We start from the raw sequence: 57,671 nt of genomic DNA on the forward strand, positions 1-57,671 counted from the left end.
ATCGCCATCCTTTCGCAAAGTCGGCGATCAGTATGCAAGAAGTGGCCCGGAAGATTCAATCTGGGGGCAGGATTTGCGACTGGCATCACGCACGGTTCATGCTGAACGAGTTGTGTGTAACGCTATGCAGTTAACGCCGTATTTCTCCCAAGCGTAGGATGAGCATATCGGCACCCGGATCATGCACACACCGTCCTTGTCCAGCAGTCGCACGATGTTCTTCATTTGCTGCAACTGATCGGGCATGTGTTCGAGCGAGTGGTTGAGCATGATGAAGTCGAATGTCCCGGCCAGCTCGGACAGGCTTTTCTTCAGGATCGTGATCCCCTCGACGGGCGAGTGATCCCTCTCGACAAAAGGATCCGCCCCGGTCAGGTTGCCGTAGCCGAGTTGATGCAGTTCATGAAGCAGATGCCCTGAGCCGCTGCCGACATCGAGGATCCTTGAGTCGTACTTGAGCCTGAGAAGGCTGAACTTCTTCAGGTCGTTATTGGGCCTGAACTTGCTGTAGATCGCGCCGATCAACCCTTCACCGGTGAGCGTATATACGTCCCTGGCCCGTTTGAGGAAGGACTTCTCCTCCTGCTTTTCCAGCGCGGTGAATGACAGATAGTCGCGCGGATAATAGTCGGCGATATTTGCCGGATAGCTTTCTATCTGCAGACAGCCGCAGTTGTTGCACTTGAAGTAGCGAAAAATATCACGCCTACCGAACATCATTTCACGCACGTCGTAGGTCTTGTTGCCTGCAACATTTCCGCAAATTCTGCACTTCATTGTTTTCTTTCCCAGACGAAGAGGATAGGCAGGACTGCAGTTCCCGCAGTCGATGCGGCCCGTGCCGGATTCATGGAACAGTCGTTGCGTGAGAACGCTTCAGTACATGAACAGCAGGTACCGCCAGCCGGGAGTAGTGTACCGGAGTGAGGACTGCCGCGGGTCTTGCAGCGACGCGCGAGCCGATCCACGTGCTTGCCGGCAGACGAACCCGCCCGGATCGCCGTAGCCTGCTCCACGGCCTGCTGGGCAAGCTGGCCCGCAGCAGTGCCCCCGCCGATCAGGCCGCCATACCGTAGCCGAGCACGCTAAGCCGCTCGCGGAATTTCTTCAGGTGCTCGCTGCGCACGACCAGCGTCTTCGGCGCGGCGCGCATGCAGAGGCTGGCCGTCTCCTTGTGCGCGGCAATCGCGTCTGCGATTTCCTGATCGCGGCACTCGATCAGGACGGCGGCGGCGCCCGTCTTGAGTGCCTTGCCGTTGCGCTCGCACTGCGCGATGAAAGACTCGACCGGTGGCGGCAACGGCATGTCGTCGCTGCCTTCGAGAAAGCTCTTCAATTCGGCGATCGGGTGACCTTTATCGATCGCTGCGATCGCCTTGGCGCGATCGAGCCGCCAACTGCCCGGCTGCAGGGGTTCGGCCCAGGTGTCGAGCAGCAAGCTTTGTTCGGCAGCGAGCGAACCGCGCACGACATTCACCTGCAGGCTCGGCAGCACCGACAGCCCGACATTGCCCTCGATCGCGGCCGGCTGGTAGCTGTCGGCCAGCCCGAGAACGTAGGCACCGAGCTGGGTCAGCCGGAAATGGCGCAGCCCGTCGTAGCGGCTGAGGAAGGCGAGTTCATCGGCGCCCCACATCCCGCGAAAATCGTTGCGCGCACGCGCAGGATCGACGTAGGCGAGATCGACGATGCCGAGCGTCGCCGCGTATTCGAACAGCAGCGTCGCCATATAGCGCTCCTGCAGGACGTTCCAGCCGCCCGAGCCTTCGTAGCCAAGACTTCCGTACTCACGATCGACGATGTAGAGCCGCCAGGGATCGTGCGCGACCTCGAAGAGGCGATCGGTCGCGCGCATGAAGCGGGAGAAATCGTCGAACTCGACCCATCGCCCGACCGGGACCTCGCCCAATGCCTCTGCGATCACCGCCCGCCGCGGCACGACCGCGGTCATCACGCGCCCCTTGCCGCCCTGCCCCTTGATCTCGTCGACGCGGCTGAACTCATCGAACGAAGTCGTCTTCGACCACTTTCGCCACAACCCGCGCAGGATATCGGCCGGTTTCGCGGACAGCGCCTTCACCCCGGCAGGGACGAGCGCCAGACGGGTTCCCGAACGCTGCGCCAAGCCGCCGACCTGCAGCAGCAGCGGCCAGGCGAACGCCTTGATCGGGCCGATCTGCTGGTCCCACTTGTCCCTTTTTTCGATCACGGGATAGAAGTCCCCGCCGACGAGTTTTTCATCGAGGATGCGCAGCGTCGCCGCTCCCGGCAGCGCAGTCTTGTCGCTGACCTGGATCTTCTCCTGCTCGATCGTGCGCAGCATCACCATCACTTCCTGCAGTGCTTCGCGCTCGGTCAGTCGGACGATCAAGCCGTCCTCCTCAGGCAAGCTCTCCGCACTGCGCAGCGACAAGGTCTTGGGCAGGGGCACGAAGTTCTTCAGGTGCTCGCGCAGGTCGGCGGGAACGAGATAGCCGCGCACACCGTCCGAATAATGGATGAACAGGCACAAGGCGGAAGGCCCGCCCCGATCGTAGGCGGAAACTTTCTTGCCGCCGATTCGGAAAGCTGGCAGGCTCCCGTAAGTCGCCTCGAAGCGACGCGCCGAGTACTCGCCAGCAGGGTGATGCACCGCCTCGGAGACCGCCGCCTGCTGCATCTCGTCGAGCCCCGACCAGATCGCCTTTGCAGCGGGCCCGAGCATGCTTTCGGCGATCCGCGCGACCAGATCGTCCTTGCGCCCCGAGTTCGGTACGAGCGGCAGGTGGATCAACAGGTCCTTGAGATCGGCAACGGTGCGGCTTGACAGGATTTCTCTGAGGCTTGGCGACATGGGCATTCCGCGCTGCGTGGATTGGATGGGCGCGATTCTGTGAGCCCGCACCAGTCAGCGTCAAGCTGATCGTCTTCCCGGCCTTTTTCCGATCGTTCGTGCTCAGGCAGACGGGCACGAGGCACTCCCCCTCGTCATTGCGGGATGTCCAGCGCCGTGGCAATCTAGACCCCCAACGCGGCGGGCGATACTCCCGCCGACTTGCGGCGGCTGAACGGAGCGACAGATGAGCAGCAAGGACTTGGTGACGCAGGCCCGCGCCAGGAAGCGGAGCCGGCCGTGAGCAGGCTGGTCGGCGTCGTCCTCGCCGGCGGGCAGTCGCGCCGCATGGGGGAGGACAAGGCTGCGCTCAGCATCGGCGGGGAGACATTGCTGCTGCGCGCACGCAGGCTGCTGCTCGAAGCCGGATGCGACGAGGTGGTGATGAGCGGTCCGCCACGCGCCGAGTGGCCGCACCGCCGCGTCGAGGATCCCGTCGCCGGAGCGGGGCCCGTCGCCGGCATCGTCGCCGCGCTGCGCTGGATCGCTGCTGCCGATGAGTCAAGGGCGGAGAGTCCCGCATCCACACCTGCTTCCTTGCACAACTCGCGGCTTCTCTTCGTCGCCGTCGATACGCCGCTGTTGCAGCCGCAGTCCCTGCGCTCGCTGAGCGAGGCCGGCCCTGATGCCGACGCCTGCATTTTCGCAGATTCGCCCTTGCCGCTGGTCCTGAGCAACAACCCCGACGTACGCGCCCGCATCGATCTGGCGGAGCGACAACTGCGCGCCGGCGGCTCGTGCTCGATCCGCTGGCTGATGGACGGACTGAAGGTCGAACGGCTCGGCGTGACCGCTTGCACGGATCAACTGCGCAACATCAACACCCCCGACGAATGGAGGAAACTCAATGATGAACTTGCGAATTAGTCCCCGGTCGATCCGCTTCCGCATGAGCGCCGAGGCGTTCGCCGAGCTGGGCCGCGCAGGACTGCTGCAGGGTGTGACGACGCTCGGCACCGGCCAGTCCCTTCACTACTGCATCCGCTGCACAGCGCTGCCCGGCGGCCGGCAGCTCGAGCTCGCCAGCACGAGCGACGCGCAGGGAATGCAGCTCACCCTGAGCGTCAGTCCCGAGGCACTCGCGCAGCTCGACGCCGAAGCGCCGAGCAAGGAGGGGATCAAGGATGAGCAGAAGGATGCTGCCGGCGCGACGCTGACCCTCGGGCTCGAAATCGACATCCGCCGCGAAAAACGCCGCTGAACTCCAGCGTGTAGTCCACTTTCAGCCCGCGCTCTCCCGGATCGATCGGGACGGCGGCAGCCGGCGAGCGCCGACTTCAGCCCTTGCGCTCGGTGAAGCGGCCGGTGCCGGTCACTCGTCCGCTGGTGTCGAAGGACACGGTGAAATAGACCGGCTCGGCGGGAGACGGCTGCCCATGGTCGATCTTCCACGACCACACCGTTTCCTGTTTGAGGCTGAAGAACTGGACCGAGGCCGGTTTGCCGAGCAGTCTCCGCACCTCTTCACCGCTCATTCCGGGAACGACGCGGGTAAAGCTCTGTTCGTTGAGGACCTGTTCGATCCGCTTGAGGACGTCGTCGGGGCCGATGGTGATCATGAAGCATTCGATCCCCTCGGGCTGTCGCGAGTACTCCCAGGTCCGGGAACCGTCCTCGTTCATCCATTCCATTTCCGGGACACCGAAGCGCTCGCTCACGTCCTGAGCGGTGGAGATGCCAGGCTTGAGCTCGCGCAGATTGACGTAGTCGCAGGCGTTGATTCCAAGCGCAGCGAGGGCGGCACAGATCAAGAGCAGTAGTCGGTTCATCCTGAAACCTTTCGTTCGCTCTGACAGGAAGGCGAGGACTTCATGTTCGCGGCTGCAACGGCCGTGGTCAAGGGGCTGCAAGTGCGCCCGGAGCCGATTCCGACATCGCCCGGCGCCATTATTTATGACAAAATAAAAATATGACAAACCAGAGTGCAGCCATGAAAGGCATGCGACGACTTCCAAGACTCCTGTGGGCCACCTGGCAGATATTGCTGAGTGGCCTCTTGATCCTTGGCGGTTTCATCGCCTGGTCGCTGGCCGCCGAGCACGACAAGATCGAGAAGCAGGAGCAGGAGCGACTCGCCACCCAGGCCAAGGTCATCGACGACAACCTCTGTCGGCAGATCGCGTCGATCAACCGGGCGCTGCTCAGCGTCCGCGACGACATCCCCTACTGGCAAGACCGGAAGAACGGCTGGGATCTCGCCGCGCACCAGCTCAAGGCCTTGGCGGATGCGCTACCCGGCGTGCATGACCTCACCATTCTCGACGCCGACGGCTTCGTTCGCGCCTCCAGTCGGGAGATGCCCGCCCGGAGCTTTCGCGAGCACGAATACTTCCAGGCATCGCTGAAGCAGCCGGACCTGGAGACGATCTACGTCAGCGAGCCGTTTACGAACGTGTTCGGCACCTGGGTCATCACGCTCTCGCGCATGGTGCGGGGCCCCGACGGCAAGTTCGACGGGATCGTCCTTGCCGCGCTCGACGCCGAAGCCTTCACGGTCCTGCTCGACTCCGTCCTTTACGCCCAGGACATGTGGTCGGTACTGGCACATGGTGACGGCAAGATCTTCGTCATGTCGCCGCAGCGCCCAGAGCGGATGGGAATGAACCTTGCCCAGCCAGACTCGCTGTTCACCCGGCACCGCGACAGCGGCCAGGCGGCCACGGTGATGAGCGGCACCGCCCTGCACGACGGAGAAGAGCGGATGCTCGCGCAGCGTACCGTGCAGATGGCCCGACCGAAGATGGACAAGCCGCTGGTGATCGGCGTCAGTCGCGACATGAACGCGCCTTTTGCCGAATGGCGGGACAACGCCCTGATCCAGGGCGGGCTGTTCGCGCTGATCGTGCTCAGCAGCATCCCCAATCTCTACCGGCTGCACCGCCGCCAACGCGCAGCCGAGGAGGATGCCGCTGCCGCCGAAGCCGCCCTGCACTCGAAGAACCTGGAACTGGCCGAGCTCAACGCCGAATTGGCGACGCGCAGCGAAATGCTGCGCAGGCAGGCCAATCACGACGGCCTGACCGGCATCATCAACCGGCGGCACTTCGACGAGTCACTGCAGGCCGAGTGGCGACGCAGTCTGCGCGAGGGCTTGCCGCTGGCGCTGCTGATGATCGACATCGACCATTTCAAGCTGTTCAACGACCGTTACGGTCACCAGGCCGGCGACGCCTGCCTGAAATCGGTTGCCGCCGCGCTGCGGCAGCGGCTGGGACGGCCGTACGACGTGGTGGCGCGCTACGGCGGCGAGGAATTCGTCTGCATGCTGCCCAACTGCGACCTCTCCGGCGCCGAAACCATCGCCGAGGAACTGCGCGCTGCCGTCGAAGCGCTCTGCATCGCGCACGAATGCTCGCCGACCGCCGCTGCCGTCACCATCAGCATCGGCGCCGCGGCGGCCATCCCGAGCACGGCGAGCGGACCCGAAGTCCTGCTCGCCGACGCCGACGCTGCCCTCTACGTGGCGAAGCACAACGGTCGCAACCAGGTGAGGCTCGCGACTGCGTCAGCGTGTTGAAGGGGCGTGTGCCTTGTCATAGAGCAACCATTGCACTAAATTGACTGAAATGCCTGTCCTGCAGCGCTTCCCTGCATCACGCGTGGTGTTGTACGCAGGCGACCACCTGCTGCCGCATATCCATATCCAACTTGACGACGGACGAGAGTGCACTGTGGACATCGACACCCTGAAGATCAAGGGCCGCATCTCACAACGCGAGATCGTGGGTGAGCTGGAATGGATAGCATCCAGGCAGACCTTCCTGCTTGGTGAATGGAAGAGGTACAACCCGTGAGCGACTATTTTTTCCCGAAACTGAAGTCTGTCGAGGCGATCTCGGCGTATCGCCTGCGTACCGCGTGGAGTACCGGCGAAGTGCTGGAAGTGGACGTGGAGGACGTATTGCGCTCGGTCCCTGCATTCGCCCCCATCCTCGATCCGAAGGAATTCGGTCGTGTGCATGTTGGCGAGTGGGGCAACAGTATCGAATGGTTCGAGGAGGAGCTCGGTGCCGACAACGTCTATGCCTGGGCGAAGGAACAGTCGGGCGAGGTGAGTCACCAGATGTTCGACGAGTGGATGCACCGCAACGAATTGTCGCTCGCTACCGCAGCCGAAGCCTTGGGCATCAGCCGCCGGATGGTCAGCTACTACCGCACCGCGCACAAAGCGATTCCGCGCGCCATCTGGCTCGCATGTCTCGGCTGGGAGGCGACGCGACCGCTGCCCAGGACGCTTCCCCCGAGCTTGCCGACGGCTCGTCAGTACGCAGCGCTGCACGCGTAGCCAAGCCGTAATATGCGCCGCGTCTAGATCGTCCAGGTGAAGGACGCGTAGGACAGCTCGCTCAGCCCCTGATCCATGCTCCGCGCCGGCTCTTCCGGCGTTGCCGTGCGCACCACCCTGGCGGGGACGCCGGCGACGGTGCAACCTGGCGGGACCTCCTGGAGGACGACCGATCCCGCAGCGACGCGGGCGTTCTCGCCGACGACGATGTTGCCGAGGATCTTGGCGCCCGCGCCGATCATCGCGCCGCGACGCACCTTCGGGTGACGGTCGCCGGACTGCTTGCCGGTACCGCCCAGGGTCACGTTCTGCAGCAGGGAAACGTCGTCGTCGATGACCGCCGTCGCGCCGACCACCAGGCCGGTCGCGTGGTCGAGAAAGACGCCGCGACCGATGCGCGCAGCCGGGTGGATGTCGGTCTGGAAGACTTCGGAGGAACGGCTCTGCAGGTAGAGCGCGAACTCGCGTTCGTCGTTGTGGTACAGCCAGTGGGTCAGGCGGTGCGTCTGGATGGCGTGGAAGCCCTTGAAATAGAGGAAGGGCTCGATCAGCCGCTCGCAGGCCGGGTCGCGCTCGAAGACTGCCGAGATGTCCGCCTTGAGCGCCTCGGAGATCGACGGATCCGCCTCCGCCGCCCGGTGGAAGGCACGCACGATCAGCGGCAGCGAAATGACGTCGTTGCGCAGACGCGCGGCGATCCGGTGGAAGACGGCGCTCTCGAAGTTCGGCTGGTTGAGGATCGAGTCGAAGAAGAGCGGCGCCAGCATCGGCGACGCGGCATACGAGGCCTGGGCCTCGCGACGCAACTGCGCCCACAGCGCGTCGGAAAACTGCTCGGGCTCATCCTGCGGGACCAGGGTCAGCAGGCTCAACCTCGATCGGACTCGGGCGATTGACACGATGGCGCTCCTCGAATTGAAGGGGATGCGTGTCCGGCCCGGGGCGGCGGCTGGGGTGCGCCTCAGTTGGGCGCAGTCGCCGCCAGGAGACGCGTGATCGCGCCCGGTCGCCAGGTCTTCGCGCACGCCTACCCGTGCCACCGCCAGAGCGCCCTGCCGGAAAGCCAGTTTACTTTCGCTCGCCGGCGCAGCGGGGGCAACCGGCTATAGCCATCAAATGCGCCATCGAGCGCAGCGGTCGGCAGAAGCCCGGCCATGGCCTAGAATGCGCTTCCGACGCGTCACCCCGATTCAAAACCAGCCCCGAGAACCCCATGGAATTCCTGACCTGTATCGTTGCCGCCGAAGAAGACGAATATCCCGCGCTCGCCGCTGCCGGCTCGCCCTTGCACGAATGGAGCGGTGTCGAAGTCCCGGGCTTCGACACCCTCAAGCTGGCGACCCTGCATTCGCTGCTGATGGACGAATCGCTGCAGGCTGCGCTCGACCTCTACGAACCGGTCTGCGTCGCCGAAGGCGACAACGAAACCCTGGTCCTTCGCGTCGACGCGGAACTGTTCGAGAAGCTCGTCGAACTGGACGAGGAGTCGCTGGAGAGCGTCGCCACCGAGTTGGCGGCGACCGAAGCGTATGAAGACGAAGCGCTCGACGCCGAAGACATCCAGGATCAGCTGATCTCGCTGGTCGAGCTCGCCCAGTTGGCCGAGTCCCAGGACCAGGTGCTGTTCGTCTGGATCAAGCTGCTCCAGCGTTAGCGACGGCGCTGCCGGGCAGCCAGCAATTACGGGGACGGTATACTCAATTCTAAAGAATTAAGTATACCGTCCCCGTAATTTTGTCTCGGTGCTGCTTACTTGGTGTACTCGCGAATCATGTTGCGCGCGATCACCAGTTGCTGGATCTGGGTGGTGCCTTCGTAGATGCGGAACAGGCGGACGTCGCGGTAGAAGCGTTCGATCCCGTACTCGGCGAGGTAGCCGGCGCCGCCGAAGATCTGCACGGCACGGTCGGCGACGCGGCCGCACATCTCGGAGGCGAACATCTTGGCACAGGACGCTTCGGTGCCGACGTCGAGGCCCTGGTCGCGGCGGCGGGCGGCGTCGAGGACCATCGACCTGGCCGCGTAGATTTCGGCCTTGCTGTCGGCGAGCATCGCCTGGATCAACTGGAATTCGGCAATCGGCTTGCCGAACTGGACGCGCTCGCAGGCGTACTTCAAGGCTTCCTCGAGCATGCGCTCGGCGGCACCGACGCTGGCGGCGGCGATGTTGATGCGGCCCTTGTCGAGTACCTTCATCGCCGTCTTGAAGCCGAGGCCTTCGCGGCCGGCGAGCAGGTTGGTGACCGGAACGCGGCAGTTCTCGAAGATGATGTCGGCAGTGTGCGCGCCCTTCTGGCCCATCTTCTTGTCGATCTTGCCGACACTGAGCCCCGGCGTGTCGCGCTCGACGATGATCGCCGAGACGCCGGCCGGTCCCTTGACGTCGGGGGCGGTGCGCGCCATCAGCGTGTAGATGCCGGCCTCGGGACCGTTGGTGATGTAGCGCTTGGTGCCGTTGATGACGTAGTGGTCGCCGTCACGGATCGCAGTGGTGCGCAGGGCGCCGGCGTCGGAGCCGCTGTCGGGCTCGGTCAGGCAGAAGGAGCCGATGATTTCGCCGGAGGCCAGACGCGGCAGGTACTTCTGCTTCTGCTCGTCGTTGCCGTCGAGGACGATGCCTTGCGCGCCGATGCCGTTGTTGGTGGCGAAGAGCGAACGGAAGGCCGGCGACGCCTTGGTCACCTCGAAGGTGGCCAGGACTTCCTCTTCCATGGTCAGGCCCATGCCGCCGTATTCCTCGGGGATGGACAGGCCGAAGAGCCCGAGTTCCTTCATTTCGCTGACCAGCGACGCGGGAATTTCGTCGGTCTCGGCGACGACCGACTCCTGCGGAATCAGGCGCTCGCGGACGAAGCGGGAGAGGCTGTCGAGAAGAATGTTGAGGGTTTCCTGGTCTCTGATCATGGGTGTGTCCGTTTCAGCCGCTACTGGGGGTTGCGCGTGGTTCGCGCCGTCCGGGATGGAAAGGTGCTCGGGCAGCCGGCAAGGGGGCGGCGAGTGCTCCTCGCCGCCCCCCGTCGGCCTGCTTACTTGACGTACTTGCGGAACTCGGGCTTGCGCTTCTCGCGGAAGGCATTGCCGCCTTCGGCCGACTCGGGGGTCTCGTAGTAGAGCTTGAGCGCGTGCATCGCCAGGCCACCCATGCCGCGGATGATTTCCGTGTCGACGTTGAACGACTTCTTGGCCAGCGCGATCGCGGTCGGGCTCTTCTCGACGATCTCGTCACACCACTTCTTCACTTCGGCGTCGAGCTGGTCCTGCGGGACGACGGCGTTGACCAGACCCATTTCGAGCGCCTGCTGCGCCGTGTAGCGGCGGCACAGGTACCAGATTTCACGGGCCTTCTTCTCGCCGACGACGCGCGCCAGCAGCGCCGTGCCGAAGCCGGGGTCGACCGAGCCGACGCGCGGGCCGGCCTGGCCGAGCTGCGCGTTTTCCGAGGCGATGGCGAGGTCGCAGATGGTGACCAGCACGTTGCCGCCGCCGATCGCGTAGCCATTGACGCGGGCGATGACGGGCTTCGAGATGTCGCGGATCGCGCTCTGCACTTCCTCGATCGGCAGGCCGATGACGCCGCGGCCGCCGTAGCCGCCGTCCTGCGTGCCCTGGTCGCCGCCGGTGCAGAAGGCCTTCTCGCCGGCGCCGGTGAGGACGACGACGCCGATGCTCTTATCGAAGTCGGCGTCCTTGAAAGCGTGGATCATTTCCTCGCAGGTCTGCGCGCGGAAGGCGTTGAACTGCTTCGGACGGTTGATGGTGATGGTGGCGATGCCGTCAGCCTTGGTGTAGAGGATGTCCTGGTATTCCATTTTCGGGTCCTTGCTCTGAAGAAGATTGGATGTCGGGTTGCGCCAACCCGACCTGCGGGCTGGAGATGATCGAAGTCCTCAGCCGGCCATGGTCAGGCCGCCGGAGACGCTGATCACCTGGCCGGTGATGAACGACGCGTCGTCGGAGGAAAGCAGCGCGATGATGCCGGGCAGGTCTTCGGGCTTGCCGAGACGGCCGAACGGCACCGCGCGCGTGAAGGCGTCGCGCAGCTTCTCGCCGCGTTCGCCTTCGCCGCAGATGTCGTCGAGCAGCGGCGTATCGGTCGGTCCGGGGCAGACGACGTTAACGCTGATCTGCTTGCGCGCCAGTTCGCGCGCCAGCGTCTTCGAGAAGGCGACCAGGCCACCCTTGCAGAAGGCATAGACGGCTTCGCCGGAGGAGCCGACGCGGGCGGCGTCGGAGGCGATGTTCACGATGCGGCCGCTGCCACGCGCCGCCATTCCCTTGGCGACGGCGTGCGTCATGTACAGCGCGCCGTACAGGTTGATCGCGACGATCTTGTCCCAGAGCGGCTTCTCGGTGGCGAGGAAGTTGCCGATCTTGTCCCAGCCGGCGTTGTTCACCAGCACGTCGATCGGGCCGAGCGCGGCTTCGGCGGCGGCGACGCCGGCGTTGACGGCGTCCTGGTTGGTGATATCGACCGCGAAGGCCTGCGCCTTGCCACCCTTTTCACGGATGTCGGCAGCAACCGCTTCGGCCGCAGCCTGGTTGATGTCGAAAACGGCAACCGCGCTGCCCTCTTCGCCGAAGCGGCGGCAGATCGCCGCGCCGATGCCGCCGGCGCCGCCGGTAACGATGACCACCTTTTCCTTCAATCCACGCATAACATATCTCCTGAATGATGACTTTGATATATTTCAAACAACGGCCATTGCTTTTTGGCCACCCTCTACGCTTCAATAACGCCTGCTCAACTTTGTCTGCGAACGCTCATGACCGAAAACAACACCACCAGCCGGGCCGTCGTGGACGAGATCGCCAACCGACTGTTCTTCCGCTTCTTCCAGGCCGCCAACACCCTGCAGACGCGCGGCACCAATGCTGTTGGAATAACCACCCAGCAATGGTCGGTGCTCGGTGCGCTCTCCCGGCCGCAGGCCGCCGCCGGGATGAGCGTCGGCGACCTGTCGCGCTACCTGCTCGTCAGCCGCCAGAACCTCGCCGGCCTCCTCGCGCGCCTCGAACGTGACGGACTGGTCGAGCGCAAGCCCTGTGCCGACGACCGCCGCTCGCGCAAGGTCAGCCTCACGGCCAAGGGCGAAGCGCTGTGGACCGACCTGTCCGAACCGATCGACGCGTTCTACAAGCAGGCCCTCAAAGGCTTCTCCTTCGACGACCGCCTGGCCTTCATTCACTACATCAGTCTCCTGCAACGCAACATGTCGGAGATCTGAAACGCGGAGGAGGTGGTGACACCTCCCCCGCCGCCCGTGCGCTCAGATCTTGAAATCCTTCACGCGCTGGCGGCCGATGATCATCTTCATGATGTTCGCCGTGCCGTCACCGATCTGCAGACCCATCACGTCGCGGTAGCGCTGGCCGAAGTCGTAGTCGGCACCGTAGCCGCCGTGACCGTGCGTGAGCAGGCACTGGTGGATGATGTCGCAGGCGAGCTTCGGTCCCCACCACTTGCACATCGCCGCTTCGGCAGTGTGCGGCAGACCCTGGTCCTTGAGCCACAGCGTGCGCAGGCAGAGCGCGCGACAGCCCTCGTAGAAGGTCTCGGCCTCGGCCAGCGGAAAGGTCACGCCCTGGAAATCGCTCAAGGGCTTGCCGAAAGCTTCGCGCTCCTGCACGTAGCGCCAGGCTTCGTCGAGCGAGGCACGCGCAACGCCCATGCACTGCAGGCCGATCAGGGCGCGGCTGTAGTCGAAGCCATGCATCACCTGAACGAAACCCTGACCCTCCTCGCCGAGCATCATCGACTTCGGCACGCGCACGCCGTCGAAGAAGATCGAACCGCGCCCGACCGGACGCGTGCCGATGTCGTCGAACTGGGTGCGCGTGATCCCCGGCTGATCCATCGGCACGAGGAAGGCGCTGATGCCGTGCGCGCGTTGCTCGGTCGTACCGGTACGCGCGAACACCACCGCCACGTCGGACTGCGTCGCCATCGAGATCGAGGTCTTCTCGCCGGAGAGGATGTAGTCGTCACCGTCCTTGCTCGCCTTCAGCTTCAGGTTGGCGGCATCCGAACCGGCAGACGGCTCGGTCAGCGCGATGGCGATCGCCTTCCTGCCGGCGATCACTTCGGTCAGCCAGTCACGGGTCTCGGTCGAGCGCCCGTACGTCGCCAGGATGTGGCCGCACAGCGAGGTGAGCAGGTTGACGTAGGAAACATTGAAGTCGCCGTAGGCGATCTGTTCGAGCAGCAGGCCGCTGGTGACGCAATCGACGCCCATGCCGCCGAACTCTTCGGGGATTTCCGGGCCGAGGAAGCCCATCTCGCCCATCTCGGCAATGAGTTCGCGCTCGATGCACTCGGCCTTCTCGCGGGCCCGGTAGGAGGGAGCGAGGCGATTCTTGGCGAACTTGGCGGCGGTATCGACCAGAGCTTGCTGCTCGGCGCTGAGACTGAATTCCATGACTGGGACCTCGTGGATGAAGATTCGCGCCATTCTAAGAAGCCCCCGGGTTTTTTGTCAATGTATTTACTTAGATTGGAGAAGTACGCCGGGAAACTAGTTGCACAATCTGATACCGATTGCTCCAAACCACTGCGCAGAAACAAATTTTTCACAAACCATTGCTGCGCCGCACAAACACTGGAGGCGCACCGATGCTCATTTGTAGCAACCCATTGACACTTAGCGCATAAGCGTTTAGCGTACCCAACCTAACTTGAACAGGGCAAAAACTGGAGGAGACGCCGTGGAATTTGACCCCGTATTGCTGGCCGACCGCATGGTCCCGATGAAGGCGCAAGGCTTCTGGCGCGACGAGACCATCGAAACCTGCTTCCAGCGCGCGCTGCACGACTGTCCGGAGAAGACAGCGGTGGTCGCGTACCGCTTCCGCGACGCGCAGCCGACGCGCGTCAGCTACCGCGAACTCGACCAGCGCGTCGACCAGGCCGCGCGCGGCCTGGTGGCGCTCGGTGTCGGCGCCCGCGACGTGGTCAGCTTCCAGCTGCCCAACTGGCTGGAGTTCATCGTCCTCTCGCTCGCCTGCGCACGCATCGGCGCCGTCGCCAACCCGATGATGCCGATCTTCCGCCAGCATGAACTCAACTTCATGCTCAACTTCGGCGAATCGAAGGTCTTCGTCGTCCCCAAGACCTACCGCGGTTTCGACTATGAGCAGATGGCGCGCGGCATGCTCCCCGGCCTGCCGCACCTCAGGCAGCTCGTCGTCGTCGAAGGCGAAGGCGCGGACAGCTTCGAGGCGCTCCTGATGCGCGACGACACGCCGCCGCTTCCCGCAGGCGCGCCGCGCCTGGGCGCCGACGAGGTGATGATGCTGATGTACACCTCGGGGACGACCGGCGAGCCGAAGGGGGTGATGCATACCTCGAACACGCTGTTCTCCAACCTGTTCGCCTACGCCGAGCGGATGGAACTGTCCTCGTCGGAAGTGATCCTCGGCGCCTCGCCGATGGCGCACCTGACCGGTTTCGGCTATCTCGCCATGCTGCCGCTGATCCTCAAGGCAACGACGGTACTGCAGGACGCCTGGGAGGCGAAGAAGGCGCTGGAGATCGTCCGCGCCGAAGGCGTCACCTTCAGCATGGCCTCGACCACCTTCGTCGCCGACATGTGCAACGCGGTCGAGGCCGGTGACAGCACCTCGCCGACCTTCACCAAGTTCAACTGCGCCGGCGCGCCGATTCCGCCGGTGCTGATCGAGCGCGCACACAAGCTGATGGGGCTGCGCATCAGCTCGGCCTGGGGGATGACCGAGAACGGCGCGGTGACCGTCACCGAACCGGCACGCGCCTTCGAGAAGTCGGCGATTTCCGACGGACGCCCGCTGCCCGGAATGGAAGTCAAGGTCGTCGGCGCCGACGGCCGCACGCTGCCGGCCGGCGAGTCGGGTGAGCTGTACGTTCGCGGCTGTTCCAACTTCGCCGGCTACCTGAAGCGCCCGCACCTCAACAACGTCGACGCCGACGGCTGGTTCGACACCGGCGACATCGCCTTCATCGACGCCGAAGGCTACATCCGCATCTCCGGCCGCAGCAAGGACGTGATCATCCGCGGCGGCGAGAACATCCCGGTCGTCGAGATCGAGAACCTGCTCTACAAGCACCCGGCGATTGCCTCGGTGGCCGTCGTCGGCTATCCCGACAAGCGCTTCGGCGAGCGCGTCTGCGCCTTCGTCGCGCTGAAGCAGGGACAGAGCTTCACCTTCGAGGACATGACTGCCTACTTCACCGAACTGGAGATGACCAAGCAGTACTTCCCCGAACGCCTCGAAGTGCTCGAACAGATGCCGCAGACGCCGAGCGGCAAGCTGCAGAAATTCAAACTGCGCGAAATGGCCAAGAACTTCGGCGAACAAGTGGCGGTGGCCTGATGAACGACGAAATCCTCCTCGAACTCCACGACAAGGTTGCGCTGATCCGGCTGAACCGGCCACAGGTCCTGAACGCGCTCAACGACGCGCTGATGGACCAGCTGGGTGCGGCGCTCGACAAGATCGAAGCCGACGAGACCATCGGCTGCGTCGTCATCACCGGCTCGGAGAAAGCCTTCGCCGCCGGCGCCGACATCTCGGCGATGGCGACCTACAGCTACATGGACGCCTACAAGGGCGACTTCATCACGCGCAACTGGGAGCGGCTGAAGACCTTCCGCAAGCCGGTCATCGCCGCGGTCTCCGGCGTCGCGCTCGGCGGCGGCTGCGAGCTGGCGATGATGTGCGACATCGTCTTCGCCGCCGACAACGCGCGCTTCGGCCAGCCGGAAGTGAAGCTCGGCACCATCCCCGGCGCCGGCGGCACGCAGCGCCTGCCGCGCGCGGTGGGCAAGACCAAGGCGATGGACCTGTGCCTCACCGGCCGCCTGATGAGCGCCGACGAAGCCGAACGCGCGGGACTCGTCGCGCGCATCTACCCGGCCGACCAGCTGCTCGACGAGGCCATGGCGGCCGCGCGGCAGGTCGCCTCGTACTCGCTGCCGGTGCTGATGATGCTCAAGGAATCGGTCAACCGCGCCTTCGAAGGCCCGCTCAACGAGGGTCTCCTGTTCGAGCGGCGCACGCTGCACGCCTCCTTCGCGCTCGCCGACCAGAAGGAAGGCATGGCCGCCTTCGTCGAGAAACGCAAACCGAACTTCACCAACCGCTGAGCCCCGATGAGCGAAGTCCTCCTTGAAACCCTCGCGCCCGGTGTGGCGCAAGTGCGGATCAACCGCCCCGAAGCGCGCAACGCGCTGAACAACGAAGTACGCGCGCAACTCGCCGTCCATTTCACGGCCCTCGGTGCCGACCCCGAGGTGCGCTGCATCGTCCTCACCGGCGGTGAGAAGTACTTCGCAGCCGGCGCCGACATCCGCGCGATGGCCGACGCCGGCGCCATCGAGATGATGCTGCGCGCCAACCACCGCCTGTGGGCGGCGATCGCCGCGTGTCCGAAGCCGGTCATCGCCGCGGTCAACGGCTTTGCCTGGGGCGGCGGCTGCGAACTGGCGATGCACGCCGACATCATCGTTGCCGGCGAGAAGGCGAGCTTCTGCCAGCCCGAGGTCAAGGTCGGCATCATGCCCGGCGCCGGCGGCACGCAGCGGCTGACGCGCGCGGTCGGCAAGTTCCAGGCGATGAAGATGCTGCTCACCGGCCAGCCGGTGCCGGCGCGCGAGGCGCTGGCGATGGGGCTGGCAAGCGAGGTCGTCGCCGACGAAGCGGTGCAGGCGCGCGCGCTCGAACTCGCGCAGCAGATCGCCGCGCTGCCGCCGCTGGCGATCCAGCAGATCAAGGAAGTGGTCATCGCCGGCCAGGATGCGTCGCTCGAAGCTGCGCTGATGCTCGAACGCAAGGCGTTCCAGCTCCTCTTCGCCAGCGCCGACCAGAAGGAAGGCATGCACGCCTTCATGGAAAAGCGCGCTCCCGTCTTCAAAGGAAACTGAACCATGCTCGACGCAACTCGTCCCGACCTGAACCTCGGCGTTGTCGGCACCGGCCTGATGGGCCGCGGCATCGCGCAGATCGCCGTCCAGGGTGGTGCCACCGTCGTCCTCAACGACAGCCGTCCCGGCGCCGCTGCCGAAGCGCGCGACGCGATCGCCAGGACGCTGGCGACGCTCGCGGCCAAGGGCAAGCTCGGCACAGCCGAGGCCGAGGCCGCGAGCGCGCGCCTTGTCGTCGCCGACGATCTCGCGCAACTCGCCGGCTGCCACATCGTCGTCGAGGCGATCGTCGAGAAGCTCGACGCCAAGCGCGAACTCTTCCGCCAGCTCGAACACATCGTCGCCGACGACTGCATCCTCGCCACCAACACCTCCTCGCTGTCGGTGACCGCGATCGCCGCCGGCTGCCGTGTTCCCGAACGCGTCGCCGGCTTCCACTTCTTCAGCCCGGTACCGCTGATGAAGCTGGTCGAGGTGATCGACGGCATCGTCACCGCGCCCTGGGTCGGCGAGGCGCTTACCGCGATCGCCAAGCGCATGGGACACACGCCGGTGCGCGCCAGCGACACACCAGGCTTCATCGTGAACCACGCCGGTCGGGGCTACGGCACCGAGGCGCTGCGCATCCTCGGCGAAGGCATCGCCGGCTTTGCCGACATCGACCGCATCCTGCGCGCCGCCGCCGGCTTCCGCATGGGTCCGTTCGAGCTCTTCGACCTGACCGGGCTCGACGTCTCGCAGCCGGTGATGGAGTCGATCTACGAGCAGTACTACCAGGAACCGCGCTACCGTCCGTCGCCGCTGATCCGCCAGCGCCTCGCCGCCGGCCTGCTCGGGCGCAAGACGCAGCGCGGCTTCTACCAGTACGTCGACGGCGCGCAGCAGCAGCCGGCGCCTCAGCATGCGGCGAGCGCCGCGCCCTGCCCGCCGGTCTGGGTCAGCCGGCGCAACCTCGCCGCCCACGGCGAAGTCGTCGCGCTGCTGGAGAAGCTCGGCGCGAGCATCGACCGCTGCGAGACGCCGACCGCGGCTTCGCTGTGCCTGGTCATGCCGCTCGGCGCCGACTGCACGAGCAGCGCGCTCGCCGAGCAGCTCGACCCCGCGCGCACGCTCGCGCTCGACCCGCTGTTCATCGACCGGCAGCGCACGCTGATGCGCAACCCGCTCACCTCCCCTGCGCTCGCCGAGTCGGCACGCGCGCTCTTCGCCGGCGACGGTGTGCCGGCAACGCTGATCGACGACAGCCCCGGCTTCGTCGTCCAGCGCGTGCTGGCGATGATCGTGAACATCGGCTGCGACATGGCGCAGCAGCGCATCGCGACGCCGGAAGACATCGACCGCGCGGTCAAGCTCGGCCTCGGCTACCCGTACGGGCCGCTCTCCTTCGGCGACCAGCTCGGTACGGCGAAGGTACTGAGCATCCTCGAAGGGCTCTCCGACTTCTACCGCGACCCGCGCTACCGGCCCAGCCCCTGGCTGATCCGCCGCGCCCGGCTCGGCGTCTCGCTGCTGACCCCGGAGCGTGCCTGAATCCCGGCTCCGGACCTGGCAAAGGATCACGGCGAGTTCCGCACGGAACATGAACCACACCCATTCGCTTCGATCCCGTGATTGCGAGGCGCGCAGCGCCGTGGCAATCCAGTTCGTTCCCTTGGCTCCTCGTCCTTGCCAGAGATCCACCGGCGACTCGATGCCAGGCCCACGCACTGGATCGCCACGCCCTGCGGGCTCGCGATGACGGGCTGCGACTTCGGGCAGGGGCTTCAGCACTGCGCAGTTTCAAGCCAATAACCGGGCGCCTTCCGATAAAACCAAAACGATCCACAACAGAGGAAAACCGATGCTCGACGCCTATCTCTACTCCGGCCTGCGTTCCCCGATCGGCCGCCACGCCGGCGCGCTCGCCCCGGTCCGTCCCGACGACCTGGTCGCCACCGTCATCAAGGAAGTGGTCGCGCGCTCGCCGTTCGCCGTCGATGCGATCGAGGACGTCGTCCTCGGCTGCGCCGCGCAGACCGGCGAGGACGGCCGCAACGTCGGCCGCCACGCGGCGCTGCTCGCCGGCCTGCCGCCGTCGATCGCCGGCCAGACCGTTAACCGCCTGTGCGGCAGCGGCCTGGCCGCGATCCTCGACAGCGCACGCGCGGTCAGCGCCGGCGAAGGCGAGCTCTATGTCGCCGGCGGCGTCGAGAGCATGAGCCGCGCACCCTTCGTCGTCGGCAAGGCCGAATCGGCCTACAGCCGCGACTTCAAGGTCTTCGATTCGACCATCGGCGCGCGCTTCCCTAACCCGAAGGTCGTCGAGCAGTTCGGCAACCACAGCATGCCCGAAACCGGCGACAACGTCGCCGCGAAGTTCGGCATCAGCCGCGAGGACTCCGACCGCTTCGCCGCCGCCTCGCAGGCGAAGTACGCCGCTGCCCAGGCCGCCGGCTTCTTCGCCGGCGAAATCCTGCCGATCTCGGTGCCGACCGGACGCAAGACGCCGCCGGTGATCGTCGCCGAGGACGAGCACCCGCGTCCCGACACCAACTACGACAGCCTCGCCAAGCTGAAGCCCTTGTTCACGGGCGGTGTCGTCACCGCCGGCAACGCCTCGGGCGTCAATGACGGCGCCGTCGCCGTGCTGGTCGGCAACAAGGCCATCGGCGAGAAAGCCGGCGCCAGGCCGATGGCGCGCATCCTCGCCGGCGCTGTCGCCGGCGTCGAACCGGCCATCATGGGCGTCGGCCCCGCCTACGCAATCCCGAAAGCACTCGCCCGCGCCGGCCTCTCGCTCGCCGACATCGACGTGATCGAGATCAACGAAGCCTTCGCGCCGCAGGTGCTCGGCTGCCTCAAGCTGCTCGACATCGCCTTCGACGACCCGCGTGTGAACCCCAACGGCGGCGGCATCGCCCTCGGCCACCCGCTCGGCGCCTCAGGCGCGCGCATCCTGCTCTCGGCCGCGCGCGAACTCGAACGCCGCCAGGCCCGCTACGCCGTCGCCAGCCTGTGCATCGGCGTCGGCCACGGCATCGCCGTCGTCATCGAACGCGTCGCGTAGAGAAGGAACAGCCGGCGTGCGATCGCCGACCTGCACCAGCACCCGTCGGGCCGCCTTGAGCGGCCCGATTGATTTTGCGGAGGCGATACCCACTGCAGCATCGAGTCGCCCTCTGGCAGACCGCTTGCGAGCGCAAGCGCCTCCTCAACCACGCACAAAAAATGACATAGGATTAGAATGCTGAAGCACATACGCAGGGCGTCGGTTCGTACGCGTCAAGACGCCCCTCCCTCGCGGCGCCCGACTGAACAGCGCTTGCGGCGCGAGGGACAAACCGGACTCATCGAGCATCCAGGTCATCACCGTCCACAAGAGACAGAGGAGTGCTAGCAATGGCAGAGACAACACTCGGGATGTCGCTCGGCTCTGAAGGTTTGAAGTTGATCCAGGACTTCGAAACCTTCCAGTCGGAACTCTATGACACCGACGGAGGCGGACACTGCACCATCGGCTGGGGTCACCTTGTCCACAAGGGGAAATGTGACGGAAGAGAAAACGAGAAAATTTTTCTCGGCGGAATATCCCGGGAAACGGGCGACGATCTACTGAAGAAAGACACGAAGCTTGCCGAGGACGCGGTGAACAAGCAGGTTGCCGCCCTCGGATCCACATTGACGCAGCTTGGTCGTCCCCGGTTCACCAGCCCGCTGGCCGCGCCCCAGCGATGGATCCTGGTCAGCCCGGGGTGGCTCAAGCAGCGTCACGAGGATCATTCGATGAATGCACGTGTTGGCATTGCCAAGCGGCCGTGGATACTGCTCGTCGTCGTGCTGGTGTGGTTTTCCGGTGCAGCCGCTGCACAAACGCAAAGCGAGATGAACACGGATGCATGCGCCGAACAAAAGGAGGCCGAACAGAAACTCCGGAAGACTTACGCGGAAATACTGCGCAACTATCATGCGGACAAAAGCTTCATCAAGCACATGCAGAGCGCTCAACGCGCCTGGCTCGCCTATCGAGAAGCGCATCTCCGGTCCCTGTACCCGCACGAAGATCTTGCCGAGTATGGAAGTGTTTACGACATGTGCCTATGCAGCGCTCTTGTCGAGATCACGAACAACCGGATCAAGGAACTGGAGCAGTGGACGCAAGGGATCGAGATGGGCGACGTTTGCACCGGGAGCCGGGCAGTAAGGTGATCAGGGCGGGCGAACTCTACGTCGCCATCGTCATCGAGCGCGTCGCATAGCGCGGGAAAGACGATGAACGGCCGGCGACCGCCGACCTGCGCGCAGCATCCCATCGGGCCGCCTCGAGCGGCCCGCTTCATTTCCGCTGAAATAATTCCGCAATCTGGAAGTCTTATCCTAGCGTGGGAAATTGTGGGAACGTAATGGCCAGCTTCGAGAGAGCCATGCCGCTTTGCTCCCGGCAGACGCGGTCACAGTCCGCGAGCACGGCTGCCTCCGCGAAGCCCCCCCATGATCTGCTGCCAATGACTCACGGCTGTTGCGCTCGGGCTTTGAAAACGCGCTGCGCTCGCCGAATCCACCCCGTTTGAGCGCCTCCTCCATGAAATCCTACCTTTACGCCCTGGCGCTCCTGCCACTCGGATTGCTCCCGAGCGGAGGCCATGCCCAGACACCGCCGGATGCCGGTTCCCTGATGCAGCAGATGGAACAGAGCCGCCCGTCGCTACCGACCCCGTCGCCCGGACCCGAGATCGCCCCGCTGCCTGCGCCGATGCGCGGCCTGCCGGGGGCGACGGTCACCGTCCGCGCTTTCCGCTTCGTCGGCAATCAGCTGCTGAGCGACGCACAGCTGGCGCCGGTCGTCGCGCCGTATCTGAACCGACCGCTTAGCTTCAACGAACTGCAGCAGGCCGCGGCGGCTGTCGGCGAAGCCTATCGCGCGGCGGGCTGGATCGTGAGGGTCTATGTGCCACGACAGGTCATCCGCGACGGCGTCGTCATGCTGCAGATCGTCGAAGCCGTCTTCGGCAAGGCTGTGCTCGACGGCGTGCCGCTGGCCCGGGTGCAGACCGAGACCATCACCGGACTACTTGAGACGGCGTCGAAACGGGGCGAGCCGCTGGACGCCGCAGCCCTCGACCGGGCCCTGCTGCTGATCGAGGACCTACCCGGACTGACCTCCACGGCCAGCCTGCGCGAAGGCGCCGCACACGGGGAAACCGACGTGGTGCTGAAGCTGGCGGACGGCCCCTACCTGAATGGCGTCGTGAACCTGGACAACCACGGAGCCCGCTCGACGGGCAGCCCGCGGGTGATCGCCGGCCTCGCCGTCAACAGCCCGCTGCGCCGGGGCGACCAGGCGACGCTCGATGTCATCCATTCGCAAGGCAGCGATTACCTGCGCCTGGGCTTCATGCTGCCGGTCGGCGTCAATGGCTGGCGCGTCGGCACCCACGCTTCCCGGCTGGATTACCGCGTCGTCGCCGACGAATTCGCCGCTGCGGATCTGACCGGCAGCTCTTCCGCCTTCGGCTTCGACGCGAGCTACCCCCTGCTGCGTTCGCGCCTGTCCAACCTCTATCTGAAACTCGTCGCCGACCACAAGCGCTTCGACAACCGCGCGGCTGCACAGACGACGAGCAACTACCGGGTGGACAGCCTGACGGCAAGCCTCGTCGGCAACCGCTTCGACAACATCCTCGGCGGTGGGGCCAGCATGGCCAACCTCAGCCTCGTCAGTGGCAGGGTGGACCTGGACGGATCGCCGAACCAGGCTGCCGACCTGGCCGGCCCGCGCAGCGAAGGGCGTTACCTCAAGCTCGCCTTCGCCGCGTCGCGCCACCAGATGATCTCCGGCCCGCTGTCGTTCTACGCCGCTTACTCTGGGCAGCTGGCCAAGGACAATCTGGACTCCTCGGAGAAGTTTTACCTGGGCGGGCCGGCAGGCGTGCGCGCCTATCCGGTGAACGAGGCCGGCGGCAGCAGCGGTCAGCTGCTGAGCCTCGAACTGCGCGCCAAACTGCCGCACAAGCTCACGCTGGCCGGCTTCTACGACTGGGGCCAGGTGACGGTAAATAGCGACAACGACTTCCCCGGTGCCGCGCAGCTCAACCGTTACCGTCTCGAAGGCGCCGGCCTGTCCCTGGAATGGCTCTCCCCCTTCGGCGTCAGCTTCAAGGCCACCTGGGCCCACCGCATCGGCAACAACCCCAATCCGACGCTGGCAGGCACCGACCAGGATGGCAGCAGAACACTCAACCGAGGCTGGCTGTCCGCGAGCCTGCCCATCTGATCGCGGAGACGATTGATGAACCACACTTTCCGCATCGTCTTCAACGCGATCACGGGCGCCTGGGTGGCCGTCGCCGAAACCGCCAAGGCGCGCGGCAAGGCCAGCCGCTGCGCGCGTCCGCTGGCCCCGCTGCTGGCGCTGGCACTGGGATCGCCGACACTGGCAGCCCCACCCGCCGCCACCGAGCTGCCCACCGGCGGCCAGGTCGTCGCCGGCCAGGCCAGCCTCAGCCAGTCCGGGGCTGCCATGACCGTCACGCAGACCAGCAACCGTGCGGTCATCGACTGGCAGACCTTCAACGTCGGCAGCCAGGCCCGCGTCGATTTTGTCCAGCACTCGGCCGCTGCGGTGACGCTGAACCGGGTGCTGGATACGCAGCCCAGCCAGATCTTCGGCAGCATCAAGGCCAACGGACAGGTCTTCCTGACCAACCCCAACGGCGTCTACTTCGCTCCTTCCGCCTCGGTGGACGTCGGCGGGCTCGTGGCCACCACGCACACCCTCTCGACCGATGACTTCATGGCCGGGAACAACATCTTCCGGCGCCATGGCAGTAGCGCAGCGTTGATCAACGAAGGCAGCCTGCAGGCCGGAATCGACGGCTACATCGCGCTGCTGGCACCGGAAGTGCGCAACCAGGGCGTCATCGTCGCGCAGGCAGGCACCGTGGTGCTCGCAGCGGGTGAGGTCGTCACGCTGCAACTGGCGGGGGCAGCAACACGCGTCTTCGTCGAGCCGTCCGAGATCGCGGCGCTGGTCGACAACCGGCAGGCGGTGCTCGCGCCCGGCGGCCAGATCATCCTCTCGGCGCTGGCCGCGAACCGGCTCCAGGGCGGCGTCGTGCGCAACTCGGGCAGCCTCGAAGCCGTCGGCCTCGTCAGCGACGGCGGCCGCATCGAGCTGATCGCCTCGGACGAGATCGATCATTCCGGGCGCATCGCAGCCGACGCGGCCCCCGGCAGCGCTGGCCGGGGCGGCACGGTCACGCTGATCGCCGACCTCGAGAATCCTGGAAGCATCACGCGCATGGACGGCAGCATCAGCGCCCGCGGCGGCGACGCCGGTGGAAAAGGAGGTGGGGAGGGCGGCTTCGTCGAGACCTCGGGCAGCCGGGTCAGGATCGGTGACGGCATCCAGATGGACACCCGTGCGCCGCAGGGCCGGACCGGCACCTGGCTGATCGACCCCGACGGCTTCACGATCGCGGCCAGCGGCGGCGACATCAGCGGCACCGCGCTGTCTGCCACGCTCGCCACCACCAGTTTCGAGATCGTGAGCACCCCCGGCAGCGACGGCAACATCCATGTAAATGACGCGGTGAGCTGGAGCAGTAACACGCTGACGCTGAGGGCGACCAACGACGTGCGCATCAACGCGGTGATGACCGCTTCCGGCGAGGCCAGTCTGAACTTGGAGCCCGGCAGCGGCAAGGTGCTGATGGGATTCGACGCGGAAGGAAACTTCGCCGGCCGGGTGGATTTTCCGGGGCGCTCGGGCACAGGCTTCCTGACGATCAACGGGTTGCCCTACACGGTGATCAATGCGCTCGGCGCCCAGGGCAGCCTCACCGGCCTCGATCTGCAGGGCGTCAACGGCAATCTCGGCGGCCGCTACGCGCTCGGCGGCGACATCGATGCGTCGACCACGAGCGATTGGAACGGGGGGGCCGGCTTCCAGCCGCTCGGAGGCAGAAGGAATCCTTTCACCGGCAAGTTCGACGGACTGGGGCATACCATCACCGGACTCACCATCAACTTCCCGCAAACCATCGGGGTTGGCCTGTTCGGATCCACTTCAAGCAGTTCCTCGTTGCGCAACGTCGGCCTGGTCGGCGGGAGCGTAACTGGCCGAGGGTTTGTCGGCGGGCTGGTGGGAGAGAACTACGGAAAGATCGACAACAGCTTCGCGAAGGTCGATGCGAGCGGCCTCGACTCGGTCGGCGGCCTGGTGGGGATCAACTATGATGCCCCGATCAACAACAGTTACGCCACAGGCAATGTCAGCAGTGGCGCCGGAAGCAATGCCGGTGGACTGGTAGGCAACAACAACGGCCCGATCAGCGACAGCTACGCGACCGGTAAGGTCTACGGCAACGGCCTCGTCGGCGGACTCGCTGGCTACAACTACGGCCCGATCAGCAATAGCTACGCGACGGGCAACGTGACCTCGGACGATTTCGCCGTGGGTGGGCTCGTGGGTCTCAACTACAGCCAGATCACCAACAGCCACGCCAGCGGCAGCGTGACGGGCCATGATTCCTTTATCGGCGGCCTGGTCGGTGACAACGAAGGCGCCACGATCAGCAACAGCTACGCCACCGGTAGCGTGATCGGGACCGGCAATAAATACGGCCCCAGTTCCTATCTGGGCGGTCTTGCCGGATATAGCAGCGGAGCCATCACCAGCGCTTACGCCAGCGGCAGCGTGACGGGGCCGGGCGACTATGTTGGCGGATTGCTTGGATACAACGACAAGGGGACGATCACCGACGCCTACGCGATCGGCAGCGTTGCCGGGGCTGGATTCGTCGGCGGGCTGGCAGGATACAACCTTGGAACGATCACCAGAACCTACGCCGCCGGCAGTGTGAGCGGGACAGGTCGCTATATTGGCGGACTGATCGGGTCTAGTAGCCCGTTCAGTTCGGTAAGCGGCAGTTTCTGGGACAGCGAGGTCAATTCCGGGCTGTCTGGCGTCGGCAATGGGTCCAGCGATGGGGTCATCGGCCTCGGCACCGCCGACATGCAGAACCAAGCCAACTTCGTCGCCGCCGACTGGAACTTCAGCACTCCCGTATGGAAGATCCTCAGCGGAGCCAATGGCGGCTATCCCTGCCTGAGCTTCGCCCCGAACTGCGTGGCTTCCGTCGCACCTCCCGAGCCCCCGGTCCGCCCCGAAGTACCGACCTCGACGGAGCGCCAGGCGCCGCTCGTTTTGCCGCCGACGCTGGCCACGAGCTTGCCCGATCGCGCGCCCGTCCTGGACGTCACACCGGCAGCCAGCCTGACCCTCGCGAGTACGGCGGACGGCGAAGGGGCCGGCGCCCCTGCTCAATCGGGAACGGCACCTGACCGTTTCACGGCCTTCCTGGCCGCCGAAATAGGCCGGCGGAATGCACGCACCGAGCTGTATCGTGAAGCACTGGACCTCATCAGGCGGAATCCCGCGGCAGCCGATATCCCCGCTTGCACGCAGACCGCTTCCGAAGTCTGCGTTCCGGAGCGCATCGATTCGCTCGCCGTGGCCAAGGGCAGCGGGCGCAAGACGGCCCTGCTCTTCGGCAACAACGCCTACAGCGGCAACATTCCGGCGCTGCAGACACCCGTCGGCGATGTGGAGTCGGTCGGCGGTCTGCTGCGCGAACGCCTCGGTTACGAGGTCGAGGTCGTCCCCAATGCCGGCAAGCGCGAGATGATCCTGGCCCTCAAACGGCTTGCCGAGACGGCGGGACCCAACGACAACATCGTCGTCATGTATGCCGGCCACGGCTACGAGCTCGACGACACCCGGCAGGGCTTCTGGCTGCCGGTGGATGCGAACGAGACGAACCCGGAAACCTGGATCTCGAACGGCGACATTGCCCGCTTGCTCAACGCCAATCCGGCCCGCCAGATCCTGCTGGTATCGGACAGCTGCTTCTCCGGCACGCTGACCAAGGAAGCGAAGGTGGAAAGCCGGGGGGAGAGCGCCGAGGAAATCCTGCTGCGGCGTTCCGTGCTGGCCCTGAGTTCGGGTGGCGAAGAGCCGGTGTCGGACGATGGTCTCGGCGGGCACTCGATCTTCGCGCATCACCTGATCGGAGCACTGGCCCAGGTCGATCGACAATCGACGGCGACTCAGATCCACATGGCGGTGAAGGAAGAAGTGGAGAAGGATTTCCCCCAGGAGCCGCAGCTGGGTGGCCTGCTCTCGGCCGGTCATACGCCGGGCGGCGACTTCCTCTTCCGCAAGAACTGAGTTGTTCCGCATGACGCAGCTCAAACCCCGTCTGCTGAAGCTTTTGCTGGTGGCCCGCCAGGTCATTGCCGACAAGCAGTTGTACATGTCGATCATGTCGGCGACGCTGGTGACGATCCTCAGCATGTTTTCGGTTTTCGACCGGGTCGAGTCCTATACCTACAGCCTGGCCTCGTCGATCGACCTGCCGACGCTCGGCAAGGCGGCAGCACTGAACGACCGACCGGAAACCATCCCCCGGGTTCTGCTGATTTCGAACGAGATGTACGAGAGGGACTTCCGCCAGGTGTCGCCGCTGGAGCGGCGCAAGCTGTCCGAGGTCTTCGCCGCAGTGCTCGACGCCCACCCGTCGCTGCTCGCCGTCGACCTGGATCTGTCGCCCATCCGGGCGCGCAGCGATCAGGAAGTCCGGGCGCAGGCGCAGCTGGACGAGCTGCTGCTGGCAGCCGCCCGGACGACCCCGGTGGTGCTGGCGACCCCGCTCCCGGTCGAAGACCTCGAACTGCGCCAGCAGAAATTCGCCTGGATGCAGAAGCTCTGCCAGGGCGGCGTCCATTTCGGCCTGTCCACCCTGCATGCCAGCGACGGCATGGTGCTGCGCTACAGCGCCGAACTGCCCACGTTCGCGCAGGTGGCCGCGCGCCTGCTGCAGCCCGCGCAGACAAAGCCGCAGGACGCTGGGCACGACGAGACAGGCAGGGCCCGTCGCCCCGCGGCCTGCGCGAAGATTGCCGGAGGCGGGATCGAGCAGGCCGACTTCCTCGATCCCGGATTTTTCCTGAACGCCACCGGCAATGGGCTGTCGATCAAGGGCATGAAGCTGATCAATGCCAATTACTTCGACCCGGCACTCGAACACAACATCTCCGCCTTCTCGGCAGTGGATGAAATCCCCGAGGCCGGGGATCTGGCCGGCCGGGTCGTATTCCTCGGCGGACAATACGGCATCGACGATCGCTTCGAGACCCTGAACGGCGAGCGCTATGGTGCGGTGGTCCATGCCGGGATCTTCTATTCCTTGACCCATCCGCTCAGGGAAATTCCCAAGTCCATCTGCAAGCTGGTCGATGTCCTGCTGGGAATCCTGCTGGCGGCACTCTTTCAGGCCATGTGGGGCCGCTACTACCGGGACCTGTTGCGCTATCAGGGACTGAAGACAGCCGAGACCCACGAGCAGCGCATCCTGCGCGCCCATGCCTTCGGCGGCGCGGTGATTGCGCTGTGGGCCGTGCTGGCCGCTTCGGGCGCTGTCCTCTGGGGGCTTCTGCTGGTCAGCACCGTCGCCCTGAAGAACGGCAGCCAGTTTTCCATCGCCTTCATGGCGTTCGCGATGCTGCTTTACTGTGCCGAGTGGAACCGCAAGAGCGCGGCCCAGCAGGAAGTGCGCCTGAGCCTCAGCCGCCTGCGCGACCGTTTTGCCGACCCGGTCCATTCCGCCTACTCGCCGGTAGAAGTTCTCGACAAGTTTCTGGCCGGGGACGGCCGGCGGGAGCAGGCGGGCGAGGTCAAGGGATTCATGGCCGAAACGGGCGAATACGTCACCGCTTTCCTGCTGCGTCGCCGGGACGACCTGCGTTTCATATTTCTCGCGCTGCCGCGGACACCCGTCGCCGCCTTCTGGGCACTGCTGGAATTCCTCACCTCGCTGCTGCCGATTGCCGCCGTGACCTGGATCGTCGTCGAATCATTCATCACCTGAGGTTCCGTCATCATGCAGAAGATCATTTTTCTGGGCTGCCTGGCCCTGCCCGCCTTCCTGTCGCCCGGGCTCGCCGCCGCCGCCACGCCCTGCCTGCTCTCGGGCAGCGCCGACCTCGTGACCGTGCCGGCGATTGCCCGCGTGGGGAGCGGAATGGTGTCGGTACCGGACTGCAGCGATCTTGCAGTGAGCCGGGGACAGGCCCGCGCCCTGCTGCGCAAGCCGAGCGGACAAGGCTATTACGTCGACCTGAGCGCGGGAGAGCGCCTGCAGGACAAGCTGAGCGAATCCTCGTCGTCGGGCTTTTTCACGCGCTTCCGCAACATGGCGAAGACGCTGTCGGAAGGCAATGTCACGGTGCAGGCAGGCATCAAGCGCGACATCGTCAGCGACCGGGTGGAAGGTTTCCCGCGCGGCAACGTGCTCGCCTGGAAGACGCCGGTGAGCTTCAACTTCCTCGAAGCGCTGCCGGCGATCGAAAGCTTCGAACTGAGCGACTCGGAAGGACGTCCCATCTACCAGACCCAGGAGCTCAAGGGGGCGTTCACGCTGCCAGCCGGCCTGGTGCAGGCGGGCAGGAGCTATCAATGGCAACTGTCGGCGGGCGGGAAAGTCTTCAAAGGAAGTTTTCGCACCCTGGATACGGCAGCGAGCGCCCCACTTGCCGAGGAACTGAACAGGATCGAGAAAGATCCCGCACTGAACGGCGGAGAACGGAAAGCCCTCGCTGCAATGGCCTGCGACGGCGCCGGCCTGGGCTTCGACCGCGACCGGCTAATGGCTGAAGTCGTGGGCCGCCGCAACGCCCCGGGAATGGACTGAGCCACTACCGACTCAGGCTTGCCGGGACGCCCAGCTCGTCCCGGTCGCGTACAGGCCTGCCGACCATGTGCACGCTCCGACCGCCTTTATCGCGTCGCAGCGAACGGCGCCCCTGTTTGAGTCGGGCCGCTGTCCTCACGCTTGCTCGTCAATTACGACAAAACCCTCTGCCACTCGATTTGCACTGAGCGGCAGTGGTAGAAATTGTCATGACAAGCCGTCTCACGGACAAGACGGGAGTAATTCACCTCGCTGCGTACACGCAGTTCGGGATGATACGGGACGGGAAAGCTGGACAAGCCAGCGGATATGGCGCTATCCTCGTCCTTGCATACCATCAGAGTATGCCGACGCTGCAGGCCACCAATCCGCTTATCCGTCATTCCGAAGGGACGTCCACCTTTGTCCTCCGTTCCCAGTGAGGGCGCCGGGATGAGGCTCGCGAGACAGACAGTCAGTCATGAGCGAAGACATTCACTGGTTCGTAGGCAGGGACGGAAGGACTCGCGGGGGGCTCGGCGTGACGCCTTTCCGTGCGTTTTTCTTCTGTCTGCAAGACGGCAAGCTCGTCACCAGCGTCGACTTTGACCGACAGGGACTGGAAGACGAAATCCGGACGCGACGCGCGGCTGGCCGGGAGACGGCTCAATTCGAGGATGCCCTGGCAGAACTGGCCAAACTGAACTGCCTCGACCATCTGCAGAGATGCCAGGAAGTTTGGGTCGGCCTGTGGCGCGGACAGCGTCACGTCGTTTTCGACCCCCTGATACAGCCTGACAACAGCGAATTCATCCTTCTCTATTTCGTCGAGGGGCGCGCGCTTTGCGCCAGAAAACGCGCCAACGAACGCTACGAGTTAAGCCCCGTCAGCAACCCTCGTGACCGTGATTTTGCTTTGGAACAGTACTGCCTGTGGCGTTCTACCCATGCGCACATCGCCGCCGAAAAGAAAGCTCGCCGGGCGTTCGAGGAGGAGTATCCACCCCCCGCCCGGAAAAAATGCCCCGACTGCGACTGCCACACGCACTGGTCCGACCTCGTAAACAAGCCCAGGTATGAGATGAGGTCGGAACTGACGGTCGTCGCCGAACCCTGCCCTTCATGCAAGGGAGAGGGCTTCGTCAGGGATGTCTTCGAGTCCTGAGCCGGGGCCCCGCAATTCACTTCTGGATGAGTTCGACCTTGTAGCCGTCGGGATCCTCGACGAAGGCGATCACGGTCTTGCCGTGCTTCATCGGGCCGGCTTCGCGGACGACCTTGCCGCCGCGCTGCTTGATCTCGGCGCAGGCGGCGTAGGCATCGGCAACCTCGAGCGCGATGTGGCCGAAGGCGTTGCCGAGTTCGTAGGACGGCGTATCCCAGTTGTGCGTGAGCTCGATCACCGCGTTGTCGGCCTCTGCGCCGTAGCCGACGAAGGCGAGCGTGAAGCGGCCTTCGGGGTAGTCGTGGCGGCGCAGGAGGCGCATGCCGAGGACTTCGGTATAGAAGGCAAGCGAGCGCTCGAGGTTGCCGACGCGCAGCATGGTGTGCAGGATTCGCATGGTTTTCTTCTCCTTGGCAGGGTGCAGGCTGTGGACACTCAGGGCAGGCAGTGCGCCGCGCGCTGGCGCAGTTCGGCGCGGGCGCTGCGCCAGTCCGGGTAGAGTCGTTCGACCAGAGACCAGAAACGCGGGCCGTGGTTCATCTCGACCAAGTGCGCCACCTCGTGGGCGACGACGTAGTCGATCAGCGCCGGCGGCAACTGCACGAGACGCCAGTTGAGCCGGATGCCGCGCTCGCTGCAACTGCCCCAGCGCGTGCGCGCCGACGACAGCGCCAGCGGCGGCACCGGCACGCCGAGACGGGAACAGAAGTGCGCCAGCCGCTCGGCAAACAGCGGTCGCGCGCGCTCGCACAGCGCCGCGCGCAAGGCCGCGGCGACCGTTTCCGGGCTGTCGTCGCGACAGCAGAGCTGCAGTTCGGCGGCCGCTTCGAGAGCGTCGCGCCACTGCGCCCGCTCGCGGCCGACGCGGACGCGCAGTTCGAGCTCGCCGCCGAGGTAGGCGACGCGGCTGCCGTCGCCGATCACCGGCGGCGCCGGCGGTGGCGGACGCCGGCGCCATTCGTCGAGTTTCTTCAGCACCCAGCCGGCGTGCTTGCAGATGACCGCCTCGATGTCGGCGAGCGGCGCCCGCTGCGGCGCGGCGACGGCCAGCCCGCTGCCGTCGATCTGCAGGCCGATGCTGCGCCGCGACGAGCGGCGCAGGCGGTAGGGGATGCGCTGTTCGCCGAGCACGATCAGCCGGGCCGCCTCCCCGGCGGCGTCGGCCCTACTGAGCGGGCGTGGCATCCGGGTAGCGGTGCGGCGAGAGGCGCCGCATCTCGGCTTCGATCCAGGCTTCGGCTTCCTTGCCGATCTGCAGTTCGGAGCGTCCGTGCGTATCGATCGCCGGGCCGATGCTGACGGTGATCAGCCCCGGAGTCTTGACGAAGGCGTTCTTCGGCCAGCATTCGCCGGCGTCGTGAGCGACCGGGACGACCTTGACGCCGGCGGCAACGGCGAGATGCGCGCCGCCCGGCTGGTAGCGTCCCTGCTCGCCGGGCGCGACACGCGTGCCTTCGGGGAAGATGACCACCCAGTAACCGTCGCGCAGGCGATCGGTTCCGCGCGTCGCGACCTGCTTCAGAGCCTCGCGCCGACTGCCGCGGTCGATCGCGATCATCTTCATCGCGCGCAGGCCCCAGCCGAAGAAGGGCATGTTGAGCAGTTCGCGCTTCAGGACGAAAACGAGCGGCGGAAAGATGTCCTGCAGGCCGACGGTTTCCCAGGCCGACTGGTGCTTGGCGAGGATCACCGAAGGCTCGGCCGGCATGTTCTCGCGGCCGATAACACGGTAGCGGATGCCGAGCACGTAGCGCGACAAGGCCATGAAGCCGTGCCGCCAGAGCGCGATGATGGCAAAGCGCAGGCGCAGCGAACCGAGCATCGCCAGCGAAACGAGGATGCCGAAGGGGATGGTCCACAGCGTGACGAGGACCGCGAACAGCGAGGAGCGGAGGAGGCAGATCAGGCGCATCAGGGCTTCAGGATGTGGTCAACGGCGGCGGCAAGGTCGGCGAAGGTCACCGTGCCTTCGGGCAATCCGCCCGCAGCCTGGGTTTTCTTGCCCTTGCCGGAGAGCACCAGCATCGGCCAGGCGCCGACCGCGGCGGCTGCCTGCAGGTCGCGCAGCGAATCGCCGACCGACGGCACGCCGGTGAGATCGAGCTTGTAGGTCTCGCCGATGCGCTTGAACATCCCCGCCTGCGGCTTGCGGCAATCGCACTTCTGCTCGGCGGTATGCGGGCAGAAGAAGACCGCGTCGATGCGTCCGCCGGCGGACTGCACCGCGCGGTGCATCTTGTTGTGGATGCCATTCAGCATGTCCATGTCGAACAGGCCGCGACCGACCCCGGACTGGTTGGTCGCGACGACGACGCGCCAGCCGGCCTGGCACAGGCGCGCGATCGCTTCCAGGCTGCCCGGAATCGGCTTCCACTCGGCCGGCGACTTGATGAACTGGTCGGAGTCGTAGTTGATGACCCCGTCGCGGTCGAGGATGACGAGTTTCATTGGCATGACGATGACTCCCGCAGGCCGTTCAGGCCGCCAGCCGCGACAGGTCGGCGACCGCGTTCAGCTGCACCGACAGCGCGCGCAGGAGACCGAGCCGGTTGGCGCGGATCAGCGGTTCCTCGGCCATCACCATCACCTCGTCGAAGAAGCGGTCGACCTCGGCGCGGATCGAGGCCAGCACCTTCAGCGCGTCGGCGTAGTCCTCGTTGGCGACGAAGGACTGCACCTGCGGCGTCAGCAGGACGAGGCGCTCGAACAGCGCCTTCTCGGCCGCTTCCTCGAACAGCGCGAGGTCGGGCTCGCCGATGGTCGCCGGGTCGGCCTTGCGCAGGATGTTGCCGATGCGCTTGTTGGCGGCGGCGAGCGCCTCGGCCTCGGGCAGGCGCTGGAACGCGCGCACCGCGTCGAGCCGCGCCGGAACGCGGTCGATCAGCGTCGGCCGCTGCGCCAGCACCGCCTCGATCGCGTCCTGGGCATGGCCCGCGTCACGCAGCAGGCCGCGCAGGCGGTCGTGCATGAAGTCGAGCAGCGGGTCGGCAACAGGGTGCGTCAACACGCCGGCGGCAAAACCGGCACAGGCGTCGTCGATCAGTTCGGCCAGGTCGAGCGGCAGCGGCGACTCCATCAGGATGCGCAGCACGCCGAGCGCGGCGCGGCGCAGGCCGAACGGGTCCTTGTCGCCGGTCGGGATCTGGCCGATGCCGAAGAAGCCGACCAGCGCGTCGAGCTTGTCGGCAAGCGCGGCGGCGCAGGCGACATTGCCCTGCGGCAGCGCGTCACCGGCGAAGCGCGGCTGGTAGTGGCTCTGCACCGCGTCGGCGACCTGCGCGTCCTCGTGGTCGTGCAGCGCGTAGTAGCGGCCCATGATCCCCTGCAGTTCGGGGAATTCGCCGACCATGTCGGTGACGAGGTCGGCCTTGGCCAGGCGCGCCGCGCGCGCGGCGAGCGCCGGGACGGTCGAGCCGTGCGGCGACAGGCGCTGCGCGATCTTCTGCGCCAGCGCTTCGAGGCGCTCGACGCGCGCCAGCACCGAGCCGAGCTTGTTGTGGTAGACGACGTTGCCGAGCTTGTCCAGGCGCGAGGCGAGCGTGGCCTTGCGGTCCTGGTTGTAGAAGAAGCGCGCATCCGAGAGGCGCGGGCGCACCACGCGCGCGTTGCCACCGACGATGTGCTTCGGGTCGGCGACCGCCATGTTCGAGACGATCAGGAACTTGTTGAGCAGCTTGCCCTGCGTATCCAGCAGCGGGAAGTACTTCTGGTTCTGCTGCATGGTCAGGATCAGGCATTCCTGCGGCACTTCGAGGTACTCGGACTCGAACTCGCCGACATAGACGACCGGCCATTCGACCAGCGCCGTGACCTCGTCGAGCAGCCCCTCGGCGCGGTTGATCGTCGCCCCCAGTTCGGCGGCCTTGGCCGCGAGCTGCTGCGCGATCGACTCGCGCCGCTCGGCGAAGCTGGCGACGACCTTGCCCTCCTCGCGCAAGGTTTCAGCGTAGGCATCGGCCGTACCCAGCACGATCTCGCCCGCGGAAAGGAAGCGGTGACCGCGCGTCGTGCGGCCGCTGACGAGGCCGAGCAGCTCACCGGGGATGACGCTCTCGCCGTGCAGCATGACCAGTCCATGCACCGGGCGCACGAACTGGTGCTCCGAATCGCCCCAGCGCATCAGCTTCGGGATCGGCAGCTTCTTCAGCGCGTCGGCGACGATTCCCGCGAGCACTTCGCCGAGGCGCGCACCGCTGACGGTCGCCTGGTAGAAGAAGGTCTCGGACTTGCCGTCCATGCGCTTCTCGAACTTCGGCAGTTCGGACACCGGGATGTTCTTGGCCGCGAGCTTCTTCAGGAGCGCCGGCGTCGGCTGGCCGGCGGCGTCGAGCGCGACGGCGACCGGCATGATCTTCTCGAAGGCGGTCGCGTCAGGCGCGACGGCGAGCACTTCGGGCACCTGGATCGCCAGCCGGCGCGGCGTCGCGAACCATTGGTAGCCTTCGCCGGCGGCGACCAGGTTGCGGTCGGCGAGGCCGGCGTGGATCTGCGCGGCGAAGACTTCGCCGAGCCTGGAGAGCGCCTTCGGCGGCAGTTCTTCGGTCAGGAGTTCAACGAGCAGGGTGGCGTTCATGTCAGTTGCCCTCCCCGGCAGCCTGTGCTGCGCGCGCCATCGGGAAGCCGAGCGCCGCGCGCGAATCGTAATAGGCCTGTGCGACGGCACGCGCCAGCGCGCGCACGCGGCCGATGTAGGCGGCGCGTTCGGTCACCGAGATGGCGCCGCGCGCATCGAGCAGGTTGAAGGTGTGCGAACACTTCATCACCTGCTCGTAGCCCGGCAGCGGCAGGCCGAGGCTCATCAGGCGCTTGGCTTCCGCCTCGTGCTCGCTGAAGTGGCGGAAGAGCAGGTCGACGTCGGCGTGCTCGAAGTTGTACTTCGACTGCTCGACCTCGTTCTGGTGGTAGACGTCGCCGTAGGTGACGCGGCCATTCGGACCGTCGGCCCAGACCAGGTCATAGACGTTCTCGACCCCCTGCAGGTACATCGCCAGGCGTTCGAGACCGTAGGTGATCTCGCCCAGCACCGGCTTGCAGACGAGCGAGCCGACTTCCTGGAAGTAGGTGAATTGCGTGACTTCCATGCCGTCGAGCCAGACTTCCCAGCCGAGCCCCCAGGCGCCGAGCGTCGGCGACTCCCAGTCGTCCTCGACGAAGCGGATGTCGTGCTCCGCGGTGTCGATGCCGAGCGCGCGCAGGCTGTCGAGGTACAGCTCCTGGATGTTGTCCGGCGACGGCTTCAGCGCCACCTGGTACTGGTAGTAGTGCTGCAGGCGATTCGGGTTCTCGCCGTAACGGCCGTCCTTCGGCCGCCGCGACGGCTGCACGTAGGCCGCGCGCCACGGCTCGGGGCCGATCGCGCGCAGGAAGGTCGCCGTGTGGAAAGTGCCGGCACCGACCTCGATGTCATAAGGCTGCAACAGCGCGCAGCCCTGCTTGTCCCAGAAATTCTGGAGACGCAGGATCACTTCCTGAAAGGTAGGCATGGAGTCTTTGCGAATGCGGGAAAACATCGATTCTACTTGGTTTCGCGGGCAGTCAAAACCAGCGGCACTCCCGGCAACCACTCCCGCTGCGCCATCCGCCCTGGGTGAAGGTGAAGCAGCCGCATGGACGACCGCCGATTCGCGCGAACCGGCGCAGGAGTGACGAGGCCGCTGCCCAGGAGCAGCAGCCCGTCATCGCGAGCCAGCAGGGCGTGGCGATCCAGTGCGTAGGTCTCGCATCCAGTCGGCCGTGGAGGGCCGGCCAAGGCATGGAGACAGAAAAACGAACTGGATTGCCACGGCGCTACGCGCCTCGCAATGACGCGAACCGGCGCGACGCGTCCGCAAAGGCCCGTCATCGCGAGCCCGCAGGGCGTGGCGATCCAGTGCGTAGGGCTCGCATCCGGTCGGCCGTGGAGGGCCGGCCAAGGCATGGAGACGGAAGAACGAACTGGATTGCCACGGCGCTACGCGCCTCGCAATGACGCGAACCGGCGCGACGCGTCCGCAAAGGCACGTCATCGCGAGCCCGCAGGGCGTGGCGATCCAGTGCGTAGGGCTCGCATCCGGTCGGCTGTGGAGGGCCGGCAAGGGCGAGGAGACGGAAGAACGAACTGGATTGCCACGGCGCTACGCGCCTCGCAATGACGCGAACCGGCGCGACGCGTCCGCAAAGGCACGTCATCGCGAGCCCGCAGGGCGTGGCGATCCAGTACGTAGGTCTCGTATCCGGTCGCCCGTGGATGGCCGGCAAAGGCCAGGAGACGGAAGAACGAACTGGATTGCCACGGCGCTACGCGCCTCGCAATGACGCGAAGCGGCGCGTCCGCAAAGGCACGTCATCGCGAGCCCGCAGGGCGTGGCGATCCAGTGCGTAGGTCTCGCATCGGGTCGGCCGTGGATGGCCGGCAAGGGCGAGGAGACGGAAGAACGAACTGGATTGCCACGGCGCTGCGCGCCTCGCAATGACGCGGACAGGAGCGACACGTCCGCAAGGGCCCGTCATCGCGAGCCCGCAGGGCGTGGCGATCCAGTGCGTAGGGCTCGCATCCGGTCGGCCGTGGAGGGCCGGCAAGGGCGAGGAGACGGAAGAACGAACTGGATTGCCACGGCGCTGCGCGCCTCGCAATGACGCGAGTTACTCAAATTGACCGGGTGTGTTTCATGCTCCAGCCGCTTCAGCGGCGCCTTGTCGCCAGCGCGACGATCAGGAGCAAGAGCGCGAGGTGCAGCAGCGGCCAGTCGCCGAAGCGGACGTAGGGGGTGCTGCCGCGGTAGCCGCGCACGGTGCCGGTCAGCGCGTCGCGCGTGAAGGTCGGCAGCGCGGCCTGCACGCGGCCGTCGGCGCCGATGATCGCGGTCATCCCGGTATTGGTCGCGCGCAGCATCATGCGTCCGCTCTCGAGCGCGCGCATCTGCGCGATCTGCAGGTGCTGTTGCGGCGCCAGCGAGTCGCCGAACCAGGCGACGTTGGAGAGATTGACGAGCAGCGTCGCCTGCGGCAGCGCGCGGATGATCTCGCTGCCGAAGACGTCCTCGTAGCAGATGTTCACCGCGACCTGCTGGCCGGCGATCGCCAGCGGCGGCTGCGTCGTCGTGCCCGGGGTGAAGTCCGACATCGGGATCGACAGCGCGCTCATGAACCAGGAGAAGCCCGGCGGCGTGAATTCGCCGAAGGGGACGAGGTGCGACTTGGCGTAGCGCTGCGACGGCGAAACGCCGACGCTCACCGCCGTATTCATGTAACGCTCGCTGTCGCCGCTGGCGATGCCGAAGAGGACATCGCCCTGCTCGCGCGCGGCGAGCGCGGCGAGCGCGTCGAGGTAGTCGCGCGGCGCCTGCTCAAGGAAGACCGGCAGCGCGGTCTCGGGCAGGACGGTGAGCCTGGCCGGGTGTTCGAGCGCCAGCCGGTAGTAGGTGTCCAGCGATTCGGCGAAGCGCTCGGGGCGCCACTTCATCTCCAGCGGGACGTTGCCCTGCAGCAGGGCGACGCTGGTCGGCTCACCGAAGGGCTCGGTCCATTCGATCGTGCGCAGGCCGGCACCGCCGGCGAGCAGCAGGCAGGCGACGACGAGCGGCAGCCCGGCTGCCGCAGCCTGTCGGTCCGCGGCACGGCGCGCGCCAGCCAATCCGCGCAGCGTTTCGGCGAGCAGTCCGCCGAGCGCCGCCGTCAGCAGGCCGACGCCGAACACGCCGAACAGCGGCGCGAAACCGGCGAGCGGGCTCGGCGGCGTCTGCGCGTAGCCGACTGCCAGCCAGGGGAAACCCGTAAACAAGAAACCGCGCAGCCATTCGGACAGCGCCCACAGCGCGGCGAAGAGCCCGACGCGCGCGAAGACGAGGCCCGCGCGGCGAACGAGCGAACGCTCGTCGCCCGGCTGCGGCGCCAGGCGAACGAACAGCGCGCCGGCTGCCGCCGGGAACAGCGCGAGACCGGCGCAGAAGGCCAGCGTCGCCGCCGCCGCTGCCGCCGCCGGCATGCCGCCGAAGACGCTCAGGCTGACATAGACCCAGGAGACCCCGGCACCGAAGAAGCCGAAGCCGAAGGCGCCGCCGAGCCAGGCCCCGGCAGCGACCGTGCGCGCACGCATGAGCAGCGCGTAGAGCCCGCCGAGCGTCAGCCAGACGAGCGGAAAGGCAGCGAGCGGGGCAAAGGCGGCGACGCTTGCCGCGCCGAGCAGAGCCGCGATCGGCAGGGACCAGCGCCCCTCCGGCGGCAGCACGCGCTTCTGCCCGTGCACGGCACCCGGCGCATCCTGCGGCTGCGGCCGCTCGGGCGGCGTCGTGCTCGCTCGCGGCATCACTTCCAGACTAGGGGCGATCGCCGGCCTCCGCGAGCGGGCTGACCAGCAGCGTGTACAGCCGGCGGCCGTCGGCGCGCAGGACCTGGAAGCGGACGCCGTCGATATCGACCAACTCGCCGCTCCGCGGCACGCGGTCGAGGTGGTGCAGGATCAGGCCGCCGACGGTGTCGAACTCCTCGTCGGCGAAATTCGTGGCGAAGGCGCTGTTGAAGTCGTCGATCTCGGTCTGCGCCTTCACGCGGTAGCGCCCCGAGTGGTCGATCTGGATGTTGCCGTCGGCCTCGTCGAAGTCGTACTCGTCCTCGATGTCGCCGACGATCTGCTCGAGGACGTCCTCGATCGTCACCAGCCCGCAGGCGCCGCCGTACTCGTCGACGACGATCGCCATGTGGTTGCGCGACACACGGAACTCGCGCAGGAGCACGTTGAGGCGCTTCGACTCGGGGATGAATACCGCCGGGCGCAGCCAAGCGCGCAGGTCGAAGCCTTCCTCGGCATGGATGCGCAGCAGATCCTTGGCCAGCAGGACGCCAATGACGTTGTCGCGCCCCCCCTCGACGACCGGGAAGCGCGAGTGCCCGGTGGCGATGACGAAGGAGAGGATCTCGTCGAGCGAATCGACGACGTCGATGACGTCCATCTGCGCGCGCGGCACCATCACGTCGCGGACGCTGGTGTCGGACGCCGAGAGCGCGCCTTCGATGATCGTCAGCGCGTCAGAATCGAGCAGGTTGCGCTCGAAGGCGGAATGCAGGAGTTGCAGAAGCTGTTCGCGGTCCTCCGGCTCGCGCAGGAGGAACGACGAGAGACGTTCCAGAAATCCGGGTCTGGAACCCGTGCTACTGTCCATAAACTGTGTCAGCCCCCTCCGGGTGCCGGGAAGCGGTGCTCGCCGCGGGCTCAGCCGCGGCTCCGCTCACTCCCGGCGCCTCATTCTTCGTCGGCGTACGGATCCGGATAGCCCAGTCCCGCGAGTATCCGGCGCTCGCGCTCCTCCATGTCCTCGGCATCTTCTTCGCTGTCTTCGTGGTCGTAGCCGAGAAGATGCAGAATACCATGGACGATCAGATGGGCATAATGCGCATCAGCCGTGCGTCCCTGCTCGGCCGCCTCGCGCAGCGCCACTTCGGCACAGACGACGAGGTCGCCGCAGACGACCGGCTCGACCTCGTAGGGGAAGGAGAGGACGTTGGTCGCGTAATCCTTGCCGCGGTAATCGCGGTTGAGCACCCGTCCTTCTTCCGGATCGACGAAGCGGACGACGATCTTGCCGCCGCGTCCGCCATCCACGTCGATCGCCGCGCGCACCCAGCGCCGGATCGAAGTGCGCAAGGGTACGTCGCTCGCGTTACACGCATATTGCACCGACAGGTCGAGACGACGGCTAACGTTCTGCATGGCTGCTCCCTTCGCGGGCCGGACGGCCGCCATCTTCCTTCGCCTGGTGCGCCTCGTAGGCGGCGACGATGCGCGCAACCAGCGGGTGACGGACGACGTCTTCCTTGAGAAATTCGGTGAAGGCGATGCCGCGCACGTCGCCGAGGATGTTGCGCGCCTCGATGAGCCCGCTCTTCTGCCCGCGCACCAGGTCGATCTGCGTCACGTCGCCGGTGACCACCGCGCGCGCGCCGATGCCGATACGCGTGAGGAACATCTTCATCTGCTCGGGCGTCGTGTTCTGCGCCTCGTCGAGGATGATGAAGGCGTGGTTGAGCGTGCGCCCGCGCATGTAGGCGAGCGGGGCGATCTCGATGGCGCCGCGCTCGAACAGCTTGCCGACCTTCTCGAAGCCCATCAGGTCGTAGAGCGCGTCGTAGAGCGGGCGCAGGTAGGGATCGACCTTCTGCGCGAGGTCGCCGGGCAGGAAGCCGAGGCGCTCGCCGGCCTCGACCGCCGGGCGGGTCAGGATGATGCGCTGCACCAGCTCGCGCTCGAAGGCGTCGACCGCCGAGGCAACCGCGAGATAGGTCTTGCCGGTACCGGCCGGGCCGATGCCGAAGGTGATGTCGTGCTCCTGGATCGCCTTCAGGTACTCGACCTGGCGCGGCGTGCGCCCGTGCAGCTCGCTCTTGCGAGTCATCAGCGAGGGCGTCGCGCCGCCGGGGTTGGCGATGTGGCGCACCGGGTGGTTCACGAGCTCGATCAGCCCGAGCTGGATCTCGTCGACCGACAGTTCCTTCTTCGCCAGCGCGTAGAAGTGCTGCAGCGCGTGCGCCGCGCGCTCGGTCTGCGCCGACTCGCCGCGCAGCGTGAAATGCTCGCCGCGGCGCGCGATGGCGACGTCGAAGGCGGTCTCGATCTGGCGCAGGTTCTCGTCGAGCGCGCCGCACAGGTGGGCGAGCTGGCTGTTGTTGAGCGGCGAGAAGGACAGCTCGCGCGGCCGGTTGCGCACGGCGGGGCTCACGCGGCGGCCTCGCCGCTGTCGTGCGTGAGCACCTCGCCGCGCAGCGAGTGCGGCAGCGCGGCGGTGATGCGCACGTCGATGAAGTGGCCGATCAGGCGCGGCGCGCCGGCGAAGTTCACGATGCGGTTGTTGTCAGTGCGGCCGGCGAGCTCCTTGGCGTCCTTCTTCGACGGTCCTTCGACGACGACGCGCTGCACGCTGCCGACCATGGACTGCGACACCTCCTGCGCGAGTTCGTCGATGCGCTTCTGCAGACGCAGCAGACGCGCGCTCTTCACCTCGGCCGGGATGTCGTCGGCCATGTCGGCCGCCGGCGTCCCCGGACGCGCGCTGTAGATGAACGAGAACGACGCGTCGAAACCGACCTCGTCGATCAGGCGCATGGTCTTCTCGAAGTCCTCGTCGGTCTCGCCGGGGAAGCCGACGATGAAGTCAGAGGACAGGGAGAGGTCGGGGCGCGCGGCGCGCAGGCGACGCACCAGGCTCTTGTACTCGAGCGCCGTATAGCCGCGCTTCATCGCCGCGAGGATGCGGTCGGAGCCCGACTGCACCGGCAGGTGCAGGTGCGAGACCAGCTTCGGCACGCGCGCATAGACATCGATCAGGCGCTGCGTCAGCTCGCAGGGGTGCGAGGTCGTGTAGCGGATGCGCTCGATGCCGGGAATCTCGGCGATGTACTCGATCAGCATCGCCAGGTCGGCAAAATCGGAATCGCTGCCGGCCAGCGCGCCGCGGTAGGCATTGACGTTCTGCCCGAGCAGCGTCACCTCGCCGACGCCCTGCCCGGCGAGCCCGGCGACCTCGGTGAGCACGTCGTCGAACGGACGCGACACTTCCTGCCCGCGCGTATAGGGAACGATGCAGTAGGTGCAGAACTTGCTGCAGCCTTCCATGATCGAGACGAAGGCCGAGTTGCCCTCGACCGTCGCCGGCGGCAGGTGGTCGAACTTCTCGATCTCGGGGAAGGAGACGTCGACCTGCGGCTTGCCCAGCCGCTGCCGTTCGGCGAGCAGTTGCGGCAGCCGGTGCAGGGTCTGCGGGCCGAACACGAGGTCGACGTAGGGCGCGCGCGCGACGATCGCCTCGCCCTCCTGGCTGGCGACGCAGCCACCGACGCCGATGATCAGGTCGGGCTTCTGCAGCTTCAGGAGACGCATGCGCCCGAGGTCGTGGAAGACCCGTTCCTGCGCCTTCTCGCGCACCGAGCAGGTGTTGAAGAGAACGATGTCGGCGTCTTCGGGCTTGTCGGTACGGACGACTTCGGTGTGAGCAGCGAGCACGTCGGCCATCTTGTCCGAGTCGTACTCGTTCATCTGGCACCCGAAGGTGCGGATGAACAATTTTTTGGCCATTGAGGGATTCAGCGGGAGAGAAATACGGAGAGGAGTCGCTGCCGGGGAGCACGGCCGCGGCGGCGGCCTGAAAGGCGACGAATCGCCGAAGCCCCCGGGCGGAGGGAAGCGGCATTATAGACAAGCTCGCCGGGCACGGGCAGGCTCGCTGCGGCGGCGGCCGCCGAGATGGAAGAACGAACTGGATTGCCACGACGCTACGCGCCTCGCAATGACGGCAGCGCAGCGAATCCGTCATCGCGAGCCCGCAGCGCGTGGCCATCGAGACAACGCGTCATCGCGAGCCCGAAGGGCGTGGCGATCCAGTGCGTAGGTCTCGCATCGGTTCGCCCGAGTTGGCGAGGTCGCGAAGCTGGAGGAACGAACTGGATTGCCACGGCGCTGCGCGCCTCGCAATGACCGAATCCGCGCCCCGGTCGCCTCCGATTCGGGCCAACCGGCCCTCCCACGACAACTTCGCAGGTCGGGGTGGCGCAGCGTAAGCCGACGAGACGGAGTTTGTCATAAGCGGGCAACCCGGCGAAACTTGCACCACCCCATCAAGGAAAGGATCTCCCATGCAAGCCATTCGACTGCGCCACCCCGCCGGCCTCGACCAACTGGAACTCGTGGACCTGCCCGACCCCGGCCAACCCGGTGCGGGCGAGATACGCGTCAGGCTGCACGCGAGTTCGCTCAACTACCACGACCTCGCCGTCGTCAGCGGGTACATGCCGGCGGACGACGGACGCATCCCGATGTCCGACGGCGCCGGCGTCGTCGAAGCGGTCGGGCCGGGTGTCAGCGAGTTCGCTCCGGGCGACCACGTGGTCTCGACCTTCTTCCCGACCTGGCTGAACGGCGATCCGCCCATCGCCGATTTCTCGACGACACCGGGCGACGGCGTGGACGGCTACGCGCGCGAGCTCGTGGTCGCGCCGTGGACGGCCTTCACGCGGGCGCCGCAGGGCTACAGCCATGCCGAGGCCGCCACCCTGACCACCGCGGGCCTGACCGCCTGGCGCGCGCTGGTCGTGAACGGCGGTCTGCGCGCGGGCGACACGGTGCTGGTGCTGGGCACGGGTGGCGTTTCGGTCTTCGCGCTGCAGATCGCCAAGGCGATGGGCGCCACGGTGATCGCCACGTCCTCTTCGGACGAAAAGCTCGAACGGGCGCGCCAGCTCGGCGCCGACCACCTCGTGAACTACCGCCGCGAGGAAAACTGGGGCGAACGCGTGCGCGAGCTCACCCACGGGCGTGGCGTGGACCACGTGGTCGAGGTCGGCGGCCCGGGGACCCTGGCCCAGTCGATCACCGCAACCCGCATCGGCGGCCACATCGCGCTGATCGGCGTATTGACGGGCTTGGGCGGCCAGGTCCCCACCGCGGCGCTGATGGCGCGCCAGCAACGCCTGCAGGGACTGATCGTCGGCAGCCGCCAGCACCAGATCGACCTGGTGCGCGCCGTCGAAGCCACCGGGATCAAGCCGGTGATCGACAAGTCCTTCGCCCTGCCCGAGATTGCCGAAGCCTTCAAACTGCAGCGTTCGGGCGGGCACTTCGGCAAGATCGTGCTCGAGTTTTGACGTGACCAGGAAGGCCCGGATTCGGGCCCTCCAAATTATGGTGACGGTATGTGTTAACGCCGACCGATTTCCGTACAAATCTGGCGTCACCGCGCCCGCAATGTCCCTGCCAAGAGAGCATCGTAGTCTTCCTTGGTGAACGCAGGGGCCGCGAGTAGATTCTGTGCGAGCTCGCGCTTGCGGTTCATCAGTTGCTGAAGCTGCATGTCGAAACTGAATTCCTCTGCCTCAGGTAACACGGCGAGCGGATAGTAAATATGTACAGGCTTGGTCTGACCAATCCGGTAAACGCGATCGGAGCACTGATCTTCGACTGCCGGATTCCACCAGCGCGAGAGATGCACGACATGATTCGCTGCGGTAAGCGTTAGCCCGACGCCACCAGCCTTCGGCGAAAGAAGCATGACATCGAACCCCCTATCTCGCTGAAAGAGATCGACCCGCTCTTGTCTGGCTTCGGTGCTGACTTGACCATTGATGACCATAGGCAGCCGCGGAAGGCCGTAGCGCCGCTTGAGTAACAACGGGAGCTGGTCCGCCTCCTGAAGATCCAGCGACTCCAGGAAGATCAGAACCTTCTCCCCCTTCTCTGCGATTCGATCGAGAATCTCGATTGTTGCTTTCAAGCGCGCCGAGTCCTCAACGAGCAGTTCGCTTGACTGGGCCGTACCCTCGATCAGCACGGGATGCAAAGAGATGCGCCGCAAAGCATGGATCATCCCCAAGGTCCCTTCCGGACCGGAGAGTTCCTTTACGGCGATTGCCCGCATGTAGGCTTCTCGTTGGCGCTCGGGCATGGAAACCTGGACGACATGCTCGTGTTTCCTGGGCAGCCCTTCGAGTTTGTCGCTCTTGAGCCGACGCAGGAGCATTTTCGGTGCGCCGGGAGTGTCGTGGCTCTCGTCTTGCCAAACTAGACTGCGAAGAGCCGCCACATCGGCACCCTCGCCTTCGTACCGGGCACTGAAGCTCTTGAGATCTGCCAGAGCCCCTGGCTGAACCGTATCGGCGATGCACCAGAGGTCAGCGAGCCGGTTTTCGACGGGGGTGCCGGTCAATGCCACTACAAAGTCGGCGTTCAACGCCTTCGCCGCATGGGTCATCCGCGCCTTAGGCGATTTGATCTTCTGCGCTTCATCGAGGATCACTGCGCTGAAGAGTACTGCACCAAAGCTGAGCTGGTAGTCCGAGACAGCCTCGTAGTTGGCCAGTACGACGTCTCCACTAGCCAGTCTCGCGGTGTCGAGTACAGCCGTACCGTCAAGGTGACGCCCGCGGCGCAATGACCGAAGATGCTCACCATAGGCTCTGACTAGTGATCCGAGTCCTGGGGCCAGAAGATGCTCTTCAATCTCGCGCTCCCAGTTCCTCAGCAGTCCGACTGGCGCTACGATAAGCATCGGCTTTCTCTTCACCTCACCGTGCTCCATCAGTTCGCGGAGCCACTGGCAGAAGGCCAGAGCCTGGAAGGTCTTTCCGAGCCCCATATCGTCACAGAGCATTGCACCGCGACTTCCCTCCAGCCAGTGGCGCTGCAGCCACTGGACGCCAAACTCCTGATGCGGCTTCGGGGACGTCCGCAACCCGCCGGGCAGGCGTATTGTGCCCGGACGTTTGCCGACGGAGACCTTGTTGAACGAGGCTTGCTCGAAGTTGGTCTCGATGATGAGGACCAGGATAGTCCCTTGGTCTTTCACATCCGTAGAGCTTCCCGTTTCCCGCTTTTCCAAAGCAGACTGAAGCTGTTCAAGCGCCTTGAGATTGTTCGGCGTTGCCGGGACCGACTTGTCACCAATAATAGAAGTTGCCTCCTCTGCGGTGATCGCCTGGCGCATGGCGCTCACTGCGGCGGACAGGGACTCCTTGTCGAGGGGTATCTCTACGCCATCAACACGCACTCCACTGGCTGTCGGTGCTGCCCAATTCTGTGGATCGATTTTGATCCAAGGTAGTACAGGAGCAGTCCACTCCCCCACATCTCGCACGCGCTCTGCAAAGTGCTCAGTCTCCACGAAAACAGAGGGTGCCGTGTCATCCAAGCCCAGTAGTTCCCTGATTGATGCTTCCGGGCGCATCGCTGCACACTTGCGCTGCTCGGCCGGAGCCTTCCTCAGCTTCCTGACTGCGGCCAATGCCTGCTGTAAGTGTTCGTCGACGACCACATAAGTGCCTTGCGTGATTGGAAACGCCGGGACCCCCTCCCGCAGTTGATCCAGTCGCTGAGGAAAAAGGCGTTCATCAACCTCGGTCAAGGCTCTTACGTGTTCGATTCCTCCCCCGTCCGCCGCGGGCCTTGCCGCCAGCAGGACTGGTTCCACTTGGACGTCGCCCCTATCGTCAGTAATGATGCTGAAAGTAAGGAAGGAAGCGGTAACAACCCTGAACGACCTGAGGAAACCGTCGGTCAGCCCGCTGGCATGTTCCTCGCCCAGAGCCTGGCGAATGCGTGCCCAAAGACGGAACTGCTCTTCCCAAGAGTCCGCAGCGGGCCGGTTGAAATCCTCGACCATCGACAGAACCTGAAAAATCGGCGAAGGAATACGGAAAGTCTGTCCCCGCCACTCCAGCCACAGACCGTTCCGCTGCGCATCACGCGCGGGAACCGTCTTACCAGGCTGCAGCCAGCGCACAGCAACGCTCGCGCCGGGTTTGCCTATGGCCCCCGACAAGCGTATGTCAAACCCCAAGGAAACATTGGGTGGTAACCCAAGGCCACGAGCGACGCTCTCCGACCACGTCGCAACGCTGAATGCAGGAACCGACAGCTTGTTTCCGGAGATGCGTGCTTCTCCGGCTTCAATCGCGTTCGCTATTGCACTGGCCGACGGCAAGGGTAGACTGCCGATCCATTCGTTCAGGCTGATTGGCAACAGCCAGATGACTTCTTTTGGACCGAAGACAACGCTCACAGCACCTCCCAGTCATTGAGGTAGATACCCGTATGCTGGCTTATGAAGTCTCGTGCCTTTCGCTGCCAACTACCCACTTGAGAATTCATGTGTCGCAACTCCGGATTCAAATTCATACCTTCGTGAAAATCGAGCGAAAGCGCCGCGCGAAGGTCCTGACCGTCATAATGCATTAGATAAAGAGAGGGTACGCCATCGCTGCCATCAACATAGGCCCGGAGACTACCGCTGTGACTCCACTCTGTAAAAACCAAATGGCCAATCTTCAGCAGCAGCACCGATTGATTAGACATCGCGCCACTGTCCAGCGAACCATACCCCATCCTGTCCGTGTCGACCTTCAGCTTCCTAACGACGTTCTGTGCCTGCACACCCAAAGCAAGCCAAGCTTCCTGGATGTGCCCCGCGTTGTAGTAGGCCATCCAGAACTTCTGCCGGTAGCGCCAGATTTGGTCGGCTGTCTGCTCCAGGACACGCATGAAACCCCGCAGCGTATCACCAGCTAGCCAGATCTTGATAACCGTCAGTGCTCGCTCAGAGACGCCGTACCAGTGATAACGAAGATTCCCATCCATTCGCGGATCGCCATACACGTCGACGAAAAAACGTGCCAAGGTTCTTTTGACAATATCCGGCGTTTTTTTCCCGAGCCACGGCTCCAGCAGCGCATCAGCAAACTTCACCCGGTGAGAGGTCTTTGCAACAGGAACACCCGACCGCTGTGCCCAGTCTAGTACCCTAGCAATGAGTGGCCAGTCATTAAATCTTTGAGCGTCAAATTCGAGGGTAGCATCGAACACCGCAATGCCCAATGCAGTCTCATTGAACGCTGGCCATAACAAATTCTCCTCGAAGACCTGCTCAAGGCGCAGAGGCGAAGTCATTAGCCTTTCAGCAAGCCTTCGAGGCACCAGTCCAGGCTCGAAGAAAGAAACATCCTGTTGTAGGCTTTTCAAGCGATCAGGAAAACTTCCCTCGCATCGAAGCAAAGCTATCTTCAAATTAGCAGCGAACTCAATAAATCCGGGATCAACCTGATCAAAAGCTTCGCAATACGCGAAGAACAAAGGAGTCAGCCAACGCTTGCTTCTGCGCGAACTGTCCATAGTGGCTTGAGGCAGATCCTCGGACCAATATCGTTCTACGAGTAGCGGATCGGTTACATGAAGTGGTAATTCAGGCGGCAGCCAGTAGGCGTATGGCAGCTTGCGGATCTCGCCAGTAGAGAGACTTCGATAACCATCGTCACGAGCTCGAGCATAGGATTTTCGCAGTCGTCGTCCGATCTCCTCGATAGGGGGCGGAGCGACGGTGCGTACCGGATTTAATGTTTGCACGACGGCTTGTAGTCGTGGAAACTCCGAAGGGAGAGGTGCGAACATCAACGTTACCTGCTGCTGCCATGGGCAGGCGCGAGCATAGGAAGCAGTTCTTCAATAGGCCTGTAGGTGAGAACGATCCTGAGGTCGACCCGGCGGTTGCGAGAATCTGACGGAAGCGAGTCCCTGAGGGGTCTCGATGACGCGTAGGCACTAAAGGAAAACAAGGGCTGGTCGGCTTTGTTCCTATATTCCCGTAGCGGCGTTCCAAGCACCAAGGCACGTTCCACGGCGCGAGCCCGGTCCAGTGACAGGTTTGTGTTGTCGTAGCCGGCGCGCAGCATAGGCCTGTTGTCCGTATGGCCTTCGATGAAGATAGTCTCGATCTCATGGCCGGACCTATTCTCCGGACAATTGCGGCCTCTTCGCTGATTCGATACGTAGCAGGGTAAGACTTGCGTAAGGCGGCTTGCGGCGCCAGCCAGTGCATCCTTGCCAGCTGACGTTAACTCTGCACTGCCAAGATCAAATAGCACCTCTTCGGGCAAAGATATCACGCCACTTTCCCGGTCGACTCGAACGCCAGGAAGCGCCAGCTTGACACCATCCCCTATCGCTTTTGTGACATTTCCTCTTGGGTCACCGGCTCCGAGAAGAGTGGCCCGCTCAACCTCGACTTCCTGCTGCTGACGCCGCTGCTCTAGCGCCAGAACAACAATAAGTATGATGAAGATAAAAAGGAGGCCGATCATCAAGTCCGACGCCGACGCCAAATAACTACCATTAGAATCGCTTCCGGTCTCCTCGACCGCCGGTCCGTGATGCTTACGCAACCACATCAATCAGGCCCTCGCCAAGCGACCGTCGAGCACTTCGCCGAGTTCCTTGATCGCCTCTTCCATCCCCACAATTCCTTTATCAAGAATTCCCTCGGCCGTGGTTAAGCGAGCGTCGAGCACTTCACCGACCTCCTCGACGGCCTCTTCCAAACCGACGATTCCTTTGTCGAGACTTCCCACAGCCTTCGCCAGTTGATCGTCCATCTTGCGGTGAAGCTCGGCAACCATGAGGGAGTATTCGGAAACACCCACGGTGATCTCGGCAACAGTGGCACCCAAGGTCTTTGAGGTACTTGCCATCGATTCCTTCGCCTCACTCATCATACTGGCCGTCAGTTGTACTGTCTGCTGCAAAAGATCCAGCAATCGTTGCACAGAAGCCATCGCTTGTGGCGTTGCGTCCTTAACCGCATTGACTACGGCACGCTGTTCCAAAGTCATCTCCTCGACGCTGTCCACAGCTTCCGCCAACTGGCCACTGAGGCGTTCGAGGGCGCCGCCCGTTACCGTCAGTTGTTCCGCAACGGATTGGAGCCGACCGAAAGCGGTATCTGCGGTTTCCAGAGCGCCGCGAACGAAATCGGCTCCTTGCTTGCCCAGATCCGAGGCCTGACAAATCGTCACGTCCAGATCATTCATGGCCTCCTTGATCCCCTGCGTTGCACCGGCAAGATTTTCTGCTCCCTTGCTTAGGTTTACAGCAACGTGCTCTACGCCAGCCATGAGATCCGCGCCGGCTTTATCCAAACGATCTGCTGCCTTCGCTGCACCTTCGCCGATCGCCTCCCCAGCCATGCTAAGGCGCCCGGACAGAGCCTCCAAGGCTTGGCGCAACTGCATCATTTCGGAATCCGTCGTCTGCTTTAGCATCGTACTGAAGTCTTCCAGCATCTGCTGCAGAGCTTCCTGATTCATCGTACCGATCTTCTCGCTCAAGCCATCAATCGCACCAATCAGTCGACTTGTCATGGCCTCCATTTGGGGTGAGAAGGCCTGCGTAATTGCTCCAGCGAGCGATACCGCTAGATCAGTCTCAAATCGCTTGAAAGTACCGGTTTGCTCGCGCAGTTCCTCCAGCAGCTCTTCATTCAATCCCAGCAGATCCCCTGCCTGATCAGCCGTGCGGCTGCTAGTCTGATGCAGATCCCTCGAAATCTGCAGCTGAGCATGCATAAACTTTTCCCCGCCACCGGTTCCGACCATACGGCCGACACGGTGGAGCACGCGATCTGCTGCAATCTTGACCTTAGCGATGTCGCGTCGTGCTGCGATGGCCCAAAGGATAGAGGCAAAAAGTCCCGCTAGAGAGGTCAAGAATTTCGATCCAGCAGCACCCAACAGATCACGCGTGGCAATGAGCAGATCAGCCTGAACCTGCCCTGACTGAGCGACAAGAGCGGACGTCGCCTGAGTGAGAGCAAGAGTGAGGAAGAGAAACGTGAACAGCAAACCAATGCCGACGAGCAGATTGGGCACCGCTTCAGCCAGCGCGAAGTTCATCGATCGCGACAGGAGCGCATTCGCTGACCAGAGATCGCGCGGGGCCCCAAACATTACGTAAATGGGCCTGGGCTCCGATGCCAGCTCAATGACACGATCCTCCGTCTCCTCCCAAGCAGCCGCGACGGCAGGGTTGCAGGCTGCTGTAGAGCGCGCATGCGCGCTCACTAACGGCCAATCATCCGTCGAAACCTCTAGCTCTTTCGCCAGAGTGTTCAAGTCGCCCTGAAGACGAAGGACGGCGCGCCTAAACCATGACAAATAGAAAAAAAGAGAACCAAGAAGGATGACTACGGAAGCCCCAGTCGCGAAGGGACTGTTACCGAGGAAGTCAAGCCCTGCAGAGAGCCAACCATTCAATTTTTGTTCCCCTTCTGCAAAGTTACGGTGACCGCTACGGGCTTGGAGCCCCTACCATCGTTTCACCAGCATGGAATACAAAACGAGCGAACTGATGAAAGCTGATTATCCTCCCAATGCTATAGAGATCAAAGTCGACCGCGAGTGAGTGTGTTTCATACGGAATTTCGTCTTTCGAGGGCTATGTGAGATGACTTTGCCTTTGAAGAAAAAGGAATGAAGATACCGAAGCAGGCACACACGACCAAGTTCCAGGAGCTGGCGTTCAAGCTGGTCAAGGACGCGCAGACAGCAGGAGCGGTGGCGAAAGAACTCGGGTTGACCGCGCAGACCTCGCGGAGCTGGGTGACGGCGCCAGCAGAAGGACAGCTGCACCATGCTGGCGCCAAGGTCGTGGCACCCGAAAGATAGAGTTGGACAGCGGCCGGAGACGGCTGCGCAAGCTCATCAGGCATGAATGGGGAATCCGGGCCGCGGCATGAGAGTCCCCGCTCCCGACGCAGCCGCGTAGATCGGGGTAACGCAGCGTAACCCGACAACAATCGCGACCTGCCTACGCCGGCTGACGGTTCACCCCGCGACTACGACCCGGCTCACTCCCCCTGCCATCCGCTTCACCTGCACGCGCGTGCCGATGCGCTCGGTCATTTCCTGGACGTGCGAGATGACGCCGACCTTTCGCCCCTGCGCCTGCAGGTTGTCGAGCGCTTCCATGGCGACGCGCAGCGATTCGCTGTCGAGGCTGCCGAAGCCTTCGTCGATGAACAGCGATTCGACGCGGACGCGGTGCGAGGAGAGCGAGGCGAGGCCGAGGGCGAGCGAAAGCGAGACGAGGAAGGACTCGCCGCCGGAGAGCGAATGCACCGAGCGCACTTCGTCGCCCATGTCCTGGTCGACGACCAGAAGGCCGAGGCTGTCCTTGATGCGTTCGAGCCGGTAGCGCCGCGACAGGCTCTCCAGGTGGCGGTTGGCGTAGCCGAGCAGGACGTCGAGGGTCAGCTGCTGGGCGAAGTTGCGGAATTTCTTGCCGTCCGCCGAACCGATCAGCTCGCCGAGTTGCGACCAGACGCGCTCGCGCTTCTGCTGCGCCTCGATCGCCTCGCGCAGGGCCTTCGACTTCTGCAGGCGCTCGTCGTCGCCGGCAAGTTCGAGCTTCAGCTGCGCGGCGGCTTCGGCGGCGCCGGCGAGCTCGGCCTTCACCCGCGCCAGCTTCTCACCCAGCGCCTCTTCTCCCTCTCCGCCGTCTTCGGCACCCTGCCCACCTGCCGCGCCCGCTCGGGTCGCCTCGTGCCTGACCCGGCTGTCGCGGCAGCTGGCGAGGACTGCGGCGGCGCTGACGACGGCCTGCTCGATCTTCTGCAGGCGCTCGCGCTCGCCGGCGATCCAGGCCGCGTCGAAGGCGAGCAGGATGGCGATGCCTTCGCGCGACAGGGGCTCGTGGTCGCCACGGGAATTGAATTGCGTGAGCCACTCGGCGAACGCGCGCTCGGCCGCATCCGCTGCGCGGCGATGCTTTGTCAGCGACTCGCTCGCATGCCTGAGCGCTTCTTCCGCCCGCGCGCGCCCGGTCTCGGCCTCTTGCCAGTCCTTCTGCGCCGACTCGTGTTTCGCCTTCGCCTCGGCGATGGACCGGCCGAAGTCGGCTTCGACCTCGGCGAGCGCCTTACCGGCGAAAAGCGAGCGGCGCTCGTCCTGCTGCGCGCGCAGGCTGGCCCCGACCGCGTCGCGCTGCGCCGACTGGGCCTTGAGCTGGCTTTCCGCGGCTGAGCAGGCCTGCTCGTGACCGGCGATCGCGATCTTCAGGCCCTCGGTCCTGCCGGAAAGCTCGGCGAGCTCCTTCTGCCGGCCCAGCCACGCGGCGGCGTCCTCTCGACACGCGGCGACGAAGGCATCGCTGTCAGCCAGCCACTGCCCACGCCAGTCGGCAGCGACGAAGGCGGCATCGAGCTGCACGAGGATCGCTTCCAGTTGCGCGGCAGCAGCCTCGTCACGGCGACGCTTTTCGGCCAGCGCCTGCTCGACAGCCTTGCGCTCGGCCTCGATGCGGACAAATTCCTGGCGGGCGACTTCGAGTTCCTGCCGGGCGCGGTCGAGCGCCTTCTGCGCCGCCTCGCGCTGCTGCAGGGCCTGGCGCTGCGCAGCCTCCTCTTCGCCCAATTGTTTGATGGCCTGATCGAGCGCGGCCTGCTCCCGCTCGAACCAGCCGCTGCGCTCGCCGTCGTCGACCGCGCCCGCCTCGCCGGCGAGCGCGTGTTCCTGCCAGCGCGCCTCGCTTTCCTGCAGGCTGCGAGTGAGCGCCAGCAGGTCGGCGTCGACCTGGAGCAACTGCTTTTCTGCGCCGTTCTTCTCCGTCTCGGCAGCAACCAAGGACCGCGTCAGTCCCTCGTACGCGCGGCGCGCATCGGCAACGCTCGCCGCCAGCGCCTGCAGCATCGCGTTCGCCTGCGGCGCGTGGGCGGCATACGGATGCTCGCCCGAGCCGCAGACCGGGCAGGGTTCGTCCGGCACCAGCAAAGCGCGCATCGATTCGACCTGCTCGCTCGCTGCGAGCCGGGCCAGGTTCAGCGCGCGCTCGGCGGCGGCAAGGTCGCGTTCGAGCAGCGGCTGCTGCTGCCGGCCGGCCGCGAGCGTCGCTTCGCTACGCCTGACCGTTTCGAGCAGCGCCTCGCGCTGTCGGGCGAGTTCGCCCTGTCGCGGACGGAGTTCGCGCAGGCGGTTCCAGGTGAGCGAGCCCGAATGCAGCAGCTCGCGCCGTCCCTCCAGCGAAATCCTGCGGCGGGCGATTTCCTCGGCGGCAAAGGCGGCGCAGGCCTTCTCGGCGGCGCCGAGCCTTTCCTGCGCTGCATCGTGCGCAGCGCTCAGCCGGGTACGCGCCGCTTCCGCCTTCTGCAGATCGGCGGCGGTCCTGCGCTCGCGCGCGAGCAAGGCATCGATCTCGCCGGCCAGCCCCTTCCGCTCGCCATGCACCGCGCCGGCCTGGCCGAACAGGACCTCCCAGCGCTGCCAGCCCTCGGCCAGCGCGCGCAGCCCTGCCTTGCCGGCCAGCCAGCGCTCGGCCGCCGCCACGCCGTCCTGGTTCTGCTGCAGGGCGCGGCGCGCCTCATCCGCCTTGCGTGTCGCCAGCAGATGTTGCTGCCGAGCCTCCTCGTGCGCCTTGGCCGCCGCCTGCACCTGCGGCAGCAGCGCGCCGATGCGCGTGTCCAGTTCCCTGGCCTTGGCCAGCGCCGGCTGGGCGTCGCGCTGCGCCGACTCGGCCGCGCCCAGTCGCTCCGCCGCCGTGTCGACGGCCTGCCTGCAGCCCGTCACCCGCGCCTCTGCAGTGCCGAGTTGCTGCCGCCGTTCGCCGATCAGCTTCTCGGTGGCGACGATCTCGCCGGCGACGCGCCCGATCTCGGCGCACAGCGGCCGTGCCGCCTGCACCTCATCGATGCGCGCGAGCTGCCGGTAGCGATCGCCGGCAGCGGCCTGCGCCGCCTTGGCGGCCTCCAGCCCCTGCGCCGCCTCGGCCTCGGCGAGCTTCAGCGCCGACCATTGCCGATGCCAGCGCAGCTGCGCCTCGACCTGCGCCTGCTGCGCGTCGAGCGCCTGCTGCCTTTCCTGCTGCGCCTTCAGCGCCGCTTCCTTTTCCTCGCGCTGCTCCACCGCCAGCGGCTTCAGGTCAGCGAGTTGAAGGGTCAGGCGGTTGAGCTCGGCCTTCTCGTCCTTCATCCGCTCGAAGGCCGCCTTCGACAGACGGCTGAAGGTGTCGGTCCCGGTCAGCGTCTGCAGCAGCTCGGCGCGCTCGTTGTCGGACGCCTTGAGGAAGGTGGCGAAGTCGTTCTGCGCGAGCAGCACCGCGCGCGTGAACTGGTCGAAATTGAGGCCGATGATCTTCTCGATCAGAGCCAGCGTCTCGGTCTTGCGATGATCGCTGAGCACCTGCCCGTCGCCGATCCGCTGCAGCGTGATTCCACTGTTCTGCAGCGCGCCTTCGGCCTTGGCACGCGCGCGGCGGACGCTCCAGCGCGAACGATAGGCGACGCCGTCGCTGCCGACGAAGTCGACCTCGGCATGGGCCTCTGCGGCACCGCGGCGCAGGATCGTGCGCGGATCGGCCGGCGACACCGCGTTGGCGCCCACGTCCGGGATGGTTTCGCCACGTGCCGTGGCGCGCGCCAGGCGTGGCGTCCGCTCGTACAGTGCCAGGCACAGCGCGTCGAGCAGGGTGCTCTTGCCGGCGCCGGTCGGGCCGGTGATCGCGAACAGCCCGGCCGAGGCGAGCGGCTCCGACTGGAAATCGACGACGAACTCGGACGACAGCGAGGCCAGGTTCTTGCCGCGGATGGCGAGGATCTTCATCTCAAACCTCCGCTTCCGGGGCGCTGTTCATGAGTTCTGCGAAAGCCGCCATGATCTCGGCGGGAACGTCGCTGCCGATCTTCTGCCGATAGAGCCGCTGGAAGAAATCGGCCGGTTCGAGCGAATTCAGGGCGTCGAGCGAAACAGGCGCCGCCGCGTCGCTCGACTCGTCGCGCATATAGGAAGTCTCGATGCGCGCGAGGCGCACCGGCTTGCCCTCGATCGCCGCCTCGACCTGCGTGCGTAGGCCGGGCTCGGGCTGGCCGAGCTGGACGCGCACCTGCAGGAACGGCCACTCGCACTCGGGACGCTCGGGCAGGTCGAGCGCGTTCAACTCGGCGAGCGCCACTTCCAGCGCCGCCGGCCGCTTCGGAACGCGCAGCAGCTCGACGACCCGCGGAATGTGGCGCGGACGAATGTTGGTCGCCACCTCACCGTCGAGGTCGAAGACGACGACCTGGTGCGGATAATCGACTTCTGAGAAGGACATCGGCAGCGGACTGCCACAATAGCGACGCGACGGGTCGCCGCCGACCTGTTGCGCCAGATGCAGGTGCCCCAGCGCGACGTAGGCGATCGCCGGGTCGAAGATGGCGACCGGCAGCGCCTCAGCATCGCCGATCACGATCCTCCGCTCGGACTCCTCCGACACCTGCCCGCCGCTCACATGGCAATGACCGAGCGCGACGATCGCCTGCCCCGGCTCGCGTTTCGCGCAGGCAAAGGCCATCGCCTGTCGGTAGAGCGTCTCGATCCCCGCCGCGTAGGCGTCGCCCCCCTCTTCGCCACCGTCGACGCGCGGAACGTCACCGGGACGCAGGAAAGGCATCGCGATGCACCACGCGGCCACCTCACCCTCGCGGTTCGTCAGAGGAACGACGACCCGCTCGAGCGCTTCGACCGAATCCGGGCGACTCACCTGCCCGACAACGTGCGCGCCGATCAGCGACATGAACGGCGAAGGCGCTTCGAGCCGCAGCGCCGAGTCGTGGTTGCCGGCAGTCATCACGATGACGAGATGCGGAACCCGCCGCCGCGCCTCCGTCAGGAAGCGGTAAAGCTGCGTCTGCGCCGCAGCCGAAGGATTGGCGTTGTCGAAGACGTCGCCGGCGATCAGCAAGACATCGACCGACTCCTCGACCAGCGTATCGAGCAGCCACGCCAGGAAGCGCTCGTGCTCGTGACTTCGCTCGAATTGATGAAACGACTGACCGAGGTGCCAGTCGGAAGTGTGCAGCAGGCGCATCGACATTCCCTGTTCGGCGGATTGGCCGTGATTGTCCCAGTTCTCGGGGCATGGCGGCAAAGGGGTACGTGTCGTACATGTGGCACGGGTGGCACGTGTAGGTCGGGTTAGCGAAGCGCAACCCGACGACTTACATCCGCACGATTTAGGCAAACTGCATGGATTATGCCGTCCACATAACCTCTCACACAGAGCAGCTCTCCAAGGTCACGCCATACGCTCTCTCAGGAAAGCGCCAGCCCTAGTCAAGCATTTTTCATACCCAGGGCAAGGAGATTTTACCCTGATCATATATGCCAAAAGCGCGTTCTTCCTGTATCATCTCTGCATACTCTATGTCCGTCATCATCCTCAAAGGCAGGTGCGCGAGAAACTCCTCCAGCTCACGTTTGCCATCTCGTCGGGACGAAGCCTGCTGTGGAAGAGAGTGAAGAACCAAGCCTACCCTGGCAGTCCGTCCCGGAGCGCAGCCTGTAAGGCTTCAGGCGGATGCGAGCGCGCAAGCGGGCGAGCAGGTGGAAGGATCTAAGGAAGGAACTGTGGACAGCTTGTCCGACATGGCAGCACACTCGGATTTTGATAGTTTTTTCGTATTCAGTAACTTAGAACCTGGAGCACGCATATCCG

At 65.2% G+C, this 57,671-nt stretch carries 45 protein-coding genes; 20 read left to right on the plus strand and 25 right to left on the minus strand.

Features of this window, described 5'->3' with window-relative positions; genetic code table 11:
• Positions 1-96: 96 nt before the first annotated feature.
• The gene (locus CCR84_RS05135; protein ID WP_201210298.1) at positions 97-777 is read right to left on the minus strand and encodes a class I SAM-dependent methyltransferase; all 681 of its coding nucleotides are present in this window, start codon (positions 775-777) and stop codon (positions 97-99) included.
• Positions 778-1,057: 280 nt separating this feature from the next.
• A complete protein-coding gene (locus CCR84_RS05140; protein WP_201210299.1) occupies positions 1,058-2,833 on the minus strand; it encodes an SAP domain-containing protein in 1,776 nt (591 codons plus the stop codon).
• 279 nt (positions 2,834-3,112) lie between these two features.
• Here CCR84_RS05140 and mobA point away from each other — a divergent pair, with 279 nt between their 5' ends.
• Both mobA and CCR84_RS05150 read left to right on the plus strand, forming a co-directional pair.
• Positions 3,113-3,739: an NTP transferase domain-containing protein gene (gene mobA, locus CCR84_RS05145; protein WP_201210300.1), complete on the plus strand. Its 627-nt coding sequence runs from the start codon at positions 3,113-3,115 to the stop codon at positions 3,737-3,739.
• Positions 3,720-4,073, plus strand: coding sequence for a DUF7009 family protein (locus CCR84_RS05150; RefSeq protein ID WP_201210302.1), 354 nt, complete (start codon positions 3,720-3,722; stop codon positions 4,071-4,073). The genes mobA and CCR84_RS05150 overlap by 20 nt, the downstream gene beginning before the upstream one ends.
• Positions 4,074-4,149: 76 nt before the next feature.
• Here CCR84_RS05150 and CCR84_RS05155 read toward each other — a convergent pair whose 3' ends face one another.
• Positions 4,150-4,641 carry an outer membrane protein assembly factor BamE domain-containing protein gene (locus tag CCR84_RS05155; RefSeq protein WP_201210304.1) on the minus strand — a complete coding sequence of 164 codons (492 nt, stop codon included), beginning with the start codon at positions 4,639-4,641 and terminating at the stop codon, positions 4,150-4,152.
• Between the two features lie 170 nt (positions 4,642-4,811).
• Between CCR84_RS05155 and CCR84_RS16415 the strand changes: the two genes are divergently transcribed.
• The 3 genes from CCR84_RS16415 to CCR84_RS05170 are packed head-to-tail and all read left to right on the plus strand — an operon-like array spanning position 4,812 to position 7,157.
• The gene (locus CCR84_RS16415) at positions 4,812-6,389 is read left to right on the plus strand and encodes a sensor domain-containing diguanylate cyclase (RefSeq protein WP_242508555.1); all 1,578 of its coding nucleotides are present in this window, start codon (positions 4,812-4,814) and stop codon (positions 6,387-6,389) included.
• 49 nt (positions 6,390-6,438) lie between these two features.
• On the plus strand, positions 6,439-6,666 hold the full coding sequence (locus CCR84_RS05165) for a DUF4160 domain-containing protein (RefSeq protein ID WP_201210306.1): 228 nt from the start codon (positions 6,439-6,441) through the stop codon (positions 6,664-6,666).
• On the plus strand, positions 6,663-7,157 hold the full coding sequence (locus tag CCR84_RS05170; protein WP_201210308.1) for a DUF2442 domain-containing protein: 495 nt from the start codon (positions 6,663-6,665) through the stop codon (positions 7,155-7,157). Before CCR84_RS05165 ends, CCR84_RS05170 begins: the two co-directional genes overlap by 4 nt.
• A 23-nt stretch (positions 7,158-7,180) precedes the next feature.
• On the opposite strand, the gene cysE is transcribed toward CCR84_RS05170, so the two are convergent.
• Positions 7,181-8,056, minus strand: coding sequence for a serine O-acetyltransferase (cysE, locus tag CCR84_RS05175; protein ID WP_201210310.1), 876 nt, complete (start codon positions 8,054-8,056; stop codon positions 7,181-7,183).
• Between the two features lie 314 nt (positions 8,057-8,370).
• Here cysE and CCR84_RS05180 point away from each other — a divergent pair, with 314 nt between their 5' ends.
• Complete coding sequence (locus tag CCR84_RS05180) at positions 8,371-8,811, plus strand: hypothetical protein (protein ID WP_201210311.1); 441 nt, start codon at positions 8,371-8,373, stop codon at positions 8,809-8,811.
• A gap of 95 nt (positions 8,812-8,906) precedes the next feature.
• On the opposite strand, the gene CCR84_RS05185 is transcribed toward CCR84_RS05180, so the two are convergent.
• The 3 genes from CCR84_RS05185 to badH form a co-directional block, all read right to left on the minus strand.
• Entirely contained in the window at positions 8,907-10,061 is a 1,155-nt protein-coding gene (locus CCR84_RS05185; protein ID WP_201210312.1) for an acyl-CoA dehydrogenase family protein, read from the minus strand.
• A gap of 122 nt (positions 10,062-10,183) precedes the next feature.
• Positions 10,184-10,966, minus strand: a complete 783-nt coding sequence (gene badI, locus CCR84_RS05190; RefSeq protein WP_201210313.1) for a 2-ketocyclohexanecarboxyl-CoA hydrolase — start codon at positions 10,964-10,966, stop codon at positions 10,184-10,186.
• 78 nt (positions 10,967-11,044) lie between these two features.
• A complete protein-coding gene (badH, locus tag CCR84_RS05195; protein WP_201210314.1) occupies positions 11,045-11,812 on the minus strand; it encodes a 2-hydroxycyclohexanecarboxyl-CoA dehydrogenase in 768 nt (255 codons plus the stop codon).
• A 108-nt stretch (positions 11,813-11,920) separates the two neighbouring features.
• On the opposite strand from badH, the gene CCR84_RS05200 reads away from it, so the two are divergent.
• Positions 11,921-12,382, plus strand: coding sequence for a MarR family winged helix-turn-helix transcriptional regulator (locus CCR84_RS05200; protein ID WP_201210315.1), 462 nt, complete (start codon positions 11,921-11,923; stop codon positions 12,380-12,382).
• Between the two features lie 42 nt (positions 12,383-12,424).
• Here CCR84_RS05200 and aliB read toward each other — a convergent pair whose 3' ends face one another.
• A complete protein-coding gene (gene aliB, locus CCR84_RS05205; protein ID WP_201210316.1) occupies positions 12,425-13,573 on the minus strand; it encodes a cyclohexanecarboxyl-CoA dehydrogenase in 1,149 nt (382 codons plus the stop codon).
• Positions 13,574-13,859: 286 nt separating this feature from the next.
• Here aliB and aliA point away from each other — a divergent pair, with 286 nt between their 5' ends.
• The 11 genes from aliA (at position 13,860) to CCR84_RS05260 (ending at position 30,925) form a co-directional block, all read left to right on the plus strand.
• A complete protein-coding gene (gene aliA / locus CCR84_RS05210; protein WP_201210317.1) occupies positions 13,860-15,503 on the plus strand; it encodes a cyclohexanecarboxylate-CoA ligase in 1,644 nt (547 codons plus the stop codon).
• Complete coding sequence (locus tag CCR84_RS05215) at positions 15,503-16,276, plus strand: enoyl-CoA hydratase (RefSeq protein ID WP_201210318.1); 774 nt, start codon at positions 15,503-15,505, stop codon at positions 16,274-16,276. Before aliA ends, CCR84_RS05215 begins: the two co-directional genes overlap by 1 nt.
• 6 nt (positions 16,277-16,282) lie before the next feature.
• Positions 16,283-17,053, plus strand: coding sequence for an enoyl-CoA hydratase (locus tag CCR84_RS05220; RefSeq protein ID WP_201210320.1), 771 nt, complete (start codon positions 16,283-16,285; stop codon positions 17,051-17,053).
• A gap of 3 nt (positions 17,054-17,056) precedes the next feature.
• Positions 17,057-18,583 (plus strand): 3-hydroxyacyl-CoA dehydrogenase, encoded by a 1,527-nt coding sequence (locus tag CCR84_RS05225; protein ID WP_201210322.1) that lies wholly within the window; start codon positions 17,057-17,059, stop codon positions 18,581-18,583.
• A gap of 310 nt (positions 18,584-18,893) precedes the next feature.
• On the plus strand, positions 18,894-20,099 hold the full coding sequence (locus CCR84_RS05230) for a 3-oxoadipyl-CoA thiolase (RefSeq protein ID WP_201210324.1): 1,206 nt from the start codon (positions 18,894-18,896) through the stop codon (positions 20,097-20,099).
• Between the two features lie 332 nt (positions 20,100-20,431).
• Complete coding sequence (locus CCR84_RS05235) at positions 20,432-21,238, plus strand: lysozyme inhibitor LprI family protein (protein WP_201210326.1); 807 nt, start codon at positions 20,432-20,434, stop codon at positions 21,236-21,238.
• Between the two features lie 373 nt (positions 21,239-21,611).
• The gene (locus tag CCR84_RS05240; protein ID WP_201210328.1) at positions 21,612-23,303 is read left to right on the plus strand and encodes a ShlB/FhaC/HecB family hemolysin secretion/activation protein; all 1,692 of its coding nucleotides are present in this window, start codon (positions 21,612-21,614) and stop codon (positions 23,301-23,303) included.
• A gap of 15 nt (positions 23,304-23,318) precedes the next feature.
• Positions 23,319-27,260 (plus strand): two-partner secretion domain-containing protein, encoded by a 3,942-nt coding sequence (locus tag CCR84_RS05245; protein WP_201210330.1) that lies wholly within the window; start codon positions 23,319-23,321, stop codon positions 27,258-27,260.
• Positions 27,261-27,270: 10 nt separating this feature from the next.
• Entirely contained in the window at positions 27,271-28,959 is a 1,689-nt protein-coding gene (locus CCR84_RS05250) for a CHASE2 domain-containing protein (RefSeq protein WP_201210332.1), read from the plus strand.
• Positions 28,960-28,971: 12 nt separating this feature from the next.
• Positions 28,972-29,781, plus strand: a complete 810-nt coding sequence (locus CCR84_RS05255) for a hypothetical protein (RefSeq protein ID WP_201210333.1) — start codon at positions 28,972-28,974, stop codon at positions 29,779-29,781.
• 460 nt (positions 29,782-30,241) lie between these two features.
• Positions 30,242-30,925 carry a hypothetical protein gene (locus tag CCR84_RS05260; protein WP_201210334.1) on the plus strand — a complete coding sequence of 228 codons (684 nt, stop codon included), beginning with the start codon at positions 30,242-30,244 and terminating at the stop codon, positions 30,923-30,925.
• 16 nt (positions 30,926-30,941) lie between these two features.
• Here CCR84_RS05260 and gloA read toward each other — a convergent pair whose 3' ends face one another.
• From gloA to miaB, 11 genes are all read right to left on the minus strand, one after another.
• The gene (gene gloA, locus CCR84_RS05265) at positions 30,942-31,322 is read right to left on the minus strand and encodes a lactoylglutathione lyase (RefSeq protein ID WP_201210335.1); all 381 of its coding nucleotides are present in this window, start codon (positions 31,320-31,322) and stop codon (positions 30,942-30,944) included.
• A 38-nt stretch (positions 31,323-31,360) separates the two neighbouring features.
• Positions 31,361-32,110, minus strand: coding sequence for a M48 family metallopeptidase (locus tag CCR84_RS05270; protein WP_201210336.1), 750 nt, complete (start codon positions 32,108-32,110; stop codon positions 31,361-31,363).
• Positions 32,091-32,837: a lysophospholipid acyltransferase family protein gene (locus tag CCR84_RS05275; protein WP_207186223.1), complete on the minus strand. Its 747-nt coding sequence runs from the start codon at positions 32,835-32,837 to the stop codon at positions 32,091-32,093. The genes CCR84_RS05270 and CCR84_RS05275 overlap by 20 nt, the downstream gene beginning before the upstream one ends.
• Positions 32,837-33,373, minus strand: coding sequence for a D-glycero-beta-D-manno-heptose 1,7-bisphosphate 7-phosphatase (gene gmhB / locus CCR84_RS05280; RefSeq protein WP_201210370.1), 537 nt, complete (start codon positions 33,371-33,373; stop codon positions 32,837-32,839). Before gmhB ends, CCR84_RS05275 begins: the two co-directional genes overlap by 1 nt.
• Before the next feature lie 28 nt (positions 33,374-33,401).
• Positions 33,402-35,498, minus strand: a complete 2,097-nt coding sequence (gene glyS, locus CCR84_RS05285; protein WP_201210337.1) for a glycine--tRNA ligase subunit beta — start codon at positions 35,496-35,498, stop codon at positions 33,402-33,404.
• A 1-nt stretch (position 35,499) separates the two neighbouring features.
• Entirely contained in the window at positions 35,500-36,408 is a 909-nt protein-coding gene (gene glyQ, locus CCR84_RS05290) for a glycine--tRNA ligase subunit alpha (RefSeq protein WP_201210339.1), read from the minus strand.
• A gap of 1,178 nt (positions 36,409-37,586) precedes the next feature.
• Entirely contained in the window at positions 37,587-39,209 is a 1,623-nt protein-coding gene (gene lnt / locus CCR84_RS05295) for an apolipoprotein N-acyltransferase (protein WP_201210341.1), read from the minus strand.
• A gap of 10 nt (positions 39,210-39,219) precedes the next feature.
• Positions 39,220-40,062: an HlyC/CorC family transporter gene (locus CCR84_RS05300; RefSeq protein ID WP_201210343.1), complete on the minus strand. Its 843-nt coding sequence runs from the start codon at positions 40,060-40,062 to the stop codon at positions 39,220-39,222.
• A gap of 80 nt (positions 40,063-40,142) precedes the next feature.
• On the minus strand, positions 40,143-40,610 hold the full coding sequence (gene ybeY, locus CCR84_RS05305; RefSeq protein ID WP_201210344.1) for an rRNA maturation RNase YbeY: 468 nt from the start codon (positions 40,608-40,610) through the stop codon (positions 40,143-40,145).
• On the minus strand, positions 40,597-41,616 hold the full coding sequence (locus tag CCR84_RS05310) for a PhoH family protein (RefSeq protein WP_201210345.1): 1,020 nt from the start codon (positions 41,614-41,616) through the stop codon (positions 40,597-40,599). The genes ybeY and CCR84_RS05310 overlap by 14 nt, the downstream gene beginning before the upstream one ends.
• On the minus strand, positions 41,613-42,968 hold the full coding sequence (gene miaB / locus CCR84_RS05315; RefSeq protein ID WP_201210346.1) for a tRNA (N6-isopentenyl adenosine(37)-C2)-methylthiotransferase MiaB: 1,356 nt from the start codon (positions 42,966-42,968) through the stop codon (positions 41,613-41,615). Before miaB ends, CCR84_RS05310 begins: the two co-directional genes overlap by 4 nt.
• Before the next feature lie 557 nt (positions 42,969-43,525).
• Here miaB and CCR84_RS05320 point away from each other — a divergent pair.
• The gene (locus CCR84_RS05320; RefSeq protein ID WP_201210347.1) at positions 43,526-44,533 is read left to right on the plus strand and encodes a zinc-dependent alcohol dehydrogenase family protein; all 1,008 of its coding nucleotides are present in this window, start codon (positions 43,526-43,528) and stop codon (positions 44,531-44,533) included.
• An 86-nt stretch (positions 44,534-44,619) separates the two neighbouring features.
• Here the strand turns inward: CCR84_RS05320 and CCR84_RS16775 are convergent, their stop codons facing one another.
• The 4 genes from CCR84_RS16775 to CCR84_RS05340 all read right to left on the minus strand — a co-directional run bounded on the left by CCR84_RS16775 (position 44,620) and on the right by CCR84_RS05340 (position 51,100).
• Entirely contained in the window at positions 44,620-47,442 is a 2,823-nt protein-coding gene (locus CCR84_RS16775; RefSeq protein ID WP_201210348.1) for an SNF2-related protein, read from the minus strand.
• On the minus strand, positions 47,439-48,824 hold the full coding sequence (locus CCR84_RS05330; protein WP_201210350.1) for an EH signature domain-containing protein: 1,386 nt from the start codon (positions 48,822-48,824) through the stop codon (positions 47,439-47,441). The genes CCR84_RS16775 and CCR84_RS05330 overlap by 4 nt, the downstream gene beginning before the upstream one ends.
• Before the next feature lie 5 nt (positions 48,825-48,829).
• A complete protein-coding gene (locus CCR84_RS05335) occupies positions 48,830-49,513 on the minus strand; it encodes an OmpA/MotB family protein (protein WP_242508562.1) in 684 nt (227 codons plus the stop codon).
• Between the two features lie 90 nt (positions 49,514-49,603).
• The gene (locus tag CCR84_RS05340) at positions 49,604-51,100 is read right to left on the minus strand and encodes a hypothetical protein (protein ID WP_201210355.1); all 1,497 of its coding nucleotides are present in this window, start codon (positions 51,098-51,100) and stop codon (positions 49,604-49,606) included.
• 576 nt (positions 51,101-51,676) lie between these two features.
• On the opposite strand from CCR84_RS05340, the gene CCR84_RS05345 reads away from it, so the two are divergent.
• Positions 51,677-51,871: a hypothetical protein gene (locus CCR84_RS05345; RefSeq protein WP_201210357.1), complete on the plus strand. Its 195-nt coding sequence runs from the start codon at positions 51,677-51,679 to the stop codon at positions 51,869-51,871.
• 159 nt (positions 51,872-52,030) lie between these two features.
• Here CCR84_RS05345 and CCR84_RS05350 read toward each other — a convergent pair whose 3' ends face one another.
• A complete protein-coding gene (locus tag CCR84_RS05350) occupies positions 52,031-55,798 on the minus strand; it encodes an AAA family ATPase (RefSeq protein ID WP_201210359.1) in 3,768 nt (1,255 codons plus the stop codon).
• Position 55,799: 1 nt separating this feature from the next.
• Positions 55,800-57,050: an exonuclease SbcCD subunit D C-terminal domain-containing protein gene (locus CCR84_RS05355; protein ID WP_242508556.1), complete on the minus strand. Its 1,251-nt coding sequence runs from the start codon at positions 57,048-57,050 to the stop codon at positions 55,800-55,802.
• Positions 57,051-57,671 lie beyond the last annotated feature (621 nt).

It is taken from the genome of Rhodocyclus purpureus (assembly GCF_016653115.1).
GTDB lineage: Bacteria > Pseudomonadota > Gammaproteobacteria > Burkholderiales > Rhodocyclaceae > Rhodocyclus > Rhodocyclus purpureus.

Coding starts and splice junctions, on each gene's coding strand:
- CCR84_RS05330 (WP_201210350.1), bottom strand. CDS start 48,824: ATGTTCGCACCTCTCCCTTCGGAGTTTCCACGACTACAAGCCGTCGTG.
- glyQ (WP_201210339.1), bottom strand. CDS start 36,408: ATGCCTACCTTTCAGGAAGTGATCCTGCGTCTCCAGAATTTCTGGGAC.
- gmhB (WP_201210370.1), bottom strand. CDS start 33,373: ATGAAACTCGTCATCCTCGACCGCGACGGGGTCATCAACTACGACTCC.
- CCR84_RS05220 (WP_201210320.1), top strand. CDS start 16,283: ATGAGCGAAGTCCTCCTTGAAACCCTCGCGCCCGGTGTGGCGCAAGTG.
- ybeY (WP_201210344.1), bottom strand. CDS start 40,610: ATGCAGAACGTTAGCCGTCGTCTCGACCTGTCGGTGCAATATGCGTGT.
- CCR84_RS05155 (WP_201210304.1), bottom strand. CDS start 4,641: ATGAACCGACTACTGCTCTTGATCTGTGCCGCCCTCGCTGCGCTTGGA.
- CCR84_RS05350 (WP_201210359.1), bottom strand. CDS start 55,798: ATGAAGATCCTCGCCATCCGCGGCAAGAACCTGGCCTCGCTGTCGTCC.
- lnt (WP_201210341.1), bottom strand. CDS start 39,209: ATGCCGCGAGCGAGCACGACGCCGCCCGAGCGGCCGCAGCCGCAGGAT.
- CCR84_RS05260 (WP_201210334.1), top strand. CDS start 30,242: ATGAGCGAAGACATTCACTGGTTCGTAGGCAGGGACGGAAGGACTCGC.
- CCR84_RS05225 (WP_201210322.1), top strand. CDS start 17,057: ATGCTCGACGCAACTCGTCCCGACCTGAACCTCGGCGTTGTCGGCACC.
- CCR84_RS05215 (WP_201210318.1), top strand. CDS start 15,503: ATGAACGACGAAATCCTCCTCGAACTCCACGACAAGGTTGCGCTGATC.
- CCR84_RS05340 (WP_201210355.1), bottom strand. CDS start 51,100: ATGAACTTCGCGCTGGCTGAAGCGGTGCCCAATCTGCTCGTCGGCATT.
- CCR84_RS05140 (WP_201210299.1), bottom strand. CDS start 2,833: ATGTCGCCAAGCCTCAGAGAAATCCTGTCAAGCCGCACCGTTGCCGAT.
- glyS (WP_201210337.1), bottom strand. CDS start 35,498: ATGAACGCCACCCTGCTCGTTGAACTCCTGACCGAAGAACTGCCGCCG.
- CCR84_RS05250 (WP_201210332.1), top strand. CDS start 27,271: ATGACGCAGCTCAAACCCCGTCTGCTGAAGCTTTTGCTGGTGGCCCGC.
- CCR84_RS05275 (WP_207186223.1), bottom strand. CDS start 32,837: ATGCGCCTGATCTGCCTCCTCCGCTCCTCGCTGTTCGCGGTCCTCGTC.
- CCR84_RS05165 (WP_201210306.1), top strand. CDS start 6,439: ATGCCTGTCCTGCAGCGCTTCCCTGCATCACGCGTGGTGTTGTACGCA.
- CCR84_RS05255 (WP_201210333.1), top strand. CDS start 28,972: ATGCAGAAGATCATTTTTCTGGGCTGCCTGGCCCTGCCCGCCTTCCTG.
- badH (WP_201210314.1), bottom strand. CDS start 11,812: ATGCGTGGATTGAAGGAAAAGGTGGTCATCGTTACCGGCGGCGCCGGC.
- CCR84_RS05245 (WP_201210330.1), top strand. CDS start 23,319: ATGAACCACACTTTCCGCATCGTCTTCAACGCGATCACGGGCGCCTGG.
- gloA (WP_201210335.1), bottom strand. CDS start 31,322: ATGCGAATCCTGCACACCATGCTGCGCGTCGGCAACCTCGAGCGCTCG.
- miaB (WP_201210346.1), bottom strand. CDS start 42,968: ATGGCCAAAAAATTGTTCATCCGCACCTTCGGGTGCCAGATGAACGAG.
- CCR84_RS05200 (WP_201210315.1), top strand. CDS start 11,921: ATGACCGAAAACAACACCACCAGCCGGGCCGTCGTGGACGAGATCGCC.
- aliB (WP_201210316.1), bottom strand. CDS start 13,573: ATGGAATTCAGTCTCAGCGCCGAGCAGCAAGCTCTGGTCGATACCGCC.
- CCR84_RS16415 (WP_242508555.1), top strand. CDS start 4,812: ATGCGACGACTTCCAAGACTCCTGTGGGCCACCTGGCAGATATTGCTG.
- CCR84_RS05355 (WP_242508556.1), bottom strand. CDS start 57,050: ATGTCGATGCGCCTGCTGCACACTTCCGACTGGCACCTCGGTCAGTCG.
- CCR84_RS05320 (WP_201210347.1), top strand. CDS start 43,526: ATGCAAGCCATTCGACTGCGCCACCCCGCCGGCCTCGACCAACTGGAA.
- CCR84_RS05135 (WP_201210298.1), bottom strand. CDS start 777: ATGAAGTGCAGAATTTGCGGAAATGTTGCAGGCAACAAGACCTACGAC.
- CCR84_RS05230 (WP_201210324.1), top strand. CDS start 18,894: ATGCTCGACGCCTATCTCTACTCCGGCCTGCGTTCCCCGATCGGCCGC.
- CCR84_RS05300 (WP_201210343.1), bottom strand. CDS start 40,062: ATGGACAGTAGCACGGGTTCCAGACCCGGATTTCTGGAACGTCTCTCG.
- CCR84_RS05180 (WP_201210311.1), top strand. CDS start 8,371: ATGGAATTCCTGACCTGTATCGTTGCCGCCGAAGAAGACGAATATCCC.
- CCR84_RS05185 (WP_201210312.1), bottom strand. CDS start 10,061: ATGATCAGAGACCAGGAAACCCTCAACATTCTTCTCGACAGCCTCTCC.
- CCR84_RS05270 (WP_201210336.1), bottom strand. CDS start 32,110: ATGCCACGCCCGCTCAGTAGGGCCGACGCCGCCGGGGAGGCGGCCCGG.
- CCR84_RS05240 (WP_201210328.1), top strand. CDS start 21,612: ATGAAATCCTACCTTTACGCCCTGGCGCTCCTGCCACTCGGATTGCTC.
- CCR84_RS05335 (WP_242508562.1), bottom strand. CDS start 49,513: ATGATCGGCCTCCTTTTTATCTTCATCATACTTATTGTTGTTCTGGCG.
- badI (WP_201210313.1), bottom strand. CDS start 10,966: ATGGAATACCAGGACATCCTCTACACCAAGGCTGACGGCATCGCCACC.
- CCR84_RS05235 (WP_201210326.1), top strand. CDS start 20,432: ATGGCAGAGACAACACTCGGGATGTCGCTCGGCTCTGAAGGTTTGAAG.
- CCR84_RS05345 (WP_201210357.1), top strand. CDS start 51,677: ATGAAGATACCGAAGCAGGCACACACGACCAAGTTCCAGGAGCTGGCG.
- CCR84_RS05150 (WP_201210302.1), top strand. CDS start 3,720: ATGATGAACTTGCGAATTAGTCCCCGGTCGATCCGCTTCCGCATGAGC.